The 55792-nt window shown below is 53.7% G+C and carries 63 protein-coding genes; 20 read left to right on the top strand and 43 right to left on the bottom strand.

Translation table 11 applies throughout. The features are described 5' to 3' along the window. Positions 1 to 61: 61 nt before the first annotated feature. Positions 62 to 1423: a TolC family outer membrane protein gene (locus tag ACNQ6O_RS14475; RefSeq protein ID WP_418053917.1), complete on the top strand. Its 1362-nt coding sequence runs from the start codon at positions 62 to 64 to the stop codon at positions 1421 to 1423. Positions 1424 to 1471: 48 nt separating this feature from the next. On the opposite strand, the gene waaA is transcribed toward ACNQ6O_RS14475, so the two are convergent. Further along, the gene (gene waaA / locus ACNQ6O_RS14470) at positions 1472 to 2725 is read right to left on the bottom strand and encodes a lipid IV(A) 3-deoxy-D-manno-octulosonic acid transferase (protein ID WP_418053916.1); all 1254 of its coding nucleotides are present in this window, start codon (positions 2723 to 2725) and stop codon (positions 1472 to 1474) included. A 102-nt stretch (positions 2726 to 2827) separates the two neighbouring features. Between waaA and lpxL the strand changes: the two genes are divergently transcribed. From lpxL to ACNQ6O_RS14420, 10 genes are all read left to right on the top strand, one after another. Further along, complete coding sequence (lpxL, locus tag ACNQ6O_RS14465) at positions 2828 to 3787, top strand: LpxL/LpxP family Kdo(2)-lipid IV(A) lauroyl/palmitoleoyl acyltransferase (RefSeq protein ID WP_418053915.1); 960 nt, start codon at positions 2828 to 2830, stop codon at positions 3785 to 3787. 3 nt (positions 3788 to 3790) lie between these two features. Further along, positions 3791 to 4753: a mitochondrial fission ELM1 family protein gene (locus ACNQ6O_RS14460; RefSeq protein ID WP_418053914.1), complete on the top strand. Its 963-nt coding sequence runs from the start codon at positions 3791 to 3793 to the stop codon at positions 4751 to 4753. Beyond that, complete coding sequence (locus tag ACNQ6O_RS14455; protein WP_418053913.1) at positions 4750 to 5868, top strand: glycosyltransferase family 4 protein; 1119 nt, start codon at positions 4750 to 4752, stop codon at positions 5866 to 5868. Before ACNQ6O_RS14460 ends, ACNQ6O_RS14455 begins: the two co-directional genes overlap by 4 nt. Then, on the top strand, positions 5865 to 6884 hold the full coding sequence (locus tag ACNQ6O_RS14450) for a glycosyltransferase (protein ID WP_418053912.1): 1020 nt from the start codon (positions 5865 to 5867) through the stop codon (positions 6882 to 6884). Before ACNQ6O_RS14455 ends, ACNQ6O_RS14450 begins: the two co-directional genes overlap by 4 nt. 47 nt (positions 6885 to 6931) lie before the next feature. Beyond that, the gene (locus ACNQ6O_RS14445; protein WP_418053911.1) at positions 6932 to 7603 is read left to right on the top strand and encodes a YrbL family protein; all 672 of its coding nucleotides are present in this window, start codon (positions 6932 to 6934) and stop codon (positions 7601 to 7603) included. Between the two features lie 84 nt (positions 7604 to 7687). Continuing rightward, positions 7688 to 9109 (top strand): mannose-1-phosphate guanylyltransferase/mannose-6-phosphate isomerase, encoded by a 1422-nt coding sequence (locus ACNQ6O_RS14440; RefSeq protein ID WP_418053910.1) that lies wholly within the window; start codon positions 7688 to 7690, stop codon positions 9107 to 9109. After that, on the top strand, positions 9106 to 10014 hold the full coding sequence (locus ACNQ6O_RS14435; RefSeq protein WP_418053909.1) for a lysophospholipid acyltransferase family protein: 909 nt from the start codon (positions 9106 to 9108) through the stop codon (positions 10012 to 10014). Before ACNQ6O_RS14440 ends, ACNQ6O_RS14435 begins: the two co-directional genes overlap by 4 nt. A gap of 106 nt (positions 10015 to 10120) precedes the next feature. Next, on the top strand, positions 10121 to 10960 hold the full coding sequence (locus tag ACNQ6O_RS14430; protein WP_418053908.1) for a glycosyltransferase family 2 protein: 840 nt from the start codon (positions 10121 to 10123) through the stop codon (positions 10958 to 10960). Positions 10961 to 10989: 29 nt separating this feature from the next. After that, entirely contained in the window at positions 10990 to 11820 is an 831-nt protein-coding gene (locus ACNQ6O_RS14425; RefSeq protein ID WP_418053907.1) for a glycosyltransferase, read from the top strand. Between the two features lie 8 nt (positions 11821 to 11828). Beyond that, the gene (locus ACNQ6O_RS14420; protein WP_418053906.1) at positions 11829 to 12641 is read left to right on the top strand and encodes a hypothetical protein; all 813 of its coding nucleotides are present in this window, start codon (positions 11829 to 11831) and stop codon (positions 12639 to 12641) included. 76 nt (positions 12642 to 12717) lie between these two features. On the opposite strand, the gene ACNQ6O_RS14415 is transcribed toward ACNQ6O_RS14420, so the two are convergent. Further along, complete coding sequence (locus ACNQ6O_RS14415; RefSeq protein WP_418053905.1) at positions 12718 to 13605, bottom strand: glycosyltransferase family 2 protein; 888 nt, start codon at positions 13603 to 13605, stop codon at positions 12718 to 12720. Between the two features lie 173 nt (positions 13606 to 13778). Between ACNQ6O_RS14415 and ACNQ6O_RS14410 the strand changes: the two genes are divergently transcribed. After that, positions 13779 to 14993 carry an O-antigen ligase family protein gene (locus tag ACNQ6O_RS14410; protein ID WP_418053904.1) on the top strand — a complete coding sequence of 405 codons (1215 nt, stop codon included), beginning with the start codon at positions 13779 to 13781 and terminating at the stop codon, positions 14991 to 14993. A 10-nt stretch (positions 14994 to 15003) separates the two neighbouring features. Here ACNQ6O_RS14410 and ACNQ6O_RS14405 read toward each other — a convergent pair whose 3' ends face one another. Genes ACNQ6O_RS14405 through ACNQ6O_RS14395 form a run of 3 tightly spaced genes read right to left on the bottom strand, consistent with a single transcriptional unit; the run spans position 15004 to position 17239 of the window. After that, the gene (locus ACNQ6O_RS14405) at positions 15004 to 15780 is read right to left on the bottom strand and encodes a glycosyltransferase family 25 protein (protein WP_418053903.1); all 777 of its coding nucleotides are present in this window, start codon (positions 15778 to 15780) and stop codon (positions 15004 to 15006) included. Further along, positions 15780 to 16478, bottom strand: coding sequence for a lipopolysaccharide kinase InaA family protein (locus tag ACNQ6O_RS14400; protein ID WP_418053902.1), 699 nt, complete (start codon positions 16476 to 16478; stop codon positions 15780 to 15782). The genes ACNQ6O_RS14405 and ACNQ6O_RS14400 overlap by 1 nt, the downstream gene beginning before the upstream one ends. A 29-nt stretch (positions 16479 to 16507) precedes the next feature. Beyond that, a complete protein-coding gene (locus tag ACNQ6O_RS14395; RefSeq protein WP_418053901.1) occupies positions 16508 to 17239 on the bottom strand; it encodes a 3-deoxy-D-manno-octulosonic acid kinase in 732 nt (243 codons plus the stop codon). A 145-nt stretch (positions 17240 to 17384) separates the two neighbouring features. Here ACNQ6O_RS14395 and ACNQ6O_RS14390 point away from each other — a divergent pair, with 145 nt between their 5' ends. Next, positions 17385 to 18416 (top strand): glycosyltransferase family 9 protein, encoded by a 1032-nt coding sequence (locus tag ACNQ6O_RS14390; protein ID WP_418053900.1) that lies wholly within the window; start codon positions 17385 to 17387, stop codon positions 18414 to 18416. Positions 18417 to 18502: 86 nt separating this feature from the next. Here ACNQ6O_RS14390 and ACNQ6O_RS14385 read toward each other — a convergent pair whose 3' ends face one another. The 3 genes from ACNQ6O_RS14385 to glnE form a co-directional block, all read right to left on the bottom strand. Next, complete coding sequence (locus ACNQ6O_RS14385; protein ID WP_305897957.1) at positions 18503 to 18910, bottom strand: DUF6165 family protein; 408 nt, start codon at positions 18908 to 18910, stop codon at positions 18503 to 18505. Between the two features lie 87 nt (positions 18911 to 18997). Then, a complete protein-coding gene (locus tag ACNQ6O_RS14380; RefSeq protein ID WP_418053899.1) occupies positions 18998 to 19924 on the bottom strand; it encodes a branched-chain amino acid transaminase in 927 nt (308 codons plus the stop codon). 80 nt (positions 19925 to 20004) lie between these two features. Then, positions 20005 to 22899: a bifunctional [glutamate--ammonia ligase]-adenylyl-L-tyrosine phosphorylase/[glutamate--ammonia-ligase] adenylyltransferase gene (gene glnE / locus ACNQ6O_RS14375; protein ID WP_418053898.1), complete on the bottom strand. Its 2895-nt coding sequence runs from the start codon at positions 22897 to 22899 to the stop codon at positions 20005 to 20007. Positions 22900 to 22979: 80 nt separating this feature from the next. On the opposite strand from glnE, the gene ACNQ6O_RS14370 reads away from it, so the two are divergent. Both ACNQ6O_RS14370 and mgtE read left to right on the top strand, forming a co-directional pair. Then, positions 22980 to 24131 carry an ion channel gene (locus ACNQ6O_RS14370; protein WP_418053897.1) on the top strand — a complete coding sequence of 384 codons (1152 nt, stop codon included), beginning with the start codon at positions 22980 to 22982 and terminating at the stop codon, positions 24129 to 24131. 17 nt (positions 24132 to 24148) lie between these two features. After that, positions 24149 to 25504, top strand: coding sequence for a magnesium transporter (gene mgtE / locus ACNQ6O_RS14365; RefSeq protein ID WP_418053896.1), 1356 nt, complete (start codon positions 24149 to 24151; stop codon positions 25502 to 25504). Here the strand turns inward: mgtE and ACNQ6O_RS14360 are convergent. The 5 genes from ACNQ6O_RS14360 to typA all read right to left on the bottom strand — a co-directional run bounded on the left by ACNQ6O_RS14360 (position 25497) and on the right by typA (position 31390). Then, positions 25497 to 26357 carry a CYTH domain-containing protein gene (locus tag ACNQ6O_RS14360; RefSeq protein ID WP_418053895.1) on the bottom strand — a complete coding sequence of 287 codons (861 nt, stop codon included), beginning with the start codon at positions 26355 to 26357 and terminating at the stop codon, positions 25497 to 25499. The two genes, mgtE and ACNQ6O_RS14360, sit on opposite strands and share 8 nt — an antisense overlap. Positions 26358 to 26450: 93 nt before the next feature. After that, positions 26451 to 27446: a porin gene (locus ACNQ6O_RS14355; RefSeq protein WP_418053894.1), complete on the bottom strand. Its 996-nt coding sequence runs from the start codon at positions 27444 to 27446 to the stop codon at positions 26451 to 26453. 414 nt (positions 27447 to 27860) lie between these two features. Then, a complete protein-coding gene (dtd, locus tag ACNQ6O_RS14350) occupies positions 27861 to 28316 on the bottom strand; it encodes a D-aminoacyl-tRNA deacylase (protein ID WP_114335819.1) in 456 nt (151 codons plus the stop codon). A gap of 109 nt (positions 28317 to 28425) precedes the next feature. Further along, complete coding sequence (gene pip, locus ACNQ6O_RS14345) at positions 28426 to 29388, bottom strand: prolyl aminopeptidase (protein ID WP_418053893.1); 963 nt, start codon at positions 29386 to 29388, stop codon at positions 28426 to 28428. A gap of 190 nt (positions 29389 to 29578) precedes the next feature. Next, on the bottom strand, positions 29579 to 31390 hold the full coding sequence (typA, locus tag ACNQ6O_RS14340; protein WP_418053892.1) for a translational GTPase TypA: 1812 nt from the start codon (positions 31388 to 31390) through the stop codon (positions 29579 to 29581). Positions 31391 to 31782: 392 nt separating this feature from the next. Between typA and glnA the strand changes: the two genes are divergently transcribed. From glnA to ntrC, 4 genes are all read left to right on the top strand, one after another. Then, positions 31783 to 33186 carry a glutamate--ammonia ligase gene (gene glnA / locus ACNQ6O_RS14335; protein WP_418053891.1) on the top strand — a complete coding sequence of 468 codons (1404 nt, stop codon included), beginning with the start codon at positions 31783 to 31785 and terminating at the stop codon, positions 33184 to 33186. Positions 33187 to 33381: 195 nt separating this feature from the next. Then, on the top strand, positions 33382 to 33906 hold the full coding sequence (locus ACNQ6O_RS14330) for a DUF4124 domain-containing protein (RefSeq protein WP_418053890.1): 525 nt from the start codon (positions 33382 to 33384) through the stop codon (positions 33904 to 33906). Between the two features lie 238 nt (positions 33907 to 34144). Further along, positions 34145 to 35245, top strand: coding sequence for a nitrogen regulation protein NR(II) (gene glnL, locus ACNQ6O_RS14325; RefSeq protein ID WP_418053889.1), 1101 nt, complete (start codon positions 34145 to 34147; stop codon positions 35243 to 35245). Then, complete coding sequence (ntrC, locus tag ACNQ6O_RS14320) at positions 35242 to 36675, top strand: nitrogen regulation protein NR(I) (protein ID WP_418053888.1); 1434 nt, start codon at positions 35242 to 35244, stop codon at positions 36673 to 36675. Before glnL ends, ntrC begins: the two co-directional genes overlap by 4 nt. Before the next feature lie 74 nt (positions 36676 to 36749). Here the strand turns inward: ntrC and ssb are convergent, their stop codons facing one another. After that, complete coding sequence (ssb, locus tag ACNQ6O_RS14315) at positions 36750 to 37286, bottom strand: single-stranded DNA-binding protein (protein ID WP_418053887.1); 537 nt, start codon at positions 37284 to 37286, stop codon at positions 36750 to 36752. A 57-nt stretch (positions 37287 to 37343) separates the two neighbouring features. Further along, positions 37344 to 38714: an MFS transporter gene (locus ACNQ6O_RS14310; RefSeq protein ID WP_418053886.1), complete on the bottom strand. Its 1371-nt coding sequence runs from the start codon at positions 38712 to 38714 to the stop codon at positions 37344 to 37346. A gap of 177 nt (positions 38715 to 38891) precedes the next feature. On the opposite strand from ACNQ6O_RS14310, the gene uvrA reads away from it, so the two are divergent. Next, entirely contained in the window at positions 38892 to 41714 is a 2823-nt protein-coding gene (gene uvrA / locus ACNQ6O_RS14305) for an excinuclease ABC subunit UvrA (protein WP_418053885.1), read from the top strand. 219 nt (positions 41715 to 41933) lie between these two features. Here the strand turns inward: uvrA and rplQ are convergent, their stop codons facing one another. From rplQ to rpsJ, 28 genes are all read right to left on the bottom strand, one after another. Further along, positions 41934 to 42329: a 50S ribosomal protein L17 gene (gene rplQ, locus ACNQ6O_RS14300; RefSeq protein ID WP_114335808.1), complete on the bottom strand. Its 396-nt coding sequence runs from the start codon at positions 42327 to 42329 to the stop codon at positions 41934 to 41936. 33 nt (positions 42330 to 42362) lie between these two features. After that, complete coding sequence (locus ACNQ6O_RS14295; protein WP_133006537.1) at positions 42363 to 43367, bottom strand: DNA-directed RNA polymerase subunit alpha; 1005 nt, start codon at positions 43365 to 43367, stop codon at positions 42363 to 42365. 35 nt (positions 43368 to 43402) lie between these two features. Beyond that, a complete protein-coding gene (gene rpsD / locus ACNQ6O_RS14290; RefSeq protein ID WP_114335806.1) occupies positions 43403 to 44023 on the bottom strand; it encodes a 30S ribosomal protein S4 in 621 nt (206 codons plus the stop codon). Positions 44024 to 44041: 18 nt separating this feature from the next. After that, positions 44042 to 44431: a 30S ribosomal protein S11 gene (gene rpsK, locus ACNQ6O_RS14285; RefSeq protein ID WP_004580767.1), complete on the bottom strand. Its 390-nt coding sequence runs from the start codon at positions 44429 to 44431 to the stop codon at positions 44042 to 44044. A gap of 13 nt (positions 44432 to 44444) precedes the next feature. After that, positions 44445 to 44801, bottom strand: coding sequence for a 30S ribosomal protein S13 (gene rpsM, locus ACNQ6O_RS14280; protein ID WP_029655315.1), 357 nt, complete (start codon positions 44799 to 44801; stop codon positions 44445 to 44447). A gap of 140 nt (positions 44802 to 44941) precedes the next feature. Continuing rightward, positions 44942 to 45055 (bottom strand): 50S ribosomal protein L36, encoded by a 114-nt coding sequence (gene rpmJ / locus ACNQ6O_RS14275; RefSeq protein WP_008174902.1) that lies wholly within the window; start codon positions 45053 to 45055, stop codon positions 44942 to 44944. Between the two features lie 31 nt (positions 45056 to 45086). Next, positions 45087 to 46409, bottom strand: coding sequence for a preprotein translocase subunit SecY (secY, locus tag ACNQ6O_RS14270; protein ID WP_114335804.1), 1323 nt, complete (start codon positions 46407 to 46409; stop codon positions 45087 to 45089). A gap of 17 nt (positions 46410 to 46426) precedes the next feature. Continuing rightward, positions 46427 to 46861 (bottom strand): 50S ribosomal protein L15, encoded by a 435-nt coding sequence (gene rplO, locus ACNQ6O_RS14265; protein WP_114335803.1) that lies wholly within the window; start codon positions 46859 to 46861, stop codon positions 46427 to 46429. A 1-nt stretch (position 46862) separates the two neighbouring features. Beyond that, positions 46863 to 47051 carry a 50S ribosomal protein L30 gene (gene rpmD, locus ACNQ6O_RS14260; protein WP_007153997.1) on the bottom strand — a complete coding sequence of 63 codons (189 nt, stop codon included), beginning with the start codon at positions 47049 to 47051 and terminating at the stop codon, positions 46863 to 46865. Between the two features lie 4 nt (positions 47052 to 47055). After that, positions 47056 to 47556, bottom strand: a complete 501-nt coding sequence (rpsE, locus tag ACNQ6O_RS14255) for a 30S ribosomal protein S5 (RefSeq protein WP_114335802.1) — start codon at positions 47554 to 47556, stop codon at positions 47056 to 47058. A gap of 12 nt (positions 47557 to 47568) precedes the next feature. Continuing rightward, a complete protein-coding gene (gene rplR, locus ACNQ6O_RS14250; RefSeq protein WP_114335801.1) occupies positions 47569 to 47916 on the bottom strand; it encodes a 50S ribosomal protein L18 in 348 nt (115 codons plus the stop codon). 9 nt (positions 47917 to 47925) lie between these two features. Continuing rightward, a complete protein-coding gene (gene rplF / locus ACNQ6O_RS14245) occupies positions 47926 to 48459 on the bottom strand; it encodes a 50S ribosomal protein L6 (protein WP_199007992.1) in 534 nt (177 codons plus the stop codon). Between the two features lie 9 nt (positions 48460 to 48468). Further along, positions 48469 to 48861 (bottom strand): 30S ribosomal protein S8, encoded by a 393-nt coding sequence (rpsH, locus tag ACNQ6O_RS14240; RefSeq protein WP_114335799.1) that lies wholly within the window; start codon positions 48859 to 48861, stop codon positions 48469 to 48471. A gap of 88 nt (positions 48862 to 48949) precedes the next feature. Then, entirely contained in the window at positions 48950 to 49255 is a 306-nt protein-coding gene (gene rpsN, locus ACNQ6O_RS14235; RefSeq protein WP_114335798.1) for a 30S ribosomal protein S14, read from the bottom strand. 12 nt (positions 49256 to 49267) lie between these two features. Then, entirely contained in the window at positions 49268 to 49807 is a 540-nt protein-coding gene (gene rplE / locus ACNQ6O_RS14230; RefSeq protein WP_133006544.1) for a 50S ribosomal protein L5, read from the bottom strand. 15 nt (positions 49808 to 49822) lie between these two features. After that, positions 49823 to 50143 carry a 50S ribosomal protein L24 gene (gene rplX / locus ACNQ6O_RS14225; RefSeq protein ID WP_114335796.1) on the bottom strand — a complete coding sequence of 107 codons (321 nt, stop codon included), beginning with the start codon at positions 50141 to 50143 and terminating at the stop codon, positions 49823 to 49825. Between the two features lie 17 nt (positions 50144 to 50160). Continuing rightward, a complete protein-coding gene (rplN, locus tag ACNQ6O_RS14220; protein ID WP_007154005.1) occupies positions 50161 to 50529 on the bottom strand; it encodes a 50S ribosomal protein L14 in 369 nt (122 codons plus the stop codon). Positions 50530 to 50547: 18 nt separating this feature from the next. Further along, the gene (gene rpsQ, locus ACNQ6O_RS14215) at positions 50548 to 50814 is read right to left on the bottom strand and encodes a 30S ribosomal protein S17 (RefSeq protein ID WP_114335794.1); all 267 of its coding nucleotides are present in this window, start codon (positions 50812 to 50814) and stop codon (positions 50548 to 50550) included. Position 50815: 1 nt separating this feature from the next. Beyond that, entirely contained in the window at positions 50816 to 51007 is a 192-nt protein-coding gene (gene rpmC, locus ACNQ6O_RS14210; protein WP_114335793.1) for a 50S ribosomal protein L29, read from the bottom strand. Beyond that, a complete protein-coding gene (gene rplP, locus ACNQ6O_RS14205; RefSeq protein ID WP_114335792.1) occupies positions 51007 to 51420 on the bottom strand; it encodes a 50S ribosomal protein L16 in 414 nt (137 codons plus the stop codon). Before rplP ends, rpmC begins: the two co-directional genes overlap by 1 nt. A 12-nt stretch (positions 51421 to 51432) precedes the next feature. Beyond that, positions 51433 to 52116 (bottom strand): 30S ribosomal protein S3, encoded by a 684-nt coding sequence (gene rpsC / locus ACNQ6O_RS14200; protein ID WP_418053884.1) that lies wholly within the window; start codon positions 52114 to 52116, stop codon positions 51433 to 51435. Positions 52117 to 52127: 11 nt separating this feature from the next. Beyond that, positions 52128 to 52460, bottom strand: a complete 333-nt coding sequence (rplV, locus tag ACNQ6O_RS14195) for a 50S ribosomal protein L22 (protein WP_044387658.1) — start codon at positions 52458 to 52460, stop codon at positions 52128 to 52130. Positions 52461 to 52476: 16 nt separating this feature from the next. After that, a complete protein-coding gene (gene rpsS, locus ACNQ6O_RS14190; protein WP_114335791.1) occupies positions 52477 to 52752 on the bottom strand; it encodes a 30S ribosomal protein S19 in 276 nt (91 codons plus the stop codon). Between the two features lie 23 nt (positions 52753 to 52775). Next, positions 52776 to 53603: a 50S ribosomal protein L2 gene (rplB, locus tag ACNQ6O_RS14185; RefSeq protein ID WP_418053883.1), complete on the bottom strand. Its 828-nt coding sequence runs from the start codon at positions 53601 to 53603 to the stop codon at positions 52776 to 52778. 17 nt (positions 53604 to 53620) lie between these two features. Next, positions 53621 to 53914, bottom strand: coding sequence for a 50S ribosomal protein L23 (rplW, locus tag ACNQ6O_RS14180; RefSeq protein ID WP_114335789.1), 294 nt, complete (start codon positions 53912 to 53914; stop codon positions 53621 to 53623). After that, positions 53911 to 54516: a 50S ribosomal protein L4 gene (gene rplD / locus ACNQ6O_RS14175; RefSeq protein WP_418053882.1), complete on the bottom strand. Its 606-nt coding sequence runs from the start codon at positions 54514 to 54516 to the stop codon at positions 53911 to 53913. Before rplD ends, rplW begins: the two co-directional genes overlap by 4 nt. Positions 54517 to 54527: 11 nt before the next feature. Further along, positions 54528 to 55166: a 50S ribosomal protein L3 gene (gene rplC, locus ACNQ6O_RS14170; RefSeq protein ID WP_418053881.1), complete on the bottom strand. Its 639-nt coding sequence runs from the start codon at positions 55164 to 55166 to the stop codon at positions 54528 to 54530. 75 nt (positions 55167 to 55241) lie between these two features. Beyond that, positions 55242 to 55553 carry a 30S ribosomal protein S10 gene (gene rpsJ, locus ACNQ6O_RS14165; RefSeq protein WP_041341420.1) on the bottom strand — a complete coding sequence of 104 codons (312 nt, stop codon included), beginning with the start codon at positions 55551 to 55553 and terminating at the stop codon, positions 55242 to 55244. Positions 55554 to 55792 lie beyond the last annotated feature (239 nt).

Below are 55792 nucleotides of genomic sequence, written 5' to 3'. Positions count from 1 at the left end.
TGGCCTTCCGATCCTTGTATCCAGATCACGGATGCCCGGAGACAGTTTGTCAGGAGATACAATGAAAAAACGCTTACTTCCAGGACTGATCACCCTGCTTGCAGCTCAGCCTGCATTCTCTCTGGATTTGATGGAGACTTACGAAAAGGCGCTGTCTTACGACTCCGGCATTGCTTCGGCCATGGCGAGATTTCAATCCCAGCAAGCCGCCAGTGACGTAAGCAAAAGTACATTGCTGCCTCAGATCGGCGCTTATGCCGAAGCCAATCACATCGACTTCGATGCAGATAACGGCCCTGGAGACAGCTACAAGTCCCTGAACTACGGCGTTCAACTGACTCAGCCTATTTTCCGGGCGGACAACTGGTTCCGTTACGATGCCAGCCAGTTCCAGACCGAAGCCGCTCAAGCTCAATACAACCTGGCTCAGCAGCAATTGATTCTTGACGTTGCAACGGCTTACTTCAACGTGTTGCGCGCTCAAGATACCGTTACCACCGCTCAAGCCACCGAAGCAGCCATCCAGCGCCAATTTGAACAGGCTCAGGAACGCTATGATGTCGGCCTGATTGCAATCACCGAAGTGTATGAAGCTCGTGCCAGCTACGATGACAGCAAGAGCCTGCGCATCGCCGCTGAAAACCAGCTGAACGTGGCCCGAGAGCAACTTGCCCGCCTGACCGGCGAATATGCCGCCGATCTGGAAAACCTGCGTGAAAACTTCCCGCTAGGCCGCCCGAACCCGATGGACCCGTCCTCTTGGGAAGCCACGGCTTTGGAGCAGAACTGGTCTATCCAGGCGGCCATGTACCAACTGAACGCCAGCGAAGCCAACCTGAAAGTGGCCAAATCCGGCCATATGCCGACGCTCGATCTGGTGGCTTCCTACGGTGAAACTGAGCTTGAAAACGCGAAGACCCCGCAGCAAGAAGGAACCCAAGGCGTTATCGGGCTCCAACTCAACGTACCGTTGTACATGGGGGGTGGCACTCAAGCAGGCGTGCGCCAGCAGCGTTCATTGGTCACGGTGGCCGAGCAGGATTTGAATACCGTTCGCCGGGACGTACAGGTCAATACTCGCAGTTTATTCCTGACCGTCAACAACAACGTGGAAACCGCTTCTGCGCTTGAACAGACCATCATCTCCCGCCGCAGCGCTCTGGATGCAACGCGCGCCGGTTACGATGTCGGTACACGGAACATTGTGGAAGTGTTGGATGCAGAGCGAGCTTTCTACGTAGCGCTGCGGGATTACGCCAATGCCCGTTATGACTACGTGATCAACTCTCTGCAGTTAAAGCAGGCCGCCGGCACGCTCAGCCCACAGGACCTGATCGAGCTGAACAACTGGCTCAGCGAAGGTGCCCGTGGCATTGAAGCGATGGCAAACGACGGTAAAACTCTGGAAGACCCCTCCGAGTAATTCCCGCCGGTTTTGCAACTATACCCGGGCCGCCGTCAGGCCCGGGCGTTAGACTCTTTCGATGATCCCTTCGACCACTTTATCCAACGCACCTCGATTTTTATTCACCACCGCCAGCGCGCGCTGTCCGTAGACTTTGCACTCTTCCGCATCGGTCATCAGGCGACTCACTGCTTTTGCTAAATCTTTACAGCCCTTAACCATCTGAACGCCTTGGTCAGCCACCAAACTCTCATAGATTGTCTCGAAGTTGAACACATGGGGCCCGGAAAACACCGGCATTCCCCAAGCAGCAGGTTCTAGCGGGTTATGCCCTCCGCGCTCGATCAGCGAACCACCCACGAAGGCTATATCACTGGCGCCGTAGAGCATCATCAGCTCGCCCATAGTGTCTCCGAGATACACCTGAGCCATTTTCGGGCTCTCGTTCCGGGAGCGACGGGCTACCCGAAAGCCCTTTTTTTCGGCCATCGCTGCAACGGTATCGAAACGCTCCGGGTGTCGGGGCACAATAACCAACAGCGCATCATCGTGCTGTTCAAGAATGCTCTGGTGGGCACTCAGCAACTGCTCGTCTTCACCACTGTGAGTGCTTCCGGCAATCCAGACCATCCTACCCTCGAGCGTTTTTCGAAGATCCTCGGATGCCTTTCGCACATCATCAGGGATATCCACATCAAACTTTACACTGCCCGTCACTTCCACGCGGTCCGCTGCCACCCCAATGCGCCGAAACCGCTCAGCATCCGGTTCCGCCTGAGCCGCCACCCAACTAATGCTTTTCATCACGGGTGCCGCCAGCCCTTTGACCTTTTCATAGCCTTGAGCTGAGCGTTCAGACAAACGGGCATTAATCAGGAACACCGGCACCCTGCGCCGACGACACTGGCGGATCATATTGGGCCAGATTTCGGTTTCCAGAATAACGAGAATGCCCGGATTCACACGGTTCAGGAAACGTCGAATCGCACCGGGTGTGTCGTAGGGGGCGTAGGCATAGGCGACTCTGTCGCCAAACATCTTACGGGCCTGAGCTAACCCGGTATCGGTCATAGCTGTCATCAGTATCGTTGCGCCTAGCTCCTTTGCTAGCAGGCGCCGGACCAAAGGGCCCGCTGCGATGGTTTCACCCACGGATACCGCGTGCACCCAGATAACCGGCCCAGACATTGCCGGAACTATGCCTAGGCGATGCTGCCAGCCTTGGCGAAGAGCCGGTGCTTTTCGGCCCTGCCACCACAGCCGAAGCAGGATAAAGGGCAGAACCAGCCGGATCAGCTGGGAATAGATAAAATGAAACACGCAGGACTCCCGGCAAAACAGTGCGTTATCATAGGACGAAATTTGTCGAGTGGCTGCATCTTGCCCTCGGGCTAAACGTTTGTCGATTCGGGATTCACGATTTTGAACAAGAAGTACCGCAAACAACCCAGAAACACCGATTACTCAGCTTACCGCCATCCCCGCTGGTGGCCAACTTGGCTAGGCATATCGATTATGTGGCTGTTCGCTCAACTGCCCATTCGTTTTCAATGGTGGCTGGGCAAGATCGCGGGCTTGCTGGCGTGGAAACTGGCCAAGAGCCGGCGGCACGTCACCGAAGTAAACATTCGGCTGTGCTTTCCGGACCTCTCGGAAGCAGAACAAGCGGAGCTTGTCCGAAAAGCGTTTATCGCCAACGGCATCGGCTTGATGGAGCTGGGCATTGCCTGGTTCCGTGATCCCAAGAAGCTCACTGGCATCACCCAAGTGCATGGCCTCGAGCACTTTGAAAAGGCAATGGAAGATGGCCATGGCGTTCTGCTTCTGGGCGGCCATTACAGCACTCTCGACCTCGGCGGCAGTCTGGTCACCGAGTTCATTGATGCCGACGTAATGCAGCGGGATCACAACAATCCTTTGACCAACGCCGTCATGACCCGAGCACGGGGCCGCCGGTACGGTACAGTTTTGTCGTCCAAAGACTTACGGGGCCTGTTCCGAAGCCTGAAGAAAAACCATGCAGTCTGGTATGCCACCGATCAGGATTATGGCCGCAAAGACATTGTCTTCGCCCCCTTCTTCGGCATTCCTACCGGCACTATCACCGCCACATCCCGAATTGCGGACCGCAGCAAGTGCCGGGTTGTTCCGTTCAGCCATTTCCGCCGTGAAGACAAACCCGGCTACGACATTTACTTCCACCCTGCGCTGGAAAACTTCCCCAGCGGCGATGATCTGGACGATGCGACTCGCGTCAACGCCATTATTGAACAAGAAATCCGAAAGGCCCCGGACCAGTATCTGTGGATGCATCGTCGGTTTAAAACCCGGCCGTCAAAAGATGACCCGGGCTTTTACAAAAAACGGAAGAAAAAGAGGTAACGCGTGAATCCAGAAACGCGGGCGCCGGCTATCTGGCTGATTACCGATAACAAGCCAGGACACAAAAATCAGCTAAAAGGGCTGGGCAACCGTTTGCGGGTACTCACCGGCGCCAGCATTTACTGGGTCAACGCTGCAGATTCTCCGGTACCGCTCTGGCGCGCTCTTTTGGGCGTTGCCCCCGCCATGGATTCGCCCCCTCCTGCGCCCGCCCTGATTATTGCGGCAGGCTCGGGTACGCACCGGCTATTACTGGCGCTGCGCCGCCTTCGAAAAACCCGTACCGTGGTTCTGATGAAACCCGCCTTCCCGCTCGCTTGGGTAGATGCGGCTATTATTCCCGCCCACGACAACGCAAAAGCTTCGCGCAAAACGCTCATCACCGAAGGCGTGATCAATGCGGTCACGCCGATGGCACAATTGACCCCAAAGCCGGAAGCTCTGGTCTTGGCTGGCGGCCCATCCCGTCACTTTGTCTGGGAGGACGATGCCGTTTTTTCCCAGATTACAGACTTGATCGCACGTTACCCCGAGTGGCGATGGACTATCAGTAATTCTCGCCGAACTCCCGCAGCCCTCACTGCCAAGCTAGATGAACTGCAAGGCCCTAAAGTGACCGTCGTCCACCACGAAAACACCCACGACAACTGGCTGAATCATCAATTGGCCGCGTCAAGAGCTGTCTGGGTAACACCGGACAGCGTCTCGATGGTTTGCGAAGCCGCGACTTCCGGCGTACCAACCGGCTTGCTGGATTTGCCCGCCAGAGGTCGCAGCCGAGTCGCCAAAGGCGTCACCCGACTCGTGGAGCAAAGCTGGGTTTTCCGCTGGAACGAGCACAGCAGCGTTATGAGTGAGCAGGCTGAGCGACATGCGCGACTTTGGGAAGCGGACCGTGCCGCACGCTGGCTGACCCATCGATTTATCACCATCCCCGGACGCGCCAACAAGGAGGCTCCGCATTGAGAATACTTCAGGCACTTCCTGCCCTGTACAGCGGCGGTGTAGAGCGTGGCACGGTGGAGTTCGCGGCTGAACTGGTCAAGCGTGGCCACGAATCTTTTGTGGTATCCAACGGCGGCCCGATGGCTGAACAAGTGCGCGGCCAAGGTTCCACGCATCTTTACATGCCGATCCACCGCAAAACCCCAGCCTCGTTCGGCCAGATTCTGCCGATGCGACAGCTACTACAGAGCCTTAAACCCGACATCGTGCACGTTCGCTCCCGCATGCCAGCCTGGATCGTTCACCTAGCGCTGAAGTCGCTGCCGGCAAGCGAGCGCCCCGCCATCGTCTCGACCTTTCATGGCATGTACTCGGTGAACCCCTACAGCGCGATCATGGCCAAGGCGGATCACGTGATTGCAGTATCCAACTGCGTGAACGACTACGTACTGAAAAACTTTCAAGTACCGGAGGACAAGCTGACCGTGATTCAGCGCGGGGTCGATATTGACGCCTTCCGCCAGCGCGCGATCAATGAGCAGTGGCGTGACATACTACTGTCACGATTCCCTCAGCTCACGAACAAAAAGATCATCATGATGCCGGGCCGTATTTCCCGGTGGAAAGGTCAACTGGATTTCCTGAAAGCCATGGAAAGCATCGTCCGCCAGCGTCCGGATTGCCACGGCATCATCGTGGGCGGGGCGGAGCCCGGGAAGGAACGTTTTTTACAGGAACTGGAAACCGAACGAAGCCGGCTAAACCTGACCAACCAGGTATCGTTTCTTGGTCAACGCAACGACATGACCAACCTGTATTTGTTTGCGGATGTGGTTTGCCACATGTCGACCAAGCCGGAACCGTTCGGCCGCACCGTTACAGAAGCCTTGGCCTCGGGCACGCCCGTTGTCGCCTACAATCGTGGCGGTGCGGCGGAGACCTTACAGGCTTGTTTCCGGGACGGTTTGGTAACACCCGATGATACGGAAGCTTTTGCTCACACCGTACTGGAGTTGCTTGATAGGCCGAAGCAAGAGGTTGAGCTGCCGGAGCGGTTTTTGTTGCGGGCGCAGACGGAGGGGACACTAAAGATCTACGAGAAGGTCCTGACTGAGAAAGGCGCACGTTCGGGATGAAGGTTCTGATGCTGATGCTCTCGGACAACCCAGGAATTGGCGGTCTTGAGAAGCACACCCGAGAGCTGGCCACCGCGCTCGCTGAACTGGGCCACCAAGTATCCATTGCAGCCGCTCCGCAGCACGTTGCACCTATGGAAGGCGTTTCCTGCATCCCTGTGAACGCGCAGCGGTCGCGAAACTCCATCCCGTTGCTGCTCACAATCTTGCGGATTATCCGGGAAGGAAACTACCAAGTTGTGCACGCCCAAGGCACCAAAGCAGCGTTTGTTCTGCAGAGGCTGGCGCCGTTTATCAAGAAGCTCGCTCGCATCGCCAGCATTCACGGTTTCAAGTCACGCTACCCCAAAACTGGCGTTTTCCATCAGCTGATCGCAGTCAGTAAAGCGCTCGCAAACGACATCAATCAACCTGAGGTTACGGTAGTCTACAATGGGGCCTCAGTTGCCAATCAGGCCCCCGCGGAGCTCCCCCGAGAGGCCGCCCGCCCAATGTGGTTAGCGGTTGGGCGACTCGCACCGGTTAAGGGGTTTGACCTGCTGATCAAAGCCTTTCAGTTCTGCCCCGGCACTTTATTGATCGCGGGGGACGGTCCGGAGGACCAACGGCTTCGAGCGCTCATTGACTCCACAGGTCAAGCTGGCAAGGTTGAGCTTTTAGGCTTTCGAACAGACATCCCCGCACTCATGGCCGCCGCCAATGGCGTCGTGATTAGCTCTGAACGAGAGGGGTTTTCCTATGTCTGCGCGGAAGCGCTACTGCTCGGCAAGCCGGTTATTTCCACCAACGTCCCGATTGCCAATGAAGTCTTGCCCAAAAACCACATATTCCACGGCGGCGAGCCAGCCGAGTTTGCCAAGTTACTGCAACAAAACCTGGGATCATTAACCGCCGACCAAGCCGAGGCAAGAGCTTTCGCCAATGAAAAGCTGTCGTTGTCTGCCATGGCCGCAAACACGATCGCGGTTTATCGAAAAGCTTCAGAAAAACTCGCTCTAGAGCGCTGCAAGCGATGACGGGTTACACTGAAGGAACCCGCACTTTGACCTCGCTACCTAACTCTATGCTCGATTTAACTAGCCAACAACCGTTCGCACAAGGCTCTAACCGCAAGTGCTACACACACCCGCTGGACGCCACTCGGTGCTTGAAAGTAATTCGCCCCGAAAACATCACCGCGCGATTTGAGCGGCAATCGCCCGTGAAGCGACTCCTTGGCGCAGATCGGCTCAACGATAACGACCAAGAAATTCGAGCCCACCACCAGCGCGCCATCCTACAGCTCTTTGAGCAAGGCGATGAGGCGTTGGTCTGGGCGCATCTGCCCAAGTTCTATGGCAGCGTTCCCACCTCATTGGGCGAGGCCAATGAAAGCGAACTGATACGCTGCGCGGACGGCAGCGTTGCGCCAACACTTGAGCGCCTAATTAAAGAGCAAGGCCTTACCCCCGAGCTGAATCAGGGCGTCGAAGAGTTTCTCTCTTGGCTGCAGCAAACCAAAATACTGACCAGAAACCTGCTCCCCCACAACCTAGTGATTTCAGATCGATTTGACCACCCTCGCCTGTTTCTGGTTGACGGGCTGGGCGCACCGACCATCCCACAAGCACTAGATGCCATACCGGGTTGGAGTTCACGCTACATTAAACGGAAAATCGCACGATTCAGGAAAAGACTGGCCTGGGAACAAAGCGATTCGGGCTTATCTTGGGAAGATTTCCAAGGCTTAAGATAAACGCCGCAAGGTCAGCATGTTAGTATGTCGTCCACTTTGAATGTTAACGGAACTGTCAATCATTAAAACGCGCGGAGTGCACTCATGATCCATCCCGTCATCATGGCCGGCGGCACCGGCTCTCGCCTTTGGCCACTGTCCAGGCAACTGAACCCGAAGCAGTTCCTAAAACTGACGGATGATCATTTGTCGATGCTGCAACTCACTGTGGCCCGACTGGACGGCATGGAGTCTGCAGACCCACTTCTGATCTGTAACGAAGACCACCGCTTCCTGGCTGCCGAACAAATGCGGCAAGCGGGTTATAAAGATGCGCGGATTATCCTAGAGCCTTGCGGCCGCAATACCGCACCCGCCATTGCCCTTGCGGCCCTGCAACTGGCGAAGGCGACCGATGACAGTGCTGACGACCCACTGATGCTGGTACTTGCTGCGGACCACCTGATACAGGACGTCGCAGCTTTCCAACAGGGCATCCAGAAAGCGATCCCTCTGGCCCGACAAGGCAAACTTGTCACCTTTGGCATTGTCCCCAGCCATGCCGAAACTGGCTACGGCTACATCAAACAAGGTAAAGAGCTCGAAGACCGCAGCTATGGCGTCGACCGATTCGTCGAAAAGCCGGATCTGACCACTGCACAGGACTATCTGGCTTCCGGCGACTACCTCTGGAACAGCGGCATGTTCATGTTCGGCGCGCGCCAGTATCTGGCCGAACTTCAGAAGCACCGCCCGGAGATTTTGTCGGTGTGTCAGGCTGCGGTTGAGGATGCCAACGAAGACCTTCACTTCACGCGTGTTAACGAAGCCATATTCGCTGAGTGCCCTGAGGACTCCATCGATTACGCCGTGATGGAGAAAACCCAAAACGCGGCTGTGGTAGCTCTTGACGCTGGCTGGAGTGACATTGGCTCTTGGTCTGCCCTCTGGGACGTGTCCGAGAAAGACGCGAACGGCAACAGCTTCATGGGTGATGTTATTGCCCACGACACGACAAGCACTTTAGCGCGTTCCGAAAACCGCTTGATCGCCACGGTCGGTGTGAGTGATCTGGTGATTATCGAAACCAAAGATGCCCTGCTCGTTGCCCATAAAGACAAGGTTCAGGACGTTAAAAAGATCGTCGAACGGCTCAAGAGCGATGGCCGAAATGAACACATTAATCACCGGGAAGTTTACCGGCCTTGGGGCGTTTACGACTCCATCGACAGCGGCGAGCGTTACCAAGTCAAACGCATTACTGTAAAACCCGGCGCAAAACTGTCCGTTCAGATGCACCATCACCGCGCGGAACATTGGATTGTGGTGAGCGGCACCGCCAAGGTGACCAATGGCGAGAAGACTTACTTGGTGACGGAAAACCAGTCTACTTTTATTCCGGTTGGCCAGGTTCACTCATTGGAAAACCCGGGAGTCATCGACCTTGAGTTGATCGAGGTTCAATCAGGCTCCTATCTAGGCGAAGACGACATCGTGCGCTACGAGGATCGGTACGGCAGGTCATGAGTAAGCTGAAGTATTTTCTGATCGCCGGCCTTTTGAGGCTCGTTAGCTTTTTGCCTTTGCGTGCCGCTCAATTTATCGGGAAGTGGCTTGGCCTCCTTGGCTGGGCCATGAATGGGCGGTCCCGAAAGGTGACCGACACCAATATTCGCATCTGCTTACCGGAATTGACTTCTGCCGAGCAACGTCAGCTATCAAAAGACTCCATGGCGCACACCGGCATGACCGCCGCAGAAATCCCTTTGATGTGGGAGTGGTCTGTTGAGAAATGTCTGGGACTGATCAAGGAAACGAGAGGGCTGGAGCTGGTAGAGGAAGCGCTCGCCTCGGGCAAAGGCTTAATCTTGCTCGCGCCACACATTGGCAATTGGGAGTTGATCGGCCTGCTGTTCTCATCCCGCTACAAGATGGCCTCGCTCTATAGCCCCCCGCATATCAAAGAATTTGAGGATTATATGATCCGGGTCCGGGGGCGCGTTGGTTCAGAATTAGTACGAGGAGACCGCAGAGGCTTGCTTCGCCTGATGGGCATTCTCAAAGAAGGCGGCGTTGCCGGCATCCTACCCGATCAATCTCCACGTGGCAAAACCAACGCTTACGCGCCTTTCTTCGGAATGGAGGTGCGCACGATGACGCTGGTCAACAAGCTGATGCTGAAAACGGGCGCTAACGTACTGGTAGCCTTCGCCGAACGGCTACCCCAAAGCAACGGTTTTCGCATTATCGTGGAAGAAGCGGCTCCCGGAAACGGTGATGCTGACCCAGTTGTCGCGGCAACTGCCTTGAACAAATCCGTCGAGAAAGTCGTCCGGATGGCACCGGCTCAGTATCAATGGGAATATAAGAGGCTCCGGCACCGGCCGCCTGGAAACCCAAACCCGTACTACCCAGACAGGGTTTGCCGCTGATTCGCCATTGTCGAATACCTGAGCAAGTGCAGACAGGCATCTGGCCAGAACCCGCGTTATACTAGCCACTTTCTTTTACACGCTAACTTTTGGACACTGGAATTTTATGGCCCCAACGTCAATCGGTGTGGTTATTACCACCTACAACTCTCCCCTCTGGCTGAGCAAAGTACTGACGGGCTACGAATGTCAGACATTCACCAAGTTCCGGGTCATCATTGCTGACGATGGCTCTACCGATGAAACTCGCGCTCTGATCAATAGCTTTAAAGAACGAGGCATCTTGGAGATCGACCACGTATGGCACGAGGACGACGGTTTTCGGAAGTGCCAAATTCTCAATAAAGCCATTCAAGAGACACGTTGCGACTACCTGATCTTCACTGATGGCGACTGCATACCCGAGCCGGACTTCGTGAAAACCCACCACGATCTTGCTAAGCCCGGGCTCTTTTTGTCCGGTGGCTATATCAAGCTCACCATGCCGGTATCCGAAGCCATTGCAGATGAGGACATCCGCTCCGGTGTCATTTTCAAACCGGACTGGCTGGTCGCTCACGGGCAGCCGAAGAATCACAAATTGTGGAAACTTTCCCCTTCAACGGGATTCCGCAACTTTATGAACTGCATCACGCCTGCCGCTGCTAGCTGGAATGGCATGAACAGTTCCACCTGGACTCAGGATTTGATTGCCGTTAACGGATTCAACGAAGACATGCAGTACGGCGGCTTGGACCGGGAACTGGGCGAGCGCCTCTGGAACTACGGCCACAAATCTCAGCAGATACGCTACAGCACGGTTTGCCTGCACCTCGATCATGCTCGCGGTTATTCCAAACCCGAGATCTGGGCGAAAAACAGAGCCATCCGAAAAGCCGTGAAGGACAACAAAACCTTCTGGGCGGAAAACGGCATTGCAAACGACCGACCACCAGCCCACAAATAAATATAAGCCTCTGATCAAAGGTTCTGAGAATGAAAGTTAAAGAATATCCACCGTCTTTGTGGCGCACACTTCAGTTGAAATCGTTACCTGCTAAAAAGATCAAGGGTGGGCTTTCTGAGAACGTTGCCAAAGACGTTGTCATCTCATTTACATCGATCGCCTCGAGACTTAAGTATGCACACCTGGCGGTGAGAAGCATTCTTTCTCAGACGGTAACGCCTGAGGGAATTGTTCTCTGGCTTGGAAAAGATTGTGAGCCTGAAATCCCTGAGCAATTGCTTAAATTAACTGGCGGTATATTTAGCATTAGATTCTGCGAGGATGTTGGCCCGCATACCAAACTGATTTATAGCCTCTCTGAATTTCCAGATCGTCGTATTGTCACCTGTGACGATGACCTGATGTACCCTAGGGATTGGTTGGAAAATCTCCTGAAAGCAGCCGAAGAGTTTCCTAATGATATTATCGGTAATCAGTGTCGACTGATCACGGCGGCGGCTGATGGGGAGCTTTGGCCTTATAAAAAATGGCCATACGAACAACCTGGCGCATCGCATGCCAACACGCTCCCCCTAGGTTATGCCGGCGTTATCTACCCCCCAAAATCACTCCCGGAGTCAACGCTATCGCGCGAACTGTTCAAACAGCTTTCACCGAAAGCTGACGACTTGTGGTTCAAGGCCATGAGTGCCGTAAACGGTACCAAGTCCAGACGCTCTTCATACCAGACGAGCAAGCCGCTACCAATTCCATTCTCACAGGCCGTATCCCTGAAAAAGACTAATGTCAGGGAAGACGGTAACCGAGAACAATGGAGCAAGCTTGCGGAGCACTTCGAATTGTCATTGGATAGAGCTTAAATCAGTACATGCAATATTTACGGGACACACTGTATCAGCAAGTTGATGCTGGCCACGGCATCACAGCCTTTAAGCGTACTGGCTGGCCTAGTGAAGACGCAGTGTCTGGCAACTGGAAAGAAGCAATCGCAAGCATGCTCCATGGAGAACAGCCCAAAGCGAGCGTCCCATGGATTAGCGGTGCTTCCACCCCCGTCATACTAAAAGTAAACGAGCTGAAGTACCCAAGTCAGCGAGTAAGGGCTCTACTAGGAATTCAGCGCCATGGCCGATATGAATGGGCTACCGCCGAAATTCACACCGCACTGCAGATGCAGGGGAAACCTTACATACCAAAACTGTATGCATACGGGTGGTCAAAAACTCGTTTCGGCTTGCCGGACAGAATATTCTCTATTACGGAATTTCTGAGCGAAACCAAAAGCGTTGAAGAGATTGCTCGCGACGAGGAAAGTTCCGAAATAGCATTACGCTTGGCTCTCGATACATTCCGTCAGGCCATCGACGATGGCCTTCTTCACTTAGACCCTTGGGCAGGAAATTGCCTAATTTCTAATAAGCAGAAAAAATGCTGGCTGGTCGATCTAGAATTTTCCAAGCTAAACAGTAAAGCTCCCATCGAACATACGTTGGGCTTTTGCTGCGGTTTTTTCTACAAGGGAAGTATAACTAACCATTTCACCCCTGCAGAATATCAAAAGTTTGTTTCAGACTGGTTTTCCCAAGTATTGCCCAGCAAGAACTTGCAACTCTTTATCGGGAAAATGGACTTTTACATGAACAACCATGTGAAAAGGAAGCGGCGTTTTGCAGCATTCTAGCTATAACTGTAGCATTGCAAGATTCGGCCTCGCTATTGGTGACCTGCCCAGCGGCCTCAATCGGATTGAGGCCGCTTCATGTTTGTTTAGCCGAAAGGAACATTGACAGGAACAGCCGCTTCAAAGCCCTAACGTCCAGTCGGTTGATCCGCAAAATCCGCACGAGCGTTCGCCTATAATCCTCGAATAGCCCGGCATCTTTCTGCCTTCTTGCCAGCAAATTCAAGTAACGTGATGCAAGCTTAGGATGACGATCAATAAAGCCTGCATGCCGATCCGCAACCAATGCATCACTTTGGGCCTGTTTAAGCAGGTTCTCATTAGTACTCAGCCGAGGCCCCGCATGTACAAAACAGTCAACGAGAGGCGTTGTTATTGCACCACAGCCGCTCCCGCCACTCAACATTCTAAAAGCTAACTCGCGATCCTCAGAAACCGTAAGCGACTCATCAAACCCTTCGAACTGACGTAGAATTTCGGTCCTAAAACACATCCCGCTAGCCCCAACATAAGCCACGGCTTCGTAGTCTAGCTCTGAAGAACCGGACTGCCGACGAATCATGCACGGCCGCTGACGGGTTACGGCACTTTTCCCGGACGCTTCATCCTGTACGTTCAACGAAGACCAAGCAAAATCAATCTCACCTTTCTGCGCATCAAGAAATTCGATCATAGCTTCCGCATAGCCAGGGAGTAGCACATCGTCATCATCTAGAAAAGCAATGTACTCTCCGGCAGCTCGAGCTAGCCCCGTATTTCGAGCTGCAGACACACCACGAGCATGCTCATGACGTAACAACGAAACCCTGGAGTCCAATTGCGCGCAATTAGCGGCCGGACAACTTCCATCATCCACCACAATTATTTCAAGATCCGCATAGGACTGATTCGTTGCCGATTCGACAGCTTTTATTAGCCTATCAGGCCGGTTATGGGTAGGAATGATTATTGATAGCTTAGGCATGTTTCTCCAGGCAGCAGCGGTTGTGCAAGAGCATAAGTATATCCGATTAAGTTTTGGGGTTCAGTCCGCTAACGGCATTGCCATAATGAACATACCCTCTTCACAGCCCTCATACATGGTACAATGATAAGTCTTTCCCATGCCGCCACACTTTCAAGTAACCATTAACGCTCATGCAAAACCCACACGCTCTCCCTGCCTCGGACTGGCGCGACGTTATTAATTTTACGCCACTTTTCTACGCCATGACGGCTATGTGGTGGATACCTGATGGTGATAAATATACCCCAGCCATTATTCTTGCCATTCTTGTTTTCTACATCGCGTCACAAGCATGGAGAACTAGACAAAGAGCTACGAACTTTGCCAAGCATATTTTTTCGAGTGCCGTAACTACATCTGCTCTAATTTGCGGCACTGGCTACTTACTTAACGGGGGCAGCATTTCTGAGTTAAGAACACTTTCAGCGCTATCGATTTTTGCTTGGCTATCAACAACCTTCAAGCTCAACTACTGGGCTTGGCTGTCAGTGATTTTCATTGCAGGCGCAGGGTTTATTACCGTGAGCTACTACCAATACTTCATTGGAGGAGTGACTCGCGCGCATCTTTATTACAATCCTATTCCCTACGCGACGGGCCTAGGTACCGTGCTGGTCAGCTCTCTATTTTTAGCAGTAACATCTCAAAAACTACCCATAGCACTATCCGCTTGGATCGTCACTCTGCTTCTTTTTTCGGCTACCGCGATGACTGGGACTCGAGGAGTTGTTCTTCCAGCAGCATTGATCATATGCACGGTTACCTCCTATTACCTTTGCAGAAGCAAAAAGCTCAGAAAATCAGCCATCGCTGCCACCATCTCTGCAGTTTTTGCCATTTCCGCAGTGGGTCTGCACATTTTTGAAGACCGAATTGACCACACGCTAGCGGAGATTTCTCTCATCGCGTCAGGAGACAAAACCAGCTCAATCGGGTTACGCCTCCAGTTTTGGGAAGCTGCGACCGTAATGGCGACGATGGAGCCCCTTACCGGACTTGGGGAAAGTCACAAATCCGTATACCAAGAATTAGCCGCGCAAGGTTTGGTTGACCAAGCAGCCGCAAGCTACGCCCCCCACCATTATCACAACCAATTTCTGGATACATTGGTAAAGCGGGGAGTTCCCGGATTACTCGTTTTATTGATCTTGCTGATCCTACCCACAGCTCTCGCAGCCAAATATTATCGCGACACCCCATTGGTGCTTGGCAGCATTGGAGGAATGACAATCCTGTATTCGGTAGCATCACTAACGGATGTCCCTTTCAACCACCCCGTGACCATCAACCTTTTCGTGTTGTCGTCAATAGCACTTCTTAGCCTGAAACCCGACCCACAACGCTAGCAATCTACACTCACGTCACCACCCGCTTATACCCAGCGAGCTTGCATAGGGCGGCACCGACCTTTCGCTTAAGTCGTAAGCGCCGCTTCTTAAGATAGTTAGCAAAACCTTTCTCACCCTTCGCACTCAACCCTGCTCGACTACTCTCAATATAGCTTTCGCTTCTATCTTCTGGATGCGCCAGTTGATTACTAAAATGAATGACCCCATCCGTTTGGGTGGGAAAAAATGCCCACCAAGCATCAGCCAATTTCAACGATTCGTTCTGGGAAGCCAGAATACGTTCGGCGCTTGAACGAGTCACTCCATAACAGCATGTCCGAAGTATGTGAGCGTTTGAATACCGAGGCAGTGCATACAAGTGGTCTCGACCAGCCACTTTGCCAAGTATATATTTTCTAGAAGGCAAACCTTCCTGGCCGCCAAATATAATCAATGCATTATCCGGAATCACGCCGAGGTCATCGATGGATGCCGCCAACGACCTGTCATTGCCAATCACATCATCTTCGAGGATGACTGCACGCTCCGCTCCTGTTTCGAGAAATAACTCCAGGGCCTTAATGTGACTTAGACTGCAACCCACTTCTGCTGGCGCGAGAATACGCTTATGGTTTTCCATAGCGCTAGACGCGTAGCGAAAATAATCTTGGGCACTCAACTTGCGACCGTCCACCGCCTCGACCAGCGTCATGGTCGAATAGAAATCAGGAAAACTTTTCTCTAAGCGCTCACGGCGTTCCGAGTCGTCTTTCATGGAGACCAAAAATATCGGTGTGCTCTTCATCAATCAAACTCTCGATCGGGTGCCGCATCTCTGGCGGCACGCTTGATGCGTAACATTTGTTTTTTCTTAAAGACTCGATGCTCAAAGCTTTCGGTGTCAGACCTCAATTCTCCCGGGCTTTCTCCCCAGGCATCTAGGTATGCTTCGTGCAAAATCCGCGGCATATCTCCAGGCGGAAGCCTTGCCCCCAAATTAGCCAAATTCGTAAGTGCCAGCGATTCGCTCAGGCCTCGAGGGTGCAGCCGCACATCATCTTCGTCAACCATCCGGATAACGTCATCGGAATTTATGAGGTAATTAGTCAAATTGCAGTCGAGTTGCTCAATCCCTAACTTGTGGAGATCAGCTACGGAGCGCCCTAAAAGCTCCAAAAGCTCCAAAACTCGAGCTTTTTCGCTTTGCTCGGAGGCAGATCGAAGGACCTCACGCATTGATTTGTATCCCGAGAGGAATTCTGTGGCAAAACCAAAACACTGAAGCTTCTGAACCCACCCTGCATAAACAATACCCGGCACAGGCCCTCCTGCACGCCGGATTTTTTTACCGCGCCAGAGTGCTCTCAACCAATGAATCAATCCAAACAACGGCTTTCGATAGCATTTGATCGCGACTTCCTGCCCATCAATCAAAGCGCGATAAGTAATGCGGGTTCGCCGAGTATTGGAGTGAAGCTCTTCTTTAAGCTCGATAGTCGCCATCAGTAAAAATTGCGCTCTAAAACATCAAATTAACGTTCTTCATGCTGATAGGCATGGAGCAAAACGTCCCAGTACGCTTGTCGTTGTTCATCGCTCAGGTGCGTACAACGTTTCTCAACAGAACGACGTAAACGACTCAAGTTTTTCTGGCGCCACGGAGAACTCAGTTTATTGTCGCCCGACGCCACTAGTCTGCATCGATCGAAATCAATCAGATAAATACCTTCGCCCGCCACCAAAATGTTGTCACAATTCAAATCCACATGATCCAAACCATGATCGTGAAACTGGCGAATCACCTTACCCAACCTTCGCCATAGATGCTCATTAGTAATAGACGCACAATCGGCAAACGTTACCGCACCCGGTATGCGCTTGATCAAAATGGCCGCCTGATACCAAAATAGGCGATACCTCCACACAATTGCAGCGACAGGTTCTGGTACAGGCAAGCCTGCAGCATGCAACTGTTCCAGTAAGCGATGCTCAGCCACAGACCGCGCGCGATCAAACCCCGTAAAAAAGTAGGTTTTCTTGGCAATCCGGGACATAAGCCCGCCTCGCCGGTAGTGTCGAAGCACGATATTGTCAGTGTCTCGGCGTATAAACCAAGCGCCACCCCGTCCCCCAGACGAGACGGGTTCCGCACTGACACCCCAGTATTCGGGATGAAACCATGCTTCAGAAACACCATGAAAGGCTTCAGCAACCACTAGCTTTCGTTGATCAGGAGGCGTAATTCGGCTCGCGGCTGGGTTCACAAACTGGGTTCTCCGAGGCAGGTACTGATCGGTGCTGGATAAAGACGTTGAAAGCCCTTTGGGCTAAACTGGCGCTCAGTTTACCAACGAGCCCTCCCGGGCTCCACATCCAGCAGTGAAAGATTAGTAAACGGATCTTAAATCAATGAATTCCATCTGTATCCTCCGCCTATCCGCCATCGGCGACGTCACTCACGTCATTCCGGTTGTTCTGAGCCTCCAAGAACAGCTACCCGGCGTCCAAATCACCTGGGTCATTGGTAAAATCGAAGCCAAGCTAATTGGCGACCTGCCGGGTGTCGAGTTCATTATCTTCGACAAGAAGGCCGGTCGGCAGGGCTACGCGGACCTGCGGCAGCAAATGAAAGGCCGAAAGTTTGATGCCTTGCTGCACATGCAGGTCGCCTTGAGAGCGAACCTCGCAGCTGCGTTGATCCCGGCCAAGATCAAGGTCGGCTACGACAAAGCTCGCAGCAAAGACCTACACAGCTTGTTTATCAACAAGCGTATTGCTCCGGCGCCACAGCAGCACGTCAGGGATTGTCTGGCGAGCTTCCTGGAACCATTGGGGCTCAAAGCCGCCCCACCCCAATGGCACATCCCACTGTCAGACGCCGATCATGAATTTGCGCGCAGTCACCTGGCCGCAGACCGTAAAAACCTGATCATCAGCCCCTGCGCCAGCCACACGCTGAGGAACTGGCCGGCGGAACGCTACGCGCAGCTTGCGGACTATGCCATTGAAGCTTACGGCATGAAGGTCATTCTCGTGGGCAGTCCGGCACCTTTTGAGGCAGAGTACTGCACCGCCATCGAAAGCGCCATGAAGCACATGGCCCACAACATTTGCGGCAAAGACACTTTGAAGCAGCTCACAGCCATGATGAGCGAAGCTGACCTTGTCGTTGCACCGGATACCGGCCCTGCTCATATTGCAAGCTCGGTGAATACCGACGTCTTAGGCATTTTCGCCGCCAGCAATCCCAACCGCTCAGGGCCCTACAATTCTCTGAAATGGTGCGTAAACCGCTACCCGGAAGCACTGCAAAAGTTCACAGGTAAAACCGTAGAGGAAGCGCGCTGGGGCGCAAAGGCAGAATTCGAGGGGGCGATGGAACTTGTGTCCGTCAAGGACGCTACCGAAATGCTGGACCGCTGGGCGACCGAAAACAGCTGATCACCCAAAACAAACTCGCTGAAGCTCCAAAACACGGCCGGATTAACGGCCGCTCAGTAGCTTCAGCGAGCGCTGTACCGCAAGTTTTATTTACGGGCGGTGTAATCCTGATAAGACTTCTCTTCTACAAAGCGCGAACCTAGCGCCAGGTTCACTTCCTTCTTGATGGCTGCACGCTTGTCGTTGGTGACATAGACCGCACGAGCGAGCTCAATAAAACGTGGGCCGAAGTTCTGGTCCGCTTCTTCGTCACGGATATCGTCTTCAATTACCCACAGCTCTTCGTTCACCGCTTTAAGCTGCTTACGCAAATCGGCAATCTCAGCAGCCTTGTCTTTTACTGCTTCGTCCCAAGTTGCGCTCAGCTCATCAAGCTCCAAACGCACGTTCTTGACCTTCGCTTCGTCTTTAATGCGCTCGGATTTGATTTCAAGGATCGTGATCTTATCCAACACTTCACCGAAAGAAACCGGTACCTTGATTACGTCTGCCATTGTCTTGCCCTGTTTTTCCGTGAGTTCAATATAGCGAAGCCGCCGGAACTGAAAGCACCGGCGGCCACCTTGGAACAGCTAACTGTCTTAACCTTTAACGTGGGTCAGCCACTCAGAATGCTGAGCCAGCTTACCCTTAACCGCATCAAAATACATGCTCTGAAGCTTTTCCGTGATCGGGCCACGCTTGCCTTCGCCGATGGTACGGCCATCCAGTTCGCGGATTGGCAGTACTTCGGCGGCGGTACCGGTGAAGAAGGCCTCTTCCGCAACGTACACTTCGTCACGGGTAATGCGGCGCTCTTTCACCTGCAAGCCAAGTTCTTTGGCGAAATCGATGATGGTGGCGCGGGTGATACCTTCCAGGCACGATGTCAGCTCAGGAGTGTGCAGAACGCCATCACGAACGATGAAGATATTCTCGCCGGAACCTTCCGCGACATAACCTTCGTTATCCAGCAACAAAGCTTCTTCAGCACCGCCAGAGATAGCTTCGTTCAACGCCAGCATGGAGTTGATGTAGTTACCGTTGGCCTTCGCCTTACACATGGTGATGTTGACGTGGTGACGAGTATAAGAAGACGTACGCACCTTGATGCCCACTTCTTTGGCCTCAGGCGACATGTACGAGGGCCAACTCCAGGCGGCAACCATCACATGCACTTGCAAGTTATCAGCACGAAGACCCATGCCTTCAGAACCCAAAAACACCATAGGGCGCAGGTAAGCTTCGTCCAGATTGTTTTCGCGAACGGCGGCACGCTGGGCTTCGTTGATCTCATCTTTGCTGAACGGCATCTTCATGTTCAGGATGTGAGCCGAGCGGAACAAGCGGTCGGTGTGCTCTTTTAGGCGGAAAATCGCCGGGCCATTAGCGGTATTGTAGGCTCGCACCCCTTCAAAACAGCCTAGGCCGTAGTGCAAGGTATGGGTAAGGACGTGGGTTTTGGCATCACGCCAAGGAACCATTTCACCATCCAGCCAGATAACGCCATCGCGATCAGCCATCGACATTTCTTTTCTGCTCCTAAAAAAGCGATTTTCGGGGAACTCGCATTCTAGCAGGAATACTCGCCAGAAATAAATTTAGCTTGCTAACCAAGCATGACTTTTTTCCACATCTTTTCGATATAAACACGCTCATCAGCAAATCTTTCCCCCTCCACGCGACTGCTCAGGTTCTGCAGCGCCCGCCGGTGGATAGTGGATCGCAAGGTAATGTATGCCTCACGTAGCTTCTCAGTGTCCGCCACGTCGAGCACTCCGGCCCGTCCTAACTCCTCTAATTGGCGAATGTTATCGCTCCACTGGGTCAGCTCCGGGTGCTCGGCACTCCAGGCCAGCATCAGGTATTGCACCATGAACTCAATGTCCACAATGCCGCCGAGATCGTGTTTAACATGAAATTCCTCGGCTCTTTTGGCCTCTGGCGTTCCAAGATTGGCACGCATCTTCTCCCGCATGTCGACCACTTCCTTACGCAGCGCCGGCTTATCACGCTTGGTACACAAAATGTCATGCCGAACCCGCTCGAACGCGGCCAAGGTATCTCGACACCCCGCCACACCTCGAGCGCGCGCCAACGCTTGGTGCTCCCAAGTCCATGCATCATTCTGCTGGTATTTCTCAAACGACTGAAGCGTGCTGACCAACAGTCCCGAGTTGCCGGAAGGCCTTAAACGCATATCCACTTCGTACAACTGTCCAGACGGTGTTTGCGTGCTGAGAATGTGCACAATACGCTGGCCAAGGCGCGTGTAGAAGATGGCATTATCGATCGGCTTTTCGCCGTCGGTGGTCAAGAGCGGGTCGGACTGATGCACAAACACCAAATCAAGGTCCGACGTATAACCCAACTCGATACCACCCAGCTTGCCGTAACCCAATATCGCGAAGTCGGTATCGCAAGCTGTTCCATCCGAACGTTGTGGACGTCCGTGCCGACTCACTAGATTCGAGAAAGCCACATCCACCACATGATCCAGCACCACTTCCGCAATCCAGGTCAGGTAATCACTCACCTTCATCAGCGGCAAGGTACCTTTGATCTCAGAGGCTGCTACCCGCAAGGTATGCGCTTTTTTGAAGTGCCGAAGAGACTCCATCTGTTCTTCGAGATCTTCGTATGGAATCCGAAGCATTTGCTGGCGCAAATCATCCTGCAACGCTTCTTTCGCCGGCGGGCTGTACAAACTCTCGGCGTTCAGTAGCTCGTCCAGCAGCAGCGGCGTGTCCGCCAGCAACTTGGCAATCCACGGGCTTTCACTGCACAGCCCCACCAGCTGGGTGAGCGCATTCGGGTTTTCCACCAGCAAGACCATGTAGGCCGTCCGGCGCAGAATTGCCTCAACCAACTGCAACACCCGCTCCAACGTTTCCGAGGCATTCTCAACGTCGGTCAACGCGCTCAGCAACAGCGGCATAAACTGATTCAGGCGTTTCCGCCCTTGGGTTTGCATCGTTTGCACGGTACGGCCATCGTGCAGGGCCGCCAGCAATTTGTAACTGCCCTCCGGGTTTTCGTAGCCTTGCTCGGCCAGCCACTCAATGGCTGCAGGTTGATCCATTTCCGACAGCCACAGTTCAAACCAGCCATCGTCCACCGCGGCATCGCCGTCACCCTCTTCATCTTCGGTGGCGATGATGTTGGCAAAGTGCAGTGCCACCCGCTCTCGATGCGCCGCTAACGCCGACTCACAAGCAGCCCAGTCGTCAAACCCCATGATGCGTGCGATACGAGCCTGGCACAGAGGGTTATCCGGCAGTGTTTGGGTCTGTTTATCTTCCACCCCTTGCAGGGCATGTTCGATATTCCTCAAGAACACATAGGCTTCACGCAGCTCATTCACCACTGGTGAGGGCAACAACTCTAATTCTTCCAATTCTTTGAGAATTTTCAGCAATTCCCGCTGCTGCAGCTCTCGATCACGACCGCCGCGGATAAGCTGAAACGCTTGCACCACAAACTCGATTTCCCGAATGCCGCCGCTACCCAGCTTGATATTGTCTTCCAGCCCCTTGCGCCGAACCTCCCGGCCAATCATTGCTTTCATGTTGCGGAGCGATTCGAACGCACTGAAGTCGATGTATTTCCGGTAAACGAACGGCCGCAAACTCTCAATCAGAATCGCTCCCGCGCGTTGGTCACCGGCGACCACCCGAGCCTTCACCATGGCGTAGCGTTCCCAGTCACGGCCTTGGTCCTGATAGTAGGTTTCCAATGCCGCGAAGCTCAGCGCCAACGCACCACTCTGACCATAGGGCCGCAGCCGCATATCTACACGGAATACAAACCCGTCAGCGGTAATCTGGTCCAACGCCTGAATCAGCCGCTGCCCTAGCCGGATGAAAAACTGTTGATTATCCAAGGCACGGCGACCACCTTGGGTTTCGCCGTTCGAAGGAAAGGCAAAGATCAGATCTATATCCGAGGAAACGTTCAGCTCTCGGCCGCCAAGCTTGCCCATCCCCAGCACGACCATTTTCTGGGGTGACTCCTCCCCCGTTACTGGATCTTTACCCCAAGGCGTACCAAATTCATGGCAGGCTTTGGCGTAGAGCCAGTCCAGCCCGCCATCAATACAGACGTCGGCAAAGGCGCTGGTGGCCAGCATGGTTTCTTGAAGGTCTGCCCACCCCATTAAATCCCGCCAGATAACGCGAAACTGCACCTCACGGCGGAAGCGGCGCAAAGCGCTATGCAGAGCGGGCTCTGCGTCTACGCCTTCCTGGTAGCTGGCCCAGCGTTCCGTCAGCCACGCTTCGGTGGTAGGCTCGGTGATAGGGCGAGCGGCGAAAGCGTCGCGCATGAAATCAGAGTGGCGCTCAAGCGTTTGGCGCAAGAACACGCTGCGCGCCAACGCCTCGGCAATGTCCGCCTCGGATACCACGGCCAGCCAGCTCGGCACGCCGCCCGGAAATACCGATGACCAGCAGGCCGACACATCATCAGCAAGCGTTGCTGGCAACGATTCCCAAGGCTCGGACATAACGCAACTCCCTTATCTCTCTGATATATTCCGAGTACTGTATAACGAACTCGCCAAGGACTGAACAGGCCCCGACACCAATGATGAGAAACAAGCGACCGCTAAATCCGGAGCATACCCAGTCGCACCTGCCCATGGGAGGCCTGATACGTCAGCGTGTCAAACGGCTTTTCCTTGCGCTTGCACTGCTGGTGAGCGCTCAAATTCTGATTCTTTGGGCGGTCGAGCCACTGACGTTTCTGGAAGCCTTCTGGCTGACCATGACGACTCTGGTAACCGTTGGCTACGGTGACTTCGCGCCGGTGACCGCCATTGGCCGCATCAGTACGGTATTACTGATGTTTATATCGGCCATCACCCTGCTGACCTTGATTGTGAGCGACTATATTGAATACCGCTTCTACCGCCGTGAACGAATCCTGACTGGACGCTGGATCTACAATATGAAAGACCACATCGTAATCATCAATACGCCCCGAAGCGGAGGCGAGCAGTACTTCATGCGCTTCGCCTCTCAAATTCGCTCGATTCCGGAATACCATACCGTGCCCATCATACTGCTGACTCGCCAGTTTCCCGGTGGTTTGCCAGCAGAGCTAAGAGATTGCGGCATGGTGCATTTTCACGGCGCCGGTAACGACCCGGAAGCACTCAAAGCCGTACACGCGGGCGACGCTCGGCACATTATCGTGCTGGCCGCAGATGAAACCGATGCTTTTTCGGACAGCCTGACCTTCGACATCGCACACCGTCTGACAGAATCCAACCTGGGTCATCGCACAACGGCCGAATGCGTCAGTGACAACAACCGCGATCGTTTCAAGACCCTCGGCGTGCGCACCGTCATCCGCCCCGTGCGCACCTACCCGGAAATCATGGTGCGCGCTGTGGTCGCGCCAGGGTCCGAGAAAGTCCTCGAGGACATGTTCAATTACGAACGCGACCACCCTCATCGCTATGAGCTCGAACTGGACGATCTGACTTGGGCTGACATCGTCAGCGCGCTCGTCCGTCACGGCATCGGAACGGCTCTGGCCTATATCGACCATGATAACGAGGTGATCTGCCACCCGGCCTCCAATAAAGAAGTGGAAGGCAAAGGACTGATCGTATTGGTAAGCTCCAGCGACACTCCGACCGTGACCGTGGTGGAAGAAGCCTTGGACCGGTATCGAGAATTCCTCATGAAGTGGCGCGAGCTGCAGGGCAATGGCGCGGAACATCATAAATAGAACCAACGGGGTCATCGATGTCATTTCTGGACGCTGAATTCTTCCAGCCATTAGTTACAGCGCTCGCAGCGAACGACGACAGCGAGATACAGTCAGCTGCCGCTACGTTCAACGCAGCGGACTTAGCTGATTTCATCGAGGCGCATCCCGAAGCCGATGCCGGCATTCGTCTGATAAAGGCATTGTCCACGGAGAGCGGAGCCAAAGTACTTGGGTACATCGGCCCGGCAACCCAAACGCTGATATCCAACCAACTACCCACGCGCAGCCTGACCGAGCTGGTAACGGCCATGCCGTCGGACGAGCGGGCCGATTTCTTCCACCTATTGGACGAAAACAAACAACACACCCTGCTTCAGTCGCTCGCCAGCAAAGAGCGAGAAGACCTGCGACGCCTGACAAGCTTTGAAGAAGGCACCGCTGGGGCGCTGATGAGTTCTGAATACGCGATGATCAGCACCGGCGTAACCGCCAGCGCTGCCATCGACCTGCTGAGAAACACCGCCCCCGACAAAGAGACCATCTATCACGCCTATGTGGTCGACGATAACCATACTCTGCTGGGCGCGGTTTCTCTGAGGAACCTGATCACGGCAATGCCCAGCACTTCGGTCAACGACCTGATCGCGACTGGTTTGGTGACTGCCAATACCGACACTTCCCAGGAAGAAGTGGCGCGATTGATTTCGCGGTACGACTTACTCGCCCTGCCGATCGTGGATCACGACAACCGACTGGTCGGCATCGTGACCTACGATGACGCCATGGATGCCGCCGAAGCCGAGGCCACCGAAGACATGCACAAAGGGGCGACGGTCGGCAAACTCACCGGCACTCTTCGAGACGCCTCCCCATTTTCCCTGTATCGCTCACGCGTACAGTGGCTGGTAATTCTGGTGTTCGCCAATATCTTTACCGGCGCGGGCATCGCCTATTTCGAGGAGATCATTTCCGAACACATTGCTCTGCTCTTCTTCATGCCTCTGTTAGTCGCCAGCGCGGGTAATGCTGGAGCTCAATCAGCCACCTTGATGGTTCGAGGCATGGCCACGGGCGATGTCACCGTTGCCGACTGGGGACGCCTACTGGGCAAAGAAACATTAGTATCCACCGGCCTTGGCCTCACGATGGCTGCGGCCGTGATGGTGGTTGGGCTACTAAGGGCCAGCCCCGAAATAGCGGGAGTCGTTGCGGTCACCATGATTGTGGTGGTAATGGTAGGCAGCCTGATCGGCATGCTGCTGCCCTTCCTGCTCGACAAACTGAAGTTTGACCCAGCGACCGCCAGCACACCGCTGATCACGACCATTGCGGACGTAAGTGGCGTGCTGATTTACTTCAGCATTGCCACCGCCTTGCTCGATATCAGCTAGCGGAGGCGATCGCGAGTTGCAGCTCGCCGATGCGGGGAGCTCGTTGAACGAGGTCAGGAACGGCGGCACCACGGATCAATTCAGGCATGAGCTGATCCCACACAGCCTGGAGGCCCGCTTTACCTGCTTCTCTTTGCACAGATCGCAACGACTCAGCCGAGAAGGAAACGGACTCCTGAAGTAGCCAAGCGAGACTTAACTGGTGCAGAAAGGCCGTCACGGATAGCGCCTCGGGACATTGGGCAAGTGTCGGCTGATGAATACCGGCAAGGTGGTAACCCTGCTCCGCCTTACTCACCAGATTGAGGAACACCGGAACTTCACGGGCCAACGCCGTTGCCCAGACCATCAGTGATGATGGCGCGCCGGACTTCAGCTCGAACTCCACTTCGTGCAGCGGCCTTGCACAGCCACTGCCCACAATCTCTCCGAAATCCACCGCCACCTCGATCACGGCGTCAGCGGTATTCAGCATCACAATCTGACGAGTGAAATTGGTTTCGAAAGCCAGCTTCAGCTCGGATAAATCCAACTGATCGTTCAGCGGGGTTTGCTCGAGTAACGACAAGTCCAGATCAGCGCTCGGTATCTCCCACTCCCACTCTTCTCGACGATGAGCACCGTCCACAAACTCGCCTTGGGTTTTCAGGGTTTGTATGTAACGGCCGCCAGTCTCACGCACGCGCAATGCTGCTCTGGCGAGATTGAGTGCTGCGTTCGGGGTGTCGTAGTAGCGATTGATCAGCGTTTTTCTCGGGCCTTCGGAAGCTTCCGGCTGGGCCAGCAACCATGCAAGCGCGTTGGTTTGGGATTGCTCTGACAAGGTGAGTTTGATTTCGAGCTCGGTAGCCATAGGGAATTCCTGAAAAACGGAGGGGCTAAAAATACAAAAACCGGTGACCTAAGTCACCGGTTTTCGATACTACTGGATTAGCTGGTTAGCTGATCAGAAGTAGTAGGTAGCACCAACAGAGACAGCTGAAGCTTCGCTCTTGTTAGCAACACCGTAAACTCCGTCATCACCGCCGGCCAGGTTGCCTTCAACGTAGACGTACATGTTATCTGACAGGTTATGCAGCGCCTGCAGAGCAACAGTGTCCATCTTGGCGTCGCCGCTTACACCGTCAGCTTCTGCCAGCTCGTATGACAGCGCGAACACGTTTTTGCCCAGAGTGTAGGTACCTTGAACACCAACAATGTCGTAGGCATCTTTACGAGTCTGATACTCAAGTGAAGCACCAAAAGCATCTGCGGCGTATGCTACACGCACACCGTAGGTGTTTTCGTTGTTCTTCGGAGCTTCAGCTGTGCTGGAAGAATACGATGTAGCGCCATCGTTAGAGTCCATAGCAAAAGCAAGAGTCAGCGCATCAACGGAGTAGATAGCTGCCAACTGGTATGGGTAGCTCTTGCCACCAGATTGCGCATCGCCATCACCATTGATCTGAACCGCAGCACCCAGCTTCAAACCACCGAAAGAAGGCGTCATGTACTGAATCAAATCGCCTTCACCTGTGGTGTAGCTACCACCGATGTTGTACTTGGCCACTTCGTAGTAGTTAACGATACGGTCGATAGTAGACTCATACAGAGAGTCATCAGAGCCAACCCACACCTGACCGAAGTTATCACCCTTCACACCGATGTAAGCTTCGTCCAGCTTGATCCGACCACGACCTTTTGATTTGTCATCAGCATCAATACCGTCAAGCTCAATCTTCAGAAAGCCGGTAATACCTGGTGCGATTTCATGGTCGTGCTTCACACCGATAGTGGAACCGTTGTCGTTGTGAGCGATGTCACTGCTGCCGCCATCAACGTTGTTGTGGGTCAGAGCGTACTGGATGTTACCGTAAACAGTCGGCAGGTTGCTTTCTTGGGCCAGAGCAGCGCCAGAGAAGGTTGCAGCTGCGATAGCAGAAGCAAGAATAGTTTTTTTCATGTTGCATCTTCCTTTGTGAGTTAACTCAGGTTCTTCGACGGGTCTTAAGGCCCGATCTTTTCTTTTTATCCCAACAAGGCGAACAGCAGGCCTTGATTCTCAGTCACTTACAGAACTCTGTTAAAGTTCCCTGTGATGATCCTGTTTTAATACAACAATTACATTTTTGCAAATTTTTAGCGGCTATTTTTTAACCTAAACAAGCCCCAGATTCAAAACTTGTGTGTCCGTCCATACTTACGACAATTAGAGCCTAGCATCGCAAAATTCAGACCTAAATCCACTATTATCTTTCCAACCAACACGTTACAAAACTGGTCACTTGTCGCGAGCGCCCTAAGATCAGATATCAGCACCCGGGAACCCCAAGCTACGCCCTGATCATGGGCATTATTACGTCGGCGTTAAAATGACCTATTTTGACCCACCCACTTCCAACAAAAAGGTAACCGGGCCATCGTTCACTAACGCCACTTTCATATCTGCCCCGAACTCGCCGGTTTGCACACGCTCAGCCCCCAACAGGCTCTTCGCCTCGGCCACAAACTCCTCATACAAACGATTTGCCACGTCCGGGGAAGCCGCCAGAGAAAAGCCTGGCCGGGTTCCGGAGGAAGTATCCGCCGCTAAGGTGAACTGGGGAACAATTAAAAGCGAGCCACCGGAGTCCTGAACGTTCACGTTCATCCGGCCCTGCTCATCGGGGAAAATCCGGTATGAGAGAATTTTCCGGCACAGTTCCTTTGCCTCTTTTGATGCGTCATTCCTTTCCACGCCCAAGAGTAATAAGAGCCCATTGCCAATGCTGGCAATCTGATGGCCCCCTACGGCAACACTTGCCTCGGATACTCGCTGGATCAATCCTTTCATTTAGTCCCTTGGCAACTCGGCTCGCGGGGTTAAAACACCGTAATGCACCAAAGTGTATAGAGGCCACTCAAAGGTCGCAACCCCGCCAAGTTAACAAAAAGTCTAATAATCAACCAGCTGAAGGCGTGCCTTTGGCGATAACTTGTTCGACTCCACGAATCAGCGCGTCCACAATTGCAGGCTCGGAAGCTGAATGGCCGGCATCGCGAATGATTTGCAATTCGGCTTCAGGCCACGCCGCACTAAGAGCCAGCGCATTATCCAATGGGCACACCATGTCATATCGACCGTGCACGATAACACCCGGAATCTCCGCCAGCTTTTGTGCGTCTCTTATAATTTGACCCGGTTCTAAAAAACCTTGATTCATGAAGTAATGACACTCAATTCGGGCCAGGGCGATGGCCACATGCGGATGGCCGAAATGCTCAACCACCTTTGGGTTCGGCTGCAGGGTGGCGCAGCGCCCTTCCCACACCGACCAAGCTTTGGCGGCTTGGATCTGCTCCAACTCATTACTACTGGTTAGGCGCCGATAATAGGCCGTTACCATATCGCTTCGCTCAGCCTCTGGGATGGGCGCCAGATACTCTTTCCAATAATCAGGAAATATCCGACTGGCCCCCTCCTGATAAAACCACTGAATATCCCGCGGCCGGCAGAGAAAGATCCCTCTCAGCACCAGCCCCAACACCCGTTCCGGGTGAGCTTGCGCATAAACAAGGCTGAGCGTTGAACCCCAGCTCCCTCCGAACAACAACCAGCGATCCACACCCAGAAACTGCCGCACGGCTTCCATATCGGCCACTAAATTGGCCGTGCAGTTGCCTTCCAACTCCGCCAGCGGGGTCGACCGTCCAGCGCCACGCTGATCGAGCAAAATGATCCGACAACGTTCGGCATCAAAGAACCGACGGTGATAATCCTCGCAGCCTCCGCCCGGCCCACCATGCACCACCAGCACAGGCGTACCCTCAGGATTGCCAGATTCTTCCAGATACAGTTCATGAACGTCATCCACGGCAAGACGGTGACGAGCATAGGGCTGGATTTCAGGATAAAGACTGAGCATAACCGACTCCGTTAAATGACTAACGGTAGTCTAGCCGAGAATGGCGAAAGGGATTACAGCATTAACGAGAGAGGTGTCAGAAAAACTCGAAAGGCAATCGACCCGGAGCAGAGAGACAAACACGAAGGGAAAGGCTGCGCTTTCCCTGAACTTCTCGTGAATGCCCGCACCACTCCGGGCCAACCGTGCCTTACTTCTTACCGGCGCGCTTACGCTCGTTTTCGGTCAGAAGCTTTTTACGCAGACGGATCGACTTGGGCGTTACTTCCACCAGCTCGTCGTCGTCAATAAACTCAAGCGCCTGTTCAAGCGTATGCTTGATGGGCGGCACCAGGCCGATCACTTCGTCCTTACCAGACGCACGCATGTTATCCAGCTTCTTACCCTTGGTCGGGTTAACCACCAGATCGTTATCGCGGCTGTGAATACCACATAGCTGTCCTTCGTAGATTTCCTGGCCCGGCTCAAGGAACAACTTGCCTCGGCTCTGCAGGGTTTCCAGCGAGTAAGTCAGCGCAGTGCCGGTGGCCATGGAAACAATGACACCGTTTTGACGGCTGGTCACTTCACCCAGCTTCACAGGACCGTAATGACTGAAGGTCGAAGTAAGGATACCGGTACCGGAGGTCATGGTCAGGAAGGCGTTCCGGAAACCAATCAAACCACGGGCAGGAATGGTGTATTCCAAGCGCATGCGGCCTTTGCCGTCCGGGATCATGTTGGTCATATCGCCACGACGCAGACCCATTTGCTCCATAATGGGGCCTTGGTGCTGCTCTTCGATGTCGATGATCACGTTTTCGTACGGCTCTTGCTTCTCACCGTCTACTTCTTTGATCACCACTTCCGGACGACCAACCGCCAGCTCGAAGTTTTCGCGACGCATGTTTTCGATCAGTACCGACAGGTGCAGCTCACCACGGCCAGACACTTTGAATTTGTCTGCGGAGTCACCTTCTTCAACACGCAGAGCTACGTTGTGCAGCAACTCTTTTTCCAGACGCTCTTTAATATTGCGACTGGTTACGTACTTACCTTCTTTACCGGCAAACGGCGAATCGTTGACCTGGAAGGTCATCGAAACCGTCGGTTCATCAACGGTCAGTGCGGGCAGCGCTTCAACATTAGAAGGATCACACAAGGTGTCAGAGATGAAGAGCTGATCCAAGCCGCTCACACACACAATGTCGCCAGCCTGAGCTTCGTCAACTTCGACACGCTGCAAACCGGAGTGACCCATGATCTTGAGGATTCGGCCGTTACGCTTTTTACCGTCAGCGCCGATCGCAACTACCGGAGTGTTGGTAGACACTTTACCGCGCGCGATACGGCCAATACCGATCACACCCAAGAAGCTGTTGTAGTCCAGCTGGGAAATCTGCATTTGGAACGGCAGTTCCAAATCCACGTCGGGTGCTGGTACGAAATCCACGATGGCCTGGAAAACGGCGTCCATGTTGTCTTGCATGTCTTCGTGATCCATACCTGCAATGCCGTTCAAGGCACTGGCGTATACGATCGGGAAGTCAAGCTGTTCATCAGTAGCGCCAAGGTTATCAAACAGATCAAACACCTGGTCTACGACCCAGTCCGGGCGAGCACCAGGACGGTCAATCTTGTTTACCACAACAATCGGACGCAAGCCCGCTGCGAACGCTTTTTGCGTTACAAAGCGGGTTTGTGGCATCGGGCCGTCAATCGAATCGACCACGAGCAGAACACTGTCTACCATGCTCATGACTCGCTCAACTTCGCCACCGAAATCAGCGTGTCCCGGGGTGTCCACGATGTTGATGTCGTAGTCTTTCCACTTCAGCGCAGTGTTCTTCGCCAGAATGGTAATTCCACGCTCTTTTTCCTGATCGTTGGAATCCATAACGCGCTCGCTTTCGAGCTCTTTACGGTCCAAAGTTCCGGACTTGCGCAACAATTGGTCAACCAGGGTCGTTTTACCGTGGTCTACGTGGGCAATAATGGCAACGTTTCTAAGCTTATCAATCACAACTGGTATCCTGCAGAAATTAGCGGGACGCAGTATATCGAAAAGTCCATGTCGATAATATGAAGATTAGTGCTTAATATGTAATCAATCACGAAGCGCACTGTTATTAGGCATTTACGGCCAAGGCGCACCATTTTGGCGCACAATTAAACGATTAAAAACGCACAAAACTGTGCCGCTGACGCCCCGGCATGGCTCGAAAGCCCTGCAACTGCGCTTTTGTGAGGCAATATCGGCAAACTGGCAAGGCCCTTGCTTAAGTATAAACAGCCGCAATTGAAAGGTAAGGGCCACCGGCTTCTGATAAGCTTCCCTCACCTGCAAGCAGATCGGGCCTCAGTACACTGAACGATCCGGCACAACGAATATGTATAACTTACGGAGCATGCACAATGTCCAAGACTGTTGATTTGATCAAAGAACACGAAGTCAAATGGGTCGACCTGCGTTTCACCGACACCCGCGGTAAAGAGCAACACGTAACTCTGCCTGCCTCTGAGGTAGACGAAGACTTCTTTGCCGACGGCAAGATGTTCGACGGTTCTTCCATCGCTGGCTGGAAAGGCATCAACGAATCAGACATGATCCTGATGCCGGATGACAGCAGCTCCGTACTGGATCCGTTCACTGAAGAAACCACCATCAACATTACCTGCGACATCGTGGAACCCACCACCATGCAAGGTTACGAGCGTGACCCACGCTCTGTTGCTCAGCGTGCTGAGGAATACCTGAAATCCACCGGCATCGCTGACGGCGCCCTGTTCGGCCCGGAGCCTGAGTTCTTCATCTTTGATTCCGCAAAATGGAAGACCGACATGCAGGGCTCTATGTACGAGCTCTACTCGGAAGAAGCCGCCTGGGTATCCGGCGAAGACTTCGACCGCAACAACATCGGCCATCGTCCAGGCGTTAAAGGCGGTTACTTCCCGGTTCCACCGGTAGACAGCCTGCACGATCTGCGTGGCGCTATGTGTGCGGCCATGGAATCTATGGGGCTGACCATTGAGGTTCACCACCACGAAGTCGGCACCGCCGGCCAGTGTGAGATTGGCGTCGGTCCTAACAGCCTGACCAAGAAAGCAGACGAAGTACAGATCCTGAAGTACTGCGTGCACAACGTTGCCCACGCGTACGGCAAGACGGCGACCTTTATGCCCAAGCCCGTTGTTGGCGATAACGGTTCCGGCATGCACGTACACATGTCCCTGAGCAAAGACGGCAAGAACCTGTTCGCAGGTGATAGCTACGCTGGCCTGAGCGACGAAGCTCTGTACTACGTTGGCGGCATCATCAAGCACGCTAAGGCTATCAACGCCTTCACCAACCCGGCCACCAACAGCTACAAGCGTCTGGTACCAGGTTATGAAGCACCGGTTATGCTGGCCTACTCAGCCCGCAACCGCTCTGCCTCTATCCGTATCCCGTATGTGAATAGCGCCAAAGCCCGTCGTGTTGAAGTTCGCTTCCCGGATCCGGCCGCTAACCCGTACCTGGCCTTCTCTGCACTGATGATGGCCGGCCTAGACGGCATCCAGAACAAGATCCACCCTGGCGATGCCATGGACAAGGATCTGTACGACCTGCCGAAAGAAGAAGCTCTGAACATTCCGAAGGTTGCCGAGACTCTGCAAGAAGCTCTGGACGCCCTGAAAGATGATCACGAGTTCCTGACCCGTGGTGGCGTGTTCACCGAAGACATGATTGCCGGCTACATCGACCTGAAGCGTGCCGAAGTTGAGCGCATCAACATGACCACGCACCCGGTTGAGTTCGAGCTGTACTACTCCTGCTAACTCATCGCACCGTAAAGGTGCCATGACGCAGAAAAAAACCCGCCTCGGCGGGTTTTTTTTGTGGCCGAGTCCACAAAACCCACCCAACAACTGTCGCTCTTAACGAGATGTAACCAAGCGAGCCCTCCACAGCGTTGATATCACCGCCCTTGCCCCTGATAATCAAATGAGTTAACCAGAGCACAGGCCACGATCATGAAAACACTTGTCACGCTCGCATCCGGAATCCTTCTTCTGGCCTCTTCAGCAAGCTGGGCTGAGGTCTACCGCCACGTTGATGCCCAAGGCAATGTCACCTTCTCCGACGAACCCATGAAAGGTGGTGAGGCCGTCAAAGTAAAACCCGTCACCACGATCACACTACCCAAGCCCGAAGTCGTGCGCGAAACCGACAAGCTGCGCGATGAAGTTAAGCGCGAAGGCGCTTCTTATGACGACTTGGCCTTCGCTTACCCGCAGGATGACCAGGCCTTCCATAGCGGCAACGGCACCGTAACTTTTCAAGTGCACAGTACGCCCGGCCTGAAACCCAACCACAAATATGAGATCACACTCGACGGCCAACCAGTCGGCCAAAGTACATCGGGCTCCGTCACCGTCCAGAATATTGATCGCGGCACCCACAGCGCGGTCGCTCACATAGTGGATCACAATGGCGTGCAGGTAAAATCGAGCCAACCGGTTCGCTTCACCATTCACCGGCCATCCATTGCACGCTAAACCAGGCGCACCAATTTAGTGCGCCCGCACCAAATTAAAGCCATACTGTAGGCAACAAAAGGGCATAACCCGGGCTACCTACAGGCTTCCCTCTCGCTTTGTATCAATTCAATGCACCGCCTGCCCCGCCCAGGACCGCTCTCTTGAGTTTCACGCACCTTTTTTGACTTCACACAAAAATTGGTTCGTTTTTTGCAAAACCTGAGTGATAACCATGAGCGCCCAACGGGATCCCAGCATGTCGTTTCGACCATCCAGCACCCTGGAAACCGGGTACAAAAGCATTCTCGACAGCCTGACAACAGCGGTGCTGGTCTTGGGTGATGACCTGACTATTCGCTACCTAAACCCGGCCGCCGAGAACCTGTTTGAAACGAGCCTTACGCGGACTCAGGGGACGCCTCTGCACGAGGTTCTCATCGATTCAGAGAATGCGCTGAGAACACTGCACGCAGCGGCAAAGAACGGCCAATCCTACACACGGCGCGAGGCTGAGTTCGCATTACTGACCGGATCCCGCCTGATGGTGGATTACTCAGTCAGCCCCATCAGCATTGACCCTATTGAACTACTGATCGAACTCCAGCCCATAGACCGCCAGTTACGTATCAGTCGGGAAGAAGACATTATTTCCCAGCAGGAAGCCTCCCGAATTCTTGTCCGAGGCATGGCTCACGAGATCAAGAATCCACTGGGCGGCATTCGAGGTGCAGCACAACTGCTCGACCGCGAACTGGACAGTGACGGGCAACGCGAATACACCCAGGTCATCATTAACGAGGCCGACCGGCTGCGCAGTTTAGTGGACCGTATGCTCGGGCCCAACAAAGCCCTGCAGATCGCCCCGACCAACATTCATGAGGTTCTTGAGCGGGTTCGTACCCTGATCGAGGCGGAAAGCCGGGGCAAGGTGCAGCTGCAGCGTGATTACGATCCCAGCATCCCGGAATTCTTGGGCGACAAGGAGCAACTCATTCAGGCGGTATTGAACATTGCTCGGAACGCCATGGAAGCCGCATTTGAAAACGAAAGCGCTTCAGGTTCCGAAACAACACCCACAATAACCTTCCGCACCCGAACCTTGCGACAGTTCACCATCGGCCATCAACGCCATCGCCTAGCTTGCCGCATCGACATTATCGACAACGGCCCCGGCATTCCAGCCGACCTGTTGCAGAACGTTTTTTACCCCATGATCAGTGGTCGGGCTTCAGGCACTGGCTTAGGGCTATCGATCACCCAAAGCATCATCGGCCAGCACCGGGGCTTGGTGGAATGTGAAAGCGAGCCAGGAAAAACCGACTTCATTATCTTCCTGCCTCTGGAGGACACTTTATGAATCAGCCAGAAAACGTCTGGATCATCGACGACGACAAAAGCATCCGCTGGGTTCTCGAGCGAGCGCTGAGCCAAGCCGGCCTGCAAGTTCAGGCCTTTGACAGCGGCGAAGGCATTATTGCCCGGCTCGAACGGGAACGACCGGACGCGATTGTCAGCGACATCCGCATGCCCGGCGTGGATGGTATCACCCTGCTTTCCCGAATTGTTGCATTGCACCCGGACGTTCCTGTCATCATCATGACCGCCCACTCAGATCTGGACAGCGCGGTCACCAGCTACCAGACCGGAGCGTTCGAATACCTACCCAAGCCGTTTGATGTCGATGAGGCGGTCGCTTTGGTGAAAAGGGCCATCGCTCACAGCCATGAACAAAGAGCAACGGCTGAGCCTCACATTGAAGAGGTCCAAAAGAGCACTGAAATCATTGGCGAAGCACCGGCCATGCAGGAAGTGTTTCGAGCCATCGGCCGGCTTTCAAACTCGAACATCACCGTGCTCATCAACGGTGAAAGCGGTACCGGCAAAGAGTTGGTTGCCCAGGCGTTGCACAACCACAGCCCCCGCGCCCGAAGCCCATTTATCGCCCTGAACATGGCCGCCATTCCCAAAGACCTTATTGAGTCCGAACTGTTTGGCCACGAAAAAGGCGCATTCACCGGTGCCGGAAGCACTCGCCAAGGCCGCTTCGAGCAAGCCAATGGCGGCACGCTATTTCTGGACGAAATCGGCGACATGCCCGCCGACACCCAAACCCGCTTGCTGCGCGTCCTCGCCGACGGAGAGTTCTATCGGGTTGGGGGCACCACCCCAATCAAAGTGGATGTCCGTATCATCGCCGCCACTCACCAAGATCTCGAGAAACTGGTGAATGCCGGCAGTTTCAGAGAGGATTTGTTTCACCGCCTCAACGTGATTCGTATTCACTTGCCTAAACTGGCCGAGCGACGGGCCGACATCCCCCGGCTGGTTCAACATTTCCTTGAACAAGCAGCTAAAGAACTGGCCGTAGAAACCAAACTTCTGCGCAAGGATGCTGAGGAATACCTCTCAACCCTGCCTTGGCCTGGAAACGTTCGTCAGCTTGAAAACACCTGCCGCTGGCTCACGGTGATGGCCAGCGGTCGCGAAATTCACGTTGCCGACCTGCCCCCCGAGCTTTTGGATCAAGCCGAATCGGAAAACGACGCTACCGGCCAGACTTGGCAAGAGGGACTGAAAAACTGGGCAGAACAGGAACTGAAGCGTGGTAAAAAGAGCGTACTGGACAAAGCCGTACCCGAGTTCGAAAAGATCATGATTGAGACCGCACTGAAACATACCGGCGGGCGACGCCGTGACGCCTCGATTCTGCTCGGCTGGGGCCGAAATACTTTAACTCGAAAGATTAATGAGCTGGGTTTGGACCACCCGGAAACGACGGAAGAATAGCGGTCAACGCATCAAAGCGAATGACACAAAAAACCCGAGCTGATGCTCGGGTTTTTTGTGTGTACGACTACGAGTTAGAACGGGATATCATCATCGAAGTCGTCAATGGGCTCAGGCATAGCACCTGTCTGCTGCTGCGGCGCAGGGTTGTTATAACCACCCTGCTGCTGTTGCTGTGGCGGCGCGTTGTATTGTTGCTGCTGCGCCGGTGCCTGCTGTTGCGGACGACCCTGAGGTGCGCCTTGGTTCATGCCACCTTCACTTCCGCGGCTATCCAGCATCTGCATCTGGCCGTTGATATCCACAACAATCTCGGTGGTATATCGATCCTGACCATCCTGACCTTGCCACTTACGGGTTTGCAAACGCCCTTCGATATAGACCTTTGAGCCTTTGCGCAGGTACTGCCCAGCCACTTCCGCCACCTTGCCGAAGATAACAATCCGGTGCCATTCGGTTCTCGGAACCATCTGACCCGTCTGGCGATCCTTGTAACTTTCGTCGGTCGCCAGGGTCAGGTTAACCACTGCATTACCATTCGGGGTGTATCGGGTATCCGGGTCTTGGCCCAGATTACCGATCAGAATTACCTTGTTTATGCCTCGTGCCATGTTCTGCTCCTGGTGTTTTTTGACCGAACGCCTGCGCTCCCTGCAGACATCCAAAGTTTAAGTATTGTCACCCTGCCGCACAAAATCCAGGTGCGCAAGCTGATCTTCATTAAAGTGCTGACGATCCACCTTCAGGTAGGCCGTCGAAGCTTCTTCAACAATAACTACGTCCGCTACGCCAGACAGGCCGCGTAAGCGCTGATCGATATCGTCAAAGGTCGTCGCGACTGCATCACGCAACTGCACCACAAAACTGGTGGTGTAACTGGGCGTGGGCATAGAGAGCGCCACTAGCAACCAAACAGCCAGCCCGCCGGCCATTAGCCACAACACACCGTCCAAGCCGTTTTTTTGTAATAGATACCCGCCCAGCGCGCCTCCGAGAAAAGCCCCGAGAAACTGTGAGGTCGAGTAAACGCCCATCGCCGTACCCTTACTTGCCGCAGGCGCCTCTTTACTGATCAACGACGGCAAGCTGGCTTCCAGCAGATTAAAAGCCATAAAGAAGAAAAACAAAACGATCCACGCCAAGCCCAGACTGTCCGTCACGCCTGTCAGCGCCGCAGTGGCCAGGGCCAATAATGCTATCGCGCCACAGAGGACGGGTTTCATTTTACGCTTTTTCTCACCAATGATGATAAAAGGCACCATGGCAAAGAACGAAGTCACCATCACGGTGAGGTAAAACCACCAATGGGAGCTAGCAGCCAGCCCCAGTTGATCCTGGAGCATGGTGGGGAAAACCAAAAATAGTGAAGTGAGCGCGAAATGCAGTGCGAAGATTCCAAAATCCAGGCGCAACAGCCGGCCATCCGCCAAGACCTTCCCGACCATCTCCCGCGCGGGGTGCGTATCGGCACTCACCTTGTGTTGATGCGGCGTCGGCACCACTTTAGCCACCACTATCAGCGCCAGCAAAGCCAATACAGCCGTGGTGTAGAAGATACCTGACAACCCCCAAGCGGCGCCTAGTAAGGGGCCCGCAACGAGAGACACTGAAAAGGACAAACCGATGGAGATCCCGACCGTTGCCATCGCCTTGGTGCGCTGTTCTTCTCGAGTAAGATCGCTCAGCATCGCCATCAAAACACTTGCGATGGCACCAGCACCCTGCAGCACCCGGCCGGCAATTACGCCGTAAATCGAATCTGAGATGCCTGCCAACACACTGCCGGCCGCAAACAGAACCAGACCAATATAGATCATTCGTTTACGGCCAACCCGATCCGACAGCAATCCGAATGGAATCTGCAACAGCGCCTGGCTCAGCCCATAGGCACCTATCGCAAAACCGATGAGTGCCGGTGTCGCGCCCTGCAAATCGCTGCCAAGCAGAACAAATACCGGCATAACCATAAACAGGCCCAGCATACGCATGGCATATACCGAAGCCAGAGCCGCTACTGAGCGTTTTTCAAGCGCGTTCATATAACCCGTGCCGGACAGAATGAATGAGGTTGCGGCCGTGGGCCGCGAGGCGCGCATTGTACCAGAAGCTGAAAGCTGACGGGACTACTCACAAGGGTGTAGCGGTTGTGCACCACCAATTTAGCCGGCACCTTCCGAAAACGATATACTGGTCGTTTTTCATCGAAGCGAGGTGTTATGGACCATATCCAGATCAAGGGCGCGCGCACCCACAACCTGAAGAACATCGACCTGGATATACCACGGGACAAACTCATCGTGATTACCGGTCTCTCTGGCTCCGGCAAATCGTCACTGGCGTTCGATACCCTCTACGCCGAAGGCCAAAGACGTTACGTGGAATCCTTGTCGACCTACGCGCGGCAATTTCTTTCAATGATGGAAAAGCCCGATGTAGACCACATCGAGGGCCTGTCGCCTGCCATTTCTATCGAACAGAAATCCACGTCCCACAACCCGCGCTCAACAGTGGGAACAATAACGGAAATCTACGACTACCTGCGATTGCTGTTTGCACGTGCTGGCGAGCCTCGATGCCCGGACCATCATCAGCCATTGGAAGCTCAGACCGTCAGCCAGATGGTAGACCAAGTATTGGCACTACCTGAAGACAGTAAGCTGATGATCCTGGCGCCAGTCATCCGAGACCGGAAAGGTGAACACCATCAAGTCATCGACACCATGCGCAGCCAAGGTTTTATTCGGCTACGGGTAGACGGCACCGTCTATGACATCGATGACGTACCCGCTCTCGACAAAAAGCGTAAACACCAAATCGACGTGGTGGTTGACCGCTTCAAAGTAAAGCCGGGGCTGGAACAGAGACTCGCCGAAAGCTTCGAAACCGCCCTCGATCTCTCCGACGGCATTGCCCTCGTCGCACCTATGTCAGGCGAAGGCGAAGAACACACCTTTTCCGCCCGCTACGCCTGTAACCAATGCGGTTACTCCCTGAGCGAGCTTGAGCCGCGCCTATTTTCCTTCAACAACCCCGCTGGGGCATGCCCAACCTGCGACGGGCTGGGCGTTAAACAATTCTTTGATCCCGAAAAGATCATTCAACATCCGGAAGCCACTCTGGCTTCCGGCGCCATTAAGGGCTGGGACCGCCGGGCCGTCTACTATTTCCAAATGCTCACCAGCGTTGCTGAGCACTATGGCATGGATCTGGAAACCCCGTGGGATGAGCTACCACAAGACTTCCAGAAAGCCCTGCTGTACGGAACCGGAACCGAAGACGTCACCTTCCGTTACGTCAACTCCCGAGGCCAGATCATCGAAAAGGCGCACCCATTCGAAGGCATCTTGCCCAACTTGGAACGCCGTTATCGGGAAACCGAATCCCAGAGTATGCGGGAAGAGCTGGCCCGCAACCTGAGCACCCAACCCTGCAAAGACTGCCACGGCTCTCGATTAAGACAGAGCGCACGGCACGTCTTTATCAAAGAGCAAAACCTCCCAGACGTAACTCGCATGCCAGTGGGTGAGGCATACCAATACTTCGGGGAACTCGCACTTCCCGGGCGTAAAGGCGAGATAGCCGACAAGATTCTGAAAGAAGTACGTGAAAGGCTCCAGTTTCTGGTTAACGTCGGCCTAGAGTACCTGACCCTGGAACGCAGCGCCGACACCCTCTCGGGGGGCGAAGCGCAACGAATTCGCTTGGCCAGCCAAATTGGTGCTGGCTTGGTCGGTGTCATGTATATCCTCGATGAGCCTTCCATTGGCCTGCATCAGCGTGATAACGATCGATTGCTCGCCACCCTGACCCACCTTCGGGACCTAGGCAACACCGTGATCGTCGTAGAACACGATGAAGACGCCATACGTGCCGCCGATTACGTCATCGACATTGGCCCCGGCGCTGGCGTACATGGCGGTCAGATCGTCGCAAGAGGCACCCCAGCCGACATTATCGCCAACAAAAAGTCCTTGACCGGCCAATACCTGAGCGGCGCCAAAAGCATCGCCATACCGCCCGAACGCAACAAAGGAAATGGTAAAAACCTGGTACTGACCGGTGCAACCGGAAACAACCTTCAAGATGTCACGTTAACGCTACCTCTAGGCATAATGACCTGCGTGACGGGCGTATCCGGCTCTGGTAAATCGACCTTGATCAATAGCACCCTCTACCCCGTAGCGGCGGCGAAACTAAACAAAGCGACCAGTTTAAGCCACGCCCCCTACAAAAACCTGAAAGGGCTAGATCACCTCGACAAAGTGATCGACATTGACCAAAGCCCCATTGGAAGGACCCCCCGGTCCAACCCGGCCACCTATACCGGGTTGTTCACTCCGATCCGAGAGCTCTTTGCCGGCACCCAAGAAGCACGCTCGCGGGGCTATAAAGTCGGACGCTTCTCATTCAACGTCAAAGGCGGCCGCTGCGAAGCCTGCCAGGGCGATGGCGTCATAAAAGTAGAAATGCACTTCCTACCCGACGTATACGTGCCCTGCGACATCTGCAAAGGCAAACGCTACAACCGGGAAACTCTGGAAGTCCGCTACAAAGGCAAGAACATCCACGAAGTGCTCGACATGACTGTCGAAGAAGGCCGTGAGTTCTTTGACGCCGTCCCTTTCTTAGCGAGGAAGTTACAAACGCTGATCGACGTAGGCCTCTCCTACATACGATTAGGACAAAGTGCGGTCACGCTATCTGGTGGTGAAGCCCAGCGGGTAAAACTCGCAAAAGAGCTTTCCAAACGAGATACCGGCAAAACTCTGTACATCCTTGATGAACCAACAACCGGCCTGCATTTCTACGACATCCAGCAGCTATTAAACGTCCTGCAACGATTACGAGACCACGGAAACACCATCGTGGTGATCGAACACAACCTGGACGTGATCAAAACAGCGGATTGGATTGTCGATCTGGGTCCGGAAGGCGGTTCTGGTGGCGGGCAGATTATTGCGGAAGGTACTCCTGAAGACGTAGCAAATAACACTAACTCCCACACCGGCAAATACCTAAAGCCGATGCTGGAAAAATAAGGAAACCAGCACAAAGCTACGTCGGCCTGGGGTGCTAGGTCTATTTTCTGCCGGAAAAAGATGTCTGAGCGCAGCGAGTTATTTTTCCAAAGAAAATAGACCTAGCACCCCGGGCCACCCCGCCAAGTCTAACCACACCAATGAACACCCAAATTCCAGACACAAAAAAACCGGGAACCATTCGGATCCCGGCCTTTCCAAGAAATAGCCTAAACGATTTTACTCGTCGTCGCCCATCTCTTCAGCTTCGATGTCCAGAGGACGACCGACCAGCTCAACAAATGCCATAGGGGCATTGTCGCCAGCACGGAAGCCGCACTTCAGGACACGAAGGTATCCACCCGGTCGCTCGTTGTAACGGGGGCCCAGCTCGTTGAAAAGCTTGGCTACCGCTGCATCGCTCCGCAGGCGCGCGAACGCCAGACGACGGTTTGCAACCGAATCATTCTTTGCGAGCGTGATCAATGGCTCTGCTACCCGACGCAATTCTTTCGCTTTCGGGAGCGTCGTTTTGATCAGCTCGTGCTCAACCAGTGACGCAGTCATGTTACGGAACATGGCCTTGCGATGCGCACTGGTCCTGTTGAACTTACGACCACTCTTACGATGACGCATTGCTCTGATTCCTTACCTTAAACTAATCGGCGATTAACCGCCCAGAACCCGGTCATCACCACGAAGGCTTGCCGGCGGCCAGTTATCAAGACGCATTCCCAGAGACAAACCACGGGACGCTAGAACGTCCTTGATCTCGGTAAGCGACTTTTTGCCAAGGTTAGGCGTCTTCAGCAGCTCCACTTCTGTGCGCTGAATTAGATCGCCGATATAGTAAATGTTTTCTGCCTTCAAGCAGTTAGCCGAACGTACAGTCAACTCAAGATCATCAACCGGACGCAACAGAATCGGATCAATTTCTTCCTCTTCTTCTACGCGCTCAGGCTCTTTCTCATGATCGAAATCGACGAACACAGCCAATTGTTGCTGGAGGATAGTCGCGGCCCGGCGAATTGCTTCTTCCGGATCGATCGTACCGTTAGTCTCCAGATCAATAACCAGCTTGTCGAGATCTGTACGCTGCTCAACCCGTGCGCTTTCAACCGCATAAGACACTCGGCGAACCGGGCTGAACGTAGCATCAAGCTGCAAACGCCCAATGGCACGAGTTTCGTCCTCGTCCAGTCCACGCTGATCAGCTGGCTCGTAACCGCGACCACGAGACACGCGCAAGCGCATGTTCAGTTCGCCGTTCTCGCTCAGGTGACAGATAACGTGTTCCGGGTTAGCGATTTCAACGTCGTGATCCAACGTGATATCGCCAGCAGTTACAACGCCCGGACCTTTTTTGCTGAGTGTCAGCTCAGTGTCATCACGTCCGTTCATCTTTACGGCAACGCCTTTGAGGTTCAAAAGAATCTCAATGACGTCCTCCTGGACACCCTCGATGGCACTGTACTCGTGCAGGACACCGTCGATCTGTGCTTCAGTCACGGCGCAGCCTGGCATCGAAGACAGAAGAATGCGACGAAGCGCACTACCCAAAGTATGACCAAAGCCGCGCTCTAGCGGCTCCAGGGTAACCTTGGCACGCAAAGCGCCGGACTCTTTCACGTCAATCGTACGAGGTGTCAATAACTCATGTACTGAACGCTGCATAGACGCCCCTATCTGCTATCGTTGCTAACTGGGCTTTACTTAGAGTAAAGCTCGACGATGAGGTTCTCGTTGATGTCGGCAGGCAGTTCAGTACGCTCAGGCACTGACTTGTAAACGCCGGACATCTTGTTGGCGTCAACCTCTACCCAGCTCACCGGCGCGCGGCTACCAGCCAGTTCCAGTGCGCCTTTAACACGCAACTGATTTTTGGCCTTCTCACGCAGACTCACAACATCACCTGCTTTAACCTGATAAGACGGAATGTTCACCGGCTTATCGTTAACCAGGATCGCTTTGTGAGAAACGAGCTGACGGGACTCTGCACGGGTAGAACCAAAGCCCATGCGATATACAACGTTATCCAGACGGCCTTCCAGAAGTTGCAGCAGGTTTTCACCAGTTGCACCCTTCCGACGGGCTGCCTCTTTGTAGTACCCACGGAACTGCTTCTCAAGCACACCGTAGATACGACGAACTTTTTGCTTCTCGCGAAGCTGCAAGCCGTACTCGGACAGACGACCGCGACGCGCGCCGTGCATACCCGGCGGAGTCTCGATGTTGCACTTGGAATCGAGCGCGCGAACACCGCTCTTCAGAAAAAGATCTGTCCCTTCACGACGAGACAGCTTGCACTTCGGGCCTATATAACGAGCCATATTTCACTGTCTCCTGTGTTAGACGCGGCGCTTTTTGGGCGGACGACAACCGTTATGGGGAATCGGCGTCACATCAGTGATGTTAGTGATCTTGTAGCCACACCCATTCAGGGCACGAACTGCAGATTCACGTCCGGGCCCAGGACCCTTAACCTCTACATCCAGGTTTTTAAGGCCGTATTCAGCAGCCGCATTACCGGCTCTTTCAGCTGCTACCTGCGCAGCAAAAGGTGTGCTCTTACGTGAACCGCGGAAACCAGAACCACCTGAAGTGGCCCAGGACAATACGTTGCCCTGACGGTCCGAAATGGTCACGATGGTGTTGTTGAAGGACGCGTGAATGTGCGCGACGCCATCAACAACCGTCTTTTTCACCTTTTTACGGGTACGTGTACCTGGCTTTGCCATGTTTGCCTACCTGTTACTTACGAATAGGTTTGCGTGGACCTTTACGGGTGCGGGCGTTGGTCTTGGTGCGCTGGCCGCGAACTGGAAGTCCGTGACGATGGCGCAGACCACGGAAGCAACCGAGATCCTTCAAACGCTTAATGTTCATCTGTACTTCACGACGCAAATCGCCTTCGACGGTAAACTTGCCCACTTCAGTACGAAGTGCTTCAAGCTGCTCGTCGCTAAGGTCTTTGACCTTGACGTCCGGCTTAACGCCGGTTGCATCGCAAAGCTTCTGGGCTGTTGTCTTGCCGACACCAAAAATGTATGTCAGTGAGATAACAGCATGTTTGTGATCGGGTATATTGACACCGGCTATACGTGCCATCCAAATTACTCCGCGTTCAAAGCTTTGCTGTGTGAATTTTCCGCCACAAAAAGGGCGCGAAATAATAACGCTTGACTCGAGCTTGAGTCAAGCGCCTTATTCCGAACCCCTTTTACAATGTCAGTTCAGATCCCGAAGGATTAGCCCTGGCGCTGCTTGTGGCGAGGCTCCGAGCAGATGACTCGAACTGAGCCATTGCGTCGAATTACTTTGCAGTTACGGCAAATTTTCTTTACCGAAGCGCGTACTTTCATTGTCGACTCCAGTTTTCAAGGGGAACGGCTTTCAGCCGTTCCGTCCATAGCCCTTGAGATTGGATTTCTTCATCAGCGATTCATACTGATGAGACATCAGGTGCGACTGAACCTGCGCCATGAAATCCATCACCACGACTACAACAATCAGCAGTGATGTACCGCCTAGATAGAAAGGTACGTTACCTGCAACCATCAGGAACTGAGGGAACAGGGACACCGCTGCGATATACATAGCCCCGAACAACGTCAGACGTGTAAGAACACCATCGATGTACTTCGCCGTCTGCTCTCCCGGACGAATTCCCGGAATGAACGCGCCGGAACGCTTGAGGTTATCCGCAACTTCTTTAGGGTTGTACATCAGCGCTGTGTAGAAGAAGCAGAAGAAAACAACTGCTGCTGCGAACAGAATAATATACAAAGGTTGGCTCGGAGCCAATGCCTGTGAGACATCACTTAGCCATTCCATGCCTTCACCTTGCCCAAACCACTGTCCCAGGGATGCAGGGAACAACAGAATCGAGGAAGCAAAGATCGGCGGAATAACACCGGCCATGTTCACCTTGAGAGGCAAATGGCTGGATTGCTGAGCAAATACCTGACGCCCCTGCTGCCGTTTTGCATAGTTAATGGTAAGGCGGCGTTGACCGCGCTCCATGAACACCACAAATCCGACTACAGCAACGGCCAGCACGCCAATACCGAGAACAACCAGCAGACTCATCTCTCCGTTACGTGCTTGCTCCAGGGTCTGACCTATAGCCCCCGGCAAGCCCGCGACGATACCTGCAAAAATAAGCAGGGAGATACCGTTTCCGATACCACGCTCGGTGATCTGCTCACCAAGCCACATCATGAAGACGGCACCACAAACGAAAGAGACAACCGCCACAAAGTGGAAGCTGAAGCTGTCGTTAAACGTAACACCTTGAGAGGCAAGCCCCACCGAAATACCGAAGCCCTGAACCAGGGCTAGGATAACCGTACCATACCGCGTGTACTGGCTAATCTTACGACGACCAGCTTCACCCTCTTTTTTCAGCTGCTCAAGCTGCGGACTAACCGCAGTCATGAGCTGCATGATAATAGAGGCCGAAATATACGGCATAATACCGAGTGCGAAAATACTCATGCGCTCAAGCGCACCACCGGAGAACATGTTAAACAGGCTCAGGATTGTACCCTGATTCTGATCAAACAATGCCGCCAAACGGTCTGGGTTGATGCCCGGCACCGGAATATGAGCACCGATGCGGTACACCAACAACGCCAGAAAGACAAACCAGAGCCGCGAACGCAGCTCTGCAAATCCTTTTCCGGCACCCGCAGGCAATGATGCTGTCTTGGCCATTTAGTCCTCGACTCGTCTTAGTCTTCGACTTTCCCACCCGCGGCAACAATTGCCTCGCGTGCGCCTTTGGTGACACGTAGCCCTTTAACGGTTACCGCGCGGTCTAGCTCACCAGACAGCATAACCTTAGCAACGCGAATCTCTTCACGAATGATGTCAGCCTTCTTCAGTGCAGCCAGATCGACTACGTCACCCTCAACCTTCGCCAGTTCGTTCAGGCGAATCTCAGCAACGTAACGCTGCTGACGCGAGGTGAAACCGAATTTTGGCAGACGACGGGCCAAAGGCTGCTGACCACCCTCGAAACCAGGAGCTACAGAGCCACCGGAACGGGATTTCAGACCTTTATGACCACGACCGCCCGTTTTACCGAGTCCGCTACCGATACCACGACCAACACGCTTAGCGGTTGGACGTGAACCAGGTTCCGGAGCAAGTTCGTTCAGACGCATCTTAGTTCTCCTCAACCTGCACCAGGTAATTAACCCGGTTGATCATACCGCGAATAGAAGGAGTGTCTTCTACCTCAACAGTGTGACCGATTTTACGAAGACCCAAGCCTTTTACACAAAGCTTGTGCTTAGGCTGGCAACCGATTGGGCTGCGGGTCAGAGTTACTTTGATCGTTTTTGCGTTCGCCATGACTTCAACCCAGGATTTCTTCGACGGATTTACCGCGCTTGGCTGCAACATCTTCAGGCGCGTTCATTGCCTGCAGACCCTTAATGGTTGAACGTACAACGTTCACCGGGTTGGTAGAGCCGTAGCACTTAGAGAGAACGTTTTGAACGCCCGCCACTTCAAGCACTGCACGCATCGCACCACCAGCAATTACACCGGTACCTTCGGAAGCCGGCATCATGAACACTTTAGAACCGCCGTGCTGTGCACGAACCGGGTACTGAAGCGTGTTGCCGTCTAGAGCGACATCTACCATGTTTTTACGCGCAGCTTCCATAGCCTTCTGGATCGCGACCGGAACTTCCCGGGCCTTACCACGACCAAAACCAACGCGTCCTTTACCATCACCCACTACGGTCAGTGCAGTGAAGGCAAAGATACGGCCGCCTTTAACAACCTTAGCGACTCGATTGACCTGAACCAGCCTTTCCTGGAGCTCAGGCGCCTTCTGTTCGTTAACGCTCATCTTCTCCACCTCTTAGAATTGCAAGCCAGCTTCACGAGCACCGTCGGCCAAAGCCTGAATGCGACCGTGATAACGGTAACCTGAGCGGTCAAATGCGACCTTCTCAATGCCTGCCGCCTTAGCGCGCTCAGCAATCAGCTGACCGACTTTTTTAGCGGCGTCCACGTTACCGGTTGCACCCTGGCGCAATTCCTTATCCAACGTGGAGGCAGTTGCCAGCACTTTGCTGCCATCTGCTGTAGTAACCTGGGCGTACATGTGACGCGGTGTGCGGTGAACGCACAGACGGTCAGTACCCAGCTCACGAATCTTCATGCGCACTTTACGTGCGCGACGCAGTCTTTCGTTATTCGCGCTCATAGTCCCGCCTTATTTCTTCTTGGCTTCTTTGCGTCTTACCTGCTCATCCGCATAACGAACACCCTTACCCTTATAAGGCTCGGGCGGACGGAACGCGCGAATGTCTGCAGCGACCTGGCCAACCTGTTGCTTGTCGATACCGCGAATTACAACTTCCGTGTTAGACGGAGTTTCAGCGGTAACACCCTCGGGCAGCTCATATTCAACCGGGTGAGAAAAACCCAGTGTCAGATTGAGCTTTTTGCCTTGCGCCTGAGCACGGTAACCTACGCCTGCCAGCTGAAGCTTGCGCTCCCAGCCTGTAGACACGCCGTTAACCATATTGTTAACCAACGCCCGAGTAGTACCAGCAAGAGCGCGGGACTTTTTAGCACCATCGCGCGCCGCAAAGCGAAGACGACCGTCTTCCTGCTTTACTTCAACCGCTTGGTGAATAGTGAGTTCAAGTGCTCCTTTGGAGCCCTTTACATTGATTTCCTGTCCGTTCAGCTTAACCTCAACACCGGAAGGCAGCACGACAGGATTATTGGCAACCCTGGACATGTGATTCTCCTAGAATACGGTGCAGATGACTTCGCCACCCACGCCAGCAGCTCGTGCGGCGCGGTCTGTCATAACGCCCTTGGACGTTGAGACAATCGCGACTCCCAGACCACCGGATACTTTCGGCAGTTCCCCAGCGCCCTTGTACTGGCGCAGACTCGGACGACTAACCCGCTTGATCTCTTCAATAACCGGCTTACCACCGAAGTATTTCAGGTTGATCGTTAGCTGGGGCTTCGCGTCAGCTGAAACGGAAAACTCTCCAACGTAGCCTTCGTCCTTCAGGACCTGAGCTACCGAGATTTTCATCTTGGAAGATGGCATGACCACGTCGGCCTTCTGTGCCATCTGAGCATTACGAATACGAGTAAACATATCCGCAAGCGTATCTTGCATACTCATTACAATGAGTCTCCTGATCTTTTTAGTTGTGCAGCGGCGCGCCGCACCGCTTACCAACGGGCTCCTGACCGAAGTCAGGATGCCTGTCTTACCAGCTCGCCTTAGTCAGCCCTGGAACGTCACCGCGCATGCCGTATTCACGGAGTTTAATCCGTGAAAGTTCGAACTTGCGCAGAACGCCGTGAGGACGACCAGTCACCTGGCAACGATTCCGAAGACGTGAGGGGCTCGCATTGCGAGGCTGCTGTTGCAGCTTCATCTGTGCGTCCCAACGCTCTTCGTCGCTGGTATTAGGGTTTTTGATAATCGCCTTGAGCTCAGCGCGCTTGGCTGCGTATTTAGCCACAGTCTGCTCACGCTTCAGCTCACGGTTTTTCATTGAAACCTTAGCCATGTCACTCGTTCCTTATTTCTTGAACGGAAAGCCGAAGGCTTTCAACAGTTCGCGACCTTCGTCGTCGGTACCGGCAGAGGTAGTGATTGTGATATCCAACCCGCGGACCTTGTCGACTTTGTCGTACTCGATCTCAGGGAAGATGATCTGCTCACGCACACCCATGCTGTAGTTACCGCGACCGTCGAAGGATTTCGGATTGAGGCCACGGAAGTCACGAATGCGGGGAACCGCAATGTGAACCAGGCGATCAAAGAAATCCCACATGCGCTCACCGCGCAGGGTCACTTTACAACCAATCGGCCAACCTTCACGGATTTTAAAGCCCGCTACGGATTTTCTCGCCTTGGTAACAACAACTTTTTGACCTGCCAGACGCTCAAGATCCGCGACGGCATTTTCAATCAGCTTTTTGTCACCAACAGCTTCACCGACACCCATGTTCAGGGTGATTTTTTCGATACGCGGAACCTGCATAACGTTCTTGTAGCCGAACTCTTTCTGCAGGGCGGGTACCACTTCCTTTGAATACTGCTCTTTCATGTTAAGCATCGTAACCACCACCGCTTACTGGTTATCGACAGGTTCTTTCGTGGACTTGAAGATCCGCACTTTAGTGCCGTCTTCCTTAATCTGGAAGCCAACACGATCGGCTTTGCCGGTCTGCGGATTAAAAATAGCCACGTTGGAAGCCTGGATAGGCGCTTCTTTTTCGACGATACCACCTGGGGTGCCGAGCATCGGGTTAGGCTTTGTGTGCTTCTTGATCATATTGATCCCAGAAACAATCACGCGACCATCGTCCTGAACCTTCAGAACTTTACCACGTTTCTCTTTGTCTTTCCCCGCGGTGACGATTACTTCGTCATCTCGTTTAATCTTTTTCATAACCGGCCTCTGGTCCTTTAAAGTACTTCGGGTGCCAGTGAGATAATCTTCATGAACTTTTCGTTTCGCAGCTCACGAGTAACCGGTCCGAAGATACGGGTACCAATGGGCGCGTCCTGATTGTTCAGAAGTACCGCCGCGTTACCGTCAAAACGGATCAAAGAACCGTCTGGACGACGCACACCCTTACGGGTACGTACTACAACAGCCTTAAGGACCTGGCCTTTCTTCACCTTGCCGCGTGGGATGGCTTCCTTAACGGTCACCTTGATGATATCCCCAACGCTGGCATAACGCCGGTGAGATCCGCCCAGGACCTTGATACACATAACTTGACGTGCACCGCTGTTATCCGCGACTTCAAGCATTGTTTGAGTCTGAATCATGGTTGTTCTCCGGGCGAATTACACCTTGGAAGCGCGTTCGGTGACCTCAACCAGAGCCCAGCTCTTAGTCTTGGAGACCGGACGGGTTTCCTCGATGGTTACGGTGTCGCCGATGTTGCACTGATTGCTTTCATCGTGCGCATGGATCTTGGTTGAACGCTTCATGTACTTACCGTACAGAGGATGTTTCACCTGACGTTCAACCAGGACCACGATGGACTTGTCCATCTTGTTGCTCACGACCTTGCCGCTCAGAGTTCTGGCAGTTTGGGTAGCTTCGGTCATGTCACTGTCCTGCCTTTTCATTCATTACCGTTTTAACGCGCGCAATGTCACGTTTCACGTTGCCGAGGAGGTGAGACTGATTCAGCTGACCCGTTGCTTTACGCATACGCAGGTTGAACTGCTCCTTCAGGAGGTTGATCAGCTCGCTGTTCAGCTCCTCAACGGACTTTTCACGCAGCTCTGTTGCTTTCATCACATCACCGTCCTCGTTACAAAGGTGGTCTGTACAGGCAGTTTGGCCGCTGCCAATGTGAAGGCTTCCCGAGCCAATTCCTCGGATACACCTTCCATTTCGTAGAGCATGCGGCCTGGCTGAATTTCAGCCACCCAATACTCGACAGAACCCTTACCTTTACCCATTCGAACTTCGAGTGGCTTTCCGGTGATCGGCTTGTCCGGGAAAACCCGAATCCAGATCTTACCGCCCCTCTTGATCTTACGAGTCATGGTACGACGCGCTGCCTCAATCTGACGCGCAGTTATACGTCCACGGGTTGTCGCTTTCAATCCGTATTCACCGAAGCTCACCTTAGTAGCTCGCTGAGCAAGACCGGTGTTACGGCCTTTCATTACCTTGCGAAATTTGGTGCGTTTTGGTTGCAGCATAAGAGTGCCCCTTTACTTAGAACCTTTCTTCCCAGAGGCTTTCTTGTCAGCACGGACCTGTTCCATACCACCAAGAATCTCACCTTTGAAGATCCATACCTTCACGCCGATAACGCCGTAAGTGGTGTGCGCTTCATAGGTTGCGTAATCAATATCTGCACGCAGTGTGTGCAGAGGAACACGACCTTCGCGATACCACTCGGAACGTGCGATTTCAGCACCCCCAAGACGACCACCAACCTGAATCTTGATACCCTTGGCACCCTGACGCATAGCGTTCTGAACAGCACGCTTCATAGCGCGACGGAACATCACACGACGCTCGAGCTGACCAGCAACGTTTTGCGCTACCAGGCGGGCATCCAGGTCCGGCTTGCGGACTTCTTCGATGTTGATGTGCACGGGCACACCCATCATGTCGCTAACTTCACGACGCAGACGATCAACATCTTCACCCTTCTTACCGATAACAATACCGGGACGGGCGGTATGGATCGTGATCCGGGCGTTCTGAGCAGGGCGCTCGATCACGATCTTGCTGACAGACGCCTTAACCAGACGCTTGTCTAGGAACTCGCGAACCTGAATGTCATTCAACAGGTTTTTCGCGTAGTCCTTTTTATCGGCATACCATACTGAGTTGTGCTCTTTGACCACACCCAGGCGCATGCCGGTCGGATTTACTTTATGACCCATCTGAGCATCTCCTACTTGTCGGCGACCTTGACGGTGATATGACAGGTGCGCTTCATAATACGGTCAGCGCGCCCCTTGGCTCGAGCTTTGATTCGCTTGAGCGTTGGGCCCTCATCCACCATAACAGTGGAGACCCGCAGATCATCAACGTCTAGACCTTCGTTGTGCTCAGCGTTAGCGATGGCAGATTCAAGAGCTTTCTTGATCACGCCAGCCGCCTTCTTCGGGCTGAAAGTCAAAATGTTCAGGGCGTCCTCAACAGCCTTGCCGCGTACTTGGTCAGCGACAAGACGCGCTTTCTGAGCTGAGAGGCGAGCGCCCTTATACTTGGCTGCTACTTCCATTTCTATTACCTCAGGATCAGCGTTTAGCTTTCTTGTCGGCCGCATGACCACGATAAGTACGCGTTGCCGCGAACTCACCCAGCTTATGTCCTACCATATCTTCGGTGACATAAACCGGCACGTGCTGCTTGCCGTTGTGGACTGCAATGGTCAGGCCTACCATCTCTGGGAAAATTGTCGACCGGCGGGACCAGGTTTTAATTGGACGCTTGTCGCTTTTTTCCAGAGCTGCCTCGACCTTCTTCAACAGATGCAGGTCTATAAAAGGACCTTTCTTTAAAGAACGTGGCACAGCAATTACCTCTATGTAGTCGTTTACTTGGCCGAACGACGACGTACTATCATCTTATCAGTACGTTTGTTCTTACGAGTCTTATGCCCTTTGGTCGGAACACCCCACGGAGTAACCGGGTGACGTCCACCAGAGGTACGCCCTTCACCACCACCATGCGGGTGGTCAACTGGGTTCATAGCAACACCACGTACTGTTGGACGTTTACCGCGCCAACGTGATGCACCCGCTTTACCAAGCTGCTTCAGACTGTGCTCACTGTTGGACACTTCACCCAACGTGGCGCGACAATCTACAAGCACCTTACGCATTTCACCTGAACGCAGGCGGATAGTGGCGTAAGCCCCCTCCCTTGCAACCAGCTGTACGGATGCGCCCGCAGAGCGAGCCAGCTGAGCACCTTTGCCAGGCTTGAGTTCGACGCAGTGAATCACTGAACCGACCGGAATATTCCGGAGCGGCAAAGTGGAACCCACCTTGATCGGCGCGTCGACGCCGGAACGCACAGGATCACCGGCCTTAACACCTTTAGGAGCGATAATGTAACGACGCTCGCCATCGGCATACTTGACCAGCGCAATGTGCGCTGAGCGGTTAGGATCGTATTCCAGGCGCTCGATGACCGCCGGGATACCATCTTTAGTCCGCTTAAAATCAATTACACGGTAGTGCTGCTTATGACCACCACCAATGTGGCGACTGGTGATGCGGCCATTATTATTACGGCCACCAGTCTTACTCTGTGCTTCTACCAACGACTGGTATGGGCGCCCTTTGTGCAAATCCGGGTTGTAAAGCTTTACAACGTGACGGCGTCCGGCAGATGTTGGTTTGGTCTTGACGATCGGCATATTACGACCCCTTTACCTTATTCCACATCCAGAAAATCGATGTCCTGACCTTCTGCCAGCTTAACGTAAGCCTTACGAATGTCATTACGCTTGCCGAACCCGCGGATAGTGCGCTTAAGCTTACCCTTACGGTTCAGAACCTGAACACCTTCTACGGTGACGTTGAACAGCTGCTCAACGGCTTTTTTGATCTCGGGCTTGGTCGCATCAGGGGCAACACGAAAAACCACCTGACCGTGCTCCGCTACGCGAGAAGCTTTCTCTGATACGAGTGGTCCAAGCAGGACCTTGTAAATACGTTCCTGATTCATCCCAGCATCTCCTCGATCTTCTTCAGAGCGGGAACAGTGACCACGACCTTCTCGTAGGCAACCAGGCTAACAGGATCCAGACCTGCCACGTCACGAACGTCCACATGAGGGATGTTGCGAGAAGCAAGGTGCAGGTTCTGCTCAACGGTCTCAGACAGAATCAGGGCATTAGAAACACCCAACTCTGCCAGCTTCGCTGTGAACACCTTGGTTTTCGGAGTTTCAACGCTGATCTCGTCAACCACTACCAGACGCTCCTGACGAACCAGCTCGGAAAGAATCGAGCACATGGCCGCACGGTACATCTTACGGTTAACTTTCTGTTCAAAGTCGCGAGGCTTGGCAGCGAAAGTTACGCCACCTGAACGCCAGATCGGGCTACGAATGGTGCCAGCACGCGCACGGCCAGTACCTTTTTGACGCCAAGGCTTCTTACCACCACCTCTGACTTCAGAACGTGTCTTCTGAGCCTTAGTACCCTGACGGCCAGCTGCCATGTAAGCAGTAACCACCTGGTGAACCAGAGCTTCGTTAAAATCTTTGGCAAACGCAGCGTCGGAAACAGAGATTCCCTTGCCGCTACCAGTAATTGTCAATTCCATCGAACCGCTCCTCAGGCTTTGACTGCAGGCTTGATGACAACATCGCCGCCAGTTGCGCCGGGTACGGCACCACTTACTAGCAGCAGGTTGCGCTCGGCATCGACACGGACAATCTTGAGGTTCTGCACAGTAACCTGCGCATTACCCATCTGACCGGCCATCTTTTTACCCTTGAATACCTTACCCGGAGTCTGGTTCTGACCAATGGAACCCGGAGCACGGTGAGAAAGGGAGTTACCGTGGGTAGCATCCTGCATGGAGAAGTTCCAGCGCTTAACACCGCCCTGGAAGCCCTTACCCTTGGATCGACCAGTGGCATCAACCACTTGACCGTCTTCGAATAGAGAGACTGTCAGCTCGCCGCCAGCGGCCAGCTCTTCACCTTCACCTTCAGCCAAACGGAATTCCCAGGAACCACGACCAGCTTCAACGCCAGCTTTTGCGTAGTGACCTGCTTCCGCCTTGGTAACACGGGAGGAACGACGAGAACCTACGGTTACCTGAACTGCACGGTAGCCGTCGTTTTCGAGAGTTTTGAGTTGAGTAATCCGGTTAGGTTCAACCTCGATTACTGTAACAGGCAGCGCCTGCCCATCTTCCGTAAAAATACGGGTCATACCGGCCTTACGACCGACAACACCAATTGCCATGTTTCACCTCTTAAGTGTACGGGGCTCGCACCCTCTATGGCCTATGACAGTTACACACACCAATACCGAAAGGTATTAGCCGAGGCTGATCTGAACGTCCACACCTGCTGCCAGGTCCAACTTCATCAGAGCATCCACTGTCTTTTCCGTAGGCTCAACAATGTCGAGCAAACGCTTGTGCGTACGAATTTCATACTGGTCACGCGCGTCTTTGTTGACGTGCGGGGATACCAGTATCGTGTACTTTTCCTTCCGCGTCGGCAGAGGAATAGGACCACGAACTTGAGCGCCAGTCCGCTTAGCGGTATCGACGATCTCCTGCGTGGACTGGTCGATAAGGCGATAATCAAACGCCTTCAACCGGATTCGAATTTTTTGGCTTTGCATGATGCACCAAACTCCACTCGTAGCAGCTACTAGTTAGCCGACCTTCAAAAAAAGGAGCCGCATTGTATGCATAATACCCAACCGTGTCAACTGCCGAGGCAATTGACACGGTTGGGATAGCTTTGCGACCTAAACAGAAAAAGGGGCTGAGAATTTTCAGCCCCTTTTTCCTGATCAACCGAGCATATTACTCGATGATCTTGGCAACAACACCGGCGCCAACGGTACGGCCGCCTTCA

The sequence above is a fragment of the Marinobacter sp. SBS5 genome (assembly GCF_048285575.1).
Lineage (GTDB): Bacteria > Pseudomonadota > Gammaproteobacteria > Pseudomonadales > Oleiphilaceae > Marinobacter.
Note: the sequence above shows the minus strand (reverse complement) of the source record. Positions and strands in the feature narration are given on the sequence as shown.

What these genes read in the sequence shown, in the direction of transcription:
- glnL (WP_418053889.1), top strand. Translation starts at nt 34,145, where the DNA reads ATGTCGTTTCGACCATCCAGCACCCTGGAAACCGGGTACAAAAGCATT.
- ACNQ6O_RS14355 (WP_418053894.1), bottom strand. Translation starts at nt 27,446, where the DNA reads ATGAAAAAAACTATTCTTGCTTCTGCTATCGCAGCTGCAACCTTCTCT.
- rplX (WP_114335796.1), bottom strand. Translation starts at nt 50,143, where the DNA reads ATGAAAAAGATTAAACGAGATGACGAAGTAATCGTCACCGCGGGGAAA.
- ntrC (WP_418053888.1), top strand. Translation starts at nt 35,242, where the DNA reads ATGAATCAGCCAGAAAACGTCTGGATCATCGACGACGACAAAAGCATC.
- ACNQ6O_RS14420 (WP_418053906.1), top strand. Translation starts at nt 11,829, where the DNA reads ATGCAATATTTACGGGACACACTGTATCAGCAAGTTGATGCTGGCCAC.
- ACNQ6O_RS14475 (WP_418053917.1), top strand. Translation starts at nt 62, where the DNA reads ATGAAAAAACGCTTACTTCCAGGACTGATCACCCTGCTTGCAGCTCAG.
- pip (WP_418053893.1), bottom strand. Translation starts at nt 29,388, where the DNA reads ATGCTCAGTCTTTATCCTGAAATCCAGCCCTATGCTCGTCACCGTCTT.
- ACNQ6O_RS14295 (WP_133006537.1), bottom strand. Translation starts at nt 43,367, where the DNA reads ATGCAGCGTTCAGTACATGAGTTATTGACACCTCGTACGATTGACGTG.
- ACNQ6O_RS14310 (WP_418053886.1), bottom strand. Translation starts at nt 38,714, where the DNA reads ATGAACGCGCTTGAAAAACGCTCAGTAGCGGCTCTGGCTTCGGTATAT.
- glnA (WP_418053891.1), top strand. Translation starts at nt 31,783, where the DNA reads ATGTCCAAGACTGTTGATTTGATCAAAGAACACGAAGTCAAATGGGTC.
- rplO (WP_114335803.1), bottom strand. Translation starts at nt 46,861, where the DNA reads ATGCGTCTGAACGAACTTGCTCCGGAACCTGGTTCACGTCCAACCGCT.
- ACNQ6O_RS14430 (WP_418053908.1), top strand. Translation starts at nt 10,121, where the DNA reads ATGGCCCCAACGTCAATCGGTGTGGTTATTACCACCTACAACTCTCCC.
- rplB (WP_418053883.1), bottom strand. Translation starts at nt 53,603, where the DNA reads ATGCCGATCGTCAAGACCAAACCAACATCTGCCGGACGCCGTCACGTT.
- rplE (WP_133006544.1), bottom strand. Translation starts at nt 49,807, where the DNA reads ATGCTTAACATGAAAGAGCAGTATTCAAAGGAAGTGGTACCCGCCCTG.
- ACNQ6O_RS14425 (WP_418053907.1), top strand. Translation starts at nt 10,990, where the DNA reads ATGAAAGTTAAAGAATATCCACCGTCTTTGTGGCGCACACTTCAGTTG.
- rpsJ (WP_041341420.1), bottom strand. Translation starts at nt 55,553, where the DNA reads ATGCAAAGCCAAAAAATTCGAATCCGGTTGAAGGCGTTTGATTATCGC.
- ACNQ6O_RS14450 (WP_418053912.1), top strand. Translation starts at nt 5,865, where the DNA reads ATGAAGGTTCTGATGCTGATGCTCTCGGACAACCCAGGAATTGGCGGT.
- uvrA (WP_418053885.1), top strand. Translation starts at nt 38,892, where the DNA reads ATGGACCATATCCAGATCAAGGGCGCGCGCACCCACAACCTGAAGAAC.
- rpsK (WP_004580767.1), bottom strand. Translation starts at nt 44,431, where the DNA reads ATGGCAAAGCCAGGTACACGTACCCGTAAAAAGGTGAAAAAGACGGTT.
- rpmD (WP_007153997.1), bottom strand. Translation starts at nt 47,051, where the DNA reads ATGGCGAACGCAAAAACGATCAAAGTAACTCTGACCCGCAGCCCAATC.
- ACNQ6O_RS14370 (WP_418053897.1), top strand. Translation starts at nt 22,980, where the DNA reads ATGATGAGAAACAAGCGACCGCTAAATCCGGAGCATACCCAGTCGCAC.
- dtd (WP_114335819.1), bottom strand. Translation starts at nt 28,316, where the DNA reads ATGAAAGGATTGATCCAGCGAGTATCCGAGGCAAGTGTTGCCGTAGGG.
- ACNQ6O_RS14400 (WP_418053902.1), bottom strand. Translation starts at nt 16,478, where the DNA reads ATGGCGACTATCGAGCTTAAAGAAGAGCTTCACTCCAATACTCGGCGA.
- rplV (WP_044387658.1), bottom strand. Translation starts at nt 52,460, where the DNA reads ATGGAAGTAGCAGCCAAGTATAAGGGCGCTCGCCTCTCAGCTCAGAAA.
- rpmC (WP_114335793.1), bottom strand. Translation starts at nt 51,007, where the DNA reads ATGAAAGCAACAGAGCTGCGTGAAAAGTCCGTTGAGGAGCTGAACAGC.
- ACNQ6O_RS14385 (WP_305897957.1), bottom strand. Translation starts at nt 18,910, where the DNA reads ATGGCAGACGTAATCAAGGTACCGGTTTCTTTCGGTGAAGTGTTGGAT.
- rpsD (WP_114335806.1), bottom strand. Translation starts at nt 44,023, where the DNA reads ATGGCTCGTTATATAGGCCCGAAGTGCAAGCTGTCTCGTCGTGAAGGG.
- rpsH (WP_114335799.1), bottom strand. Translation starts at nt 48,861, where the DNA reads ATGAGTATGCAAGATACGCTTGCGGATATGTTTACTCGTATTCGTAAT.
- rplR (WP_114335801.1), bottom strand. Translation starts at nt 47,916, where the DNA reads ATGAGCGCGAATAACGAAAGACTGCGTCGCGCACGTAAAGTGCGCATG.
- ACNQ6O_RS14415 (WP_418053905.1), bottom strand. Translation starts at nt 13,605, where the DNA reads ATGCCTAAGCTATCAATAATCATTCCTACCCATAACCGGCCTGATAGG.
- ACNQ6O_RS14405 (WP_418053903.1), bottom strand. Translation starts at nt 15,780, where the DNA reads ATGAAGAGCACACCGATATTTTTGGTCTCCATGAAAGACGACTCGGAA.
- ACNQ6O_RS14440 (WP_418053910.1), top strand. Translation starts at nt 7,688, where the DNA reads ATGATCCATCCCGTCATCATGGCCGGCGGCACCGGCTCTCGCCTTTGG.
- rplP (WP_114335792.1), bottom strand. Translation starts at nt 51,420, where the DNA reads ATGCTGCAACCAAAACGCACCAAATTTCGCAAGGTAATGAAAGGCCGT.
- rpsQ (WP_114335794.1), bottom strand. Translation starts at nt 50,814, where the DNA reads ATGACCGAAGCTACCCAAACTGCCAGAACTCTGAGCGGCAAGGTCGTG.
- rpsM (WP_029655315.1), bottom strand. Translation starts at nt 44,801, where the DNA reads ATGGCACGTATAGCCGGTGTCAATATACCCGATCACAAACATGCTGTT.
- rplF (WP_199007992.1), bottom strand. Translation starts at nt 48,459, where the DNA reads ATGTCCAGGGTTGCCAATAATCCTGTCGTGCTGCCTTCCGGTGTTGAG.
- mgtE (WP_418053896.1), top strand. Translation starts at nt 24,149, where the DNA reads ATGTCATTTCTGGACGCTGAATTCTTCCAGCCATTAGTTACAGCGCTC.
- ssb (WP_418053887.1), bottom strand. Translation starts at nt 37,286, where the DNA reads ATGGCACGAGGCATAAACAAGGTAATTCTGATCGGTAATCTGGGCCAA.
- ACNQ6O_RS14330 (WP_418053890.1), top strand. Translation starts at nt 33,382, where the DNA reads ATGAAAACACTTGTCACGCTCGCATCCGGAATCCTTCTTCTGGCCTCT.
- rplN (WP_007154005.1), bottom strand. Translation starts at nt 50,529, where the DNA reads ATGATTCAGACTCAAACAATGCTTGAAGTCGCGGATAACAGCGGTGCA.
- ACNQ6O_RS14410 (WP_418053904.1), top strand. Translation starts at nt 13,779, where the DNA reads ATGCAAAACCCACACGCTCTCCCTGCCTCGGACTGGCGCGACGTTATT.
- ACNQ6O_RS14390 (WP_418053900.1), top strand. Translation starts at nt 17,385, where the DNA reads ATGAATTCCATCTGTATCCTCCGCCTATCCGCCATCGGCGACGTCACT.
- rpsN (WP_114335798.1), bottom strand. Translation starts at nt 49,255, where the DNA reads ATGGCTAAGGTTTCAATGAAAAACCGTGAGCTGAAGCGTGAGCAGACT.
- secY (WP_114335804.1), bottom strand. Translation starts at nt 46,409, where the DNA reads ATGGCCAAGACAGCATCATTGCCTGCGGGTGCCGGAAAAGGATTTGCA.
- rplD (WP_418053882.1), bottom strand. Translation starts at nt 54,516, where the DNA reads ATGGAATTGACAATTACTGGTAGCGGCAAGGGAATCTCTGTTTCCGAC.
- ACNQ6O_RS14445 (WP_418053911.1), top strand. Translation starts at nt 6,932, where the DNA reads ATGCTCGATTTAACTAGCCAACAACCGTTCGCACAAGGCTCTAACCGC.
- rpmJ (WP_008174902.1), bottom strand. Translation starts at nt 45,055, where the DNA reads ATGAAAGTACGCGCTTCGGTAAAGAAAATTTGCCGTAACTGCAAAGTA.
- rplW (WP_114335789.1), bottom strand. Translation starts at nt 53,914, where the DNA reads ATGAATCAGGAACGTATTTACAAGGTCCTGCTTGGACCACTCGTATCA.
- rpsC (WP_418053884.1), bottom strand. Translation starts at nt 52,116, where the DNA reads ATGGGTCATAAAGTAAATCCGACCGGCATGCGCCTGGGTGTGGTCAAA.
- glnE (WP_418053898.1), bottom strand. Translation starts at nt 22,899, where the DNA reads ATGTCCGAGCCTTGGGAATCGTTGCCAGCAACGCTTGCTGATGATGTG.
- ACNQ6O_RS14435 (WP_418053909.1), top strand. Translation starts at nt 9,106, where the DNA reads ATGAGTAAGCTGAAGTATTTTCTGATCGCCGGCCTTTTGAGGCTCGTT.
- ACNQ6O_RS14380 (WP_418053899.1), bottom strand. Translation starts at nt 19,924, where the DNA reads ATGTCGATGGCTGATCGCGATGGCGTTATCTGGCTGGATGGTGAAATG.
- rplC (WP_418053881.1), bottom strand. Translation starts at nt 55,166, where the DNA reads ATGGCAATTGGTGTTGTCGGTCGTAAGGCCGGTATGACCCGTATTTTT.
- ACNQ6O_RS14360 (WP_418053895.1), bottom strand. Translation starts at nt 26,357, where the DNA reads ATGGCTACCGAGCTCGAAATCAAACTCACCTTGTCAGAGCAATCCCAA.
- rplQ (WP_114335808.1), bottom strand. Translation starts at nt 42,329, where the DNA reads ATGCGTCATCGTAAGAGTGGTCGTAAGTTCAACAGGACCAGTGCGCAT.
- rpsE (WP_114335802.1), bottom strand. Translation starts at nt 47,556, where the DNA reads ATGAGCGTTAACGAACAGAAGGCGCCTGAGCTCCAGGAAAGGCTGGTT.